General features: G+C 53.2%; 46 protein-coding genes and 1 pseudogene (1 of these 47 running past the window's edge). 16 read left to right on the top strand and 31 right to left on the bottom strand.

Annotation, left to right across the window (positions count from 1 at the left end; genetic code table 11):
- The 6 genes from J1782_RS18265 to J1782_RS18240 form a co-directional block, all read left to right on the top strand.
- Positions 1–109: the 3' portion of an ABC transporter permease gene (locus J1782_RS18265; protein WP_217153669.1), read on the top strand. It extends 752 nt beyond the left edge of the window; 109 of the gene's 861 nt are visible here — the last part of the coding sequence; its start codon lies off the left edge, out of view; the stop codon is at positions 107–109.
- The gene (locus tag J1782_RS18260) at positions 106–1,095 is read left to right on the top strand and encodes an ABC transporter ATP-binding protein (RefSeq protein WP_217153668.1); all 990 of its coding nucleotides are present in this window, start codon (positions 106–108) and stop codon (positions 1,093–1,095) included. Before J1782_RS18265 ends, J1782_RS18260 begins: the two co-directional genes overlap by 4 nt.
- 1 nt (position 1,096) lies before the next feature.
- Positions 1,097–2,140 carry an ABC transporter ATP-binding protein gene (locus J1782_RS18255; RefSeq protein ID WP_217153667.1) on the top strand — a complete coding sequence of 348 codons (1,044 nt, stop codon included), beginning with the start codon at positions 1,097–1,099 and terminating at the stop codon, positions 2,138–2,140.
- 1 nt (position 2,141) lies between these two features.
- A complete protein-coding gene (locus tag J1782_RS18250; RefSeq protein ID WP_217153666.1) occupies positions 2,142–3,656 on the top strand; it encodes an ABC transporter substrate-binding protein in 1,515 nt (504 codons plus the stop codon).
- Positions 3,657–3,877: 221 nt separating this feature from the next.
- Positions 3,878–5,374 carry an MFS transporter gene (locus J1782_RS18245; RefSeq protein WP_217153665.1) on the top strand — a complete coding sequence of 499 codons (1,497 nt, stop codon included), beginning with the start codon at positions 3,878–3,880 and terminating at the stop codon, positions 5,372–5,374.
- Between the two features lie 46 nt (positions 5,375–5,420).
- Positions 5,421–5,999: a TetR/AcrR family transcriptional regulator gene (locus J1782_RS18240; protein ID WP_165060528.1), complete on the top strand. Its 579-nt coding sequence runs from the start codon at positions 5,421–5,423 to the stop codon at positions 5,997–5,999.
- A 35-nt stretch (positions 6,000–6,034) separates the two neighbouring features.
- Here the strand turns inward: J1782_RS18240 and J1782_RS18235 are convergent, their stop codons facing one another.
- From J1782_RS18235 to tssB, 28 genes and pseudogenes are all read right to left on the bottom strand, one after another.
- Positions 6,035–6,199, bottom strand: coding sequence for a DUF2474 domain-containing protein (locus J1782_RS18235; protein WP_152326793.1), 165 nt, complete (start codon positions 6,197–6,199; stop codon positions 6,035–6,037).
- Positions 6,200–6,209: 10 nt separating this feature from the next.
- On the bottom strand, positions 6,210–7,217 hold the full coding sequence (gene cydB / locus J1782_RS18230; RefSeq protein ID WP_152326794.1) for a cytochrome d ubiquinol oxidase subunit II: 1,008 nt from the start codon (positions 7,215–7,217) through the stop codon (positions 6,210–6,212).
- 2 nt (positions 7,218–7,219) lie between these two features.
- On the bottom strand, positions 7,220–8,644 hold the full coding sequence (locus J1782_RS18225; protein WP_152326795.1) for a cytochrome ubiquinol oxidase subunit I: 1,425 nt from the start codon (positions 8,642–8,644) through the stop codon (positions 7,220–7,222).
- A gap of 556 nt (positions 8,645–9,200) precedes the next feature.
- Positions 9,201–10,574 carry a VasL domain-containing protein gene (locus J1782_RS18220; RefSeq protein WP_217153664.1) on the bottom strand — a complete coding sequence of 458 codons (1,374 nt, stop codon included), beginning with the start codon at positions 10,572–10,574 and terminating at the stop codon, positions 9,201–9,203.
- Between the two features lie 114 nt (positions 10,575–10,688).
- Entirely contained in the window at positions 10,689–11,159 is a 471-nt protein-coding gene (locus J1782_RS18215; protein ID WP_217153663.1) for a hypothetical protein, read from the bottom strand.
- 33 nt (positions 11,160–11,192) lie between these two features.
- A complete protein-coding gene (tssE, locus tag J1782_RS18210) occupies positions 11,193–11,627 on the bottom strand; it encodes a type VI secretion system baseplate subunit TssE (RefSeq protein ID WP_217153662.1) in 435 nt (144 codons plus the stop codon).
- Positions 11,627–12,166: a type VI secretion system lipoprotein TssJ gene (tssJ, locus tag J1782_RS18205; RefSeq protein WP_338105853.1), complete on the bottom strand. Its 540-nt coding sequence runs from the start codon at positions 12,164–12,166 to the stop codon at positions 11,627–11,629. Before tssJ ends, tssE begins: the two co-directional genes overlap by 1 nt.
- The gene (gene tssG, locus J1782_RS18200) at positions 12,138–13,226 is read right to left on the bottom strand and encodes a type VI secretion system baseplate subunit TssG (protein ID WP_206738939.1); all 1,089 of its coding nucleotides are present in this window, start codon (positions 13,224–13,226) and stop codon (positions 12,138–12,140) included. The genes tssJ and tssG overlap by 29 nt, the downstream gene beginning before the upstream one ends.
- Positions 13,184–14,953, bottom strand: coding sequence for a type VI secretion system baseplate subunit TssF (gene tssF / locus J1782_RS18195; RefSeq protein ID WP_217153660.1), 1,770 nt, complete (start codon positions 14,951–14,953; stop codon positions 13,184–13,186). The genes tssG and tssF overlap by 43 nt, the downstream gene beginning before the upstream one ends.
- A gap of 152 nt (positions 14,954–15,105) precedes the next feature.
- Positions 15,106–15,378: pseudogene (locus J1782_RS18190) on the bottom strand (PAAR domain-containing protein); the annotation flags it as partial.
- Between the two features lie 21 nt (positions 15,379–15,399).
- The gene (gene tssA, locus J1782_RS18185) at positions 15,400–17,001 is read right to left on the bottom strand and encodes a type VI secretion system protein TssA (RefSeq protein ID WP_217153659.1); all 1,602 of its coding nucleotides are present in this window, start codon (positions 16,999–17,001) and stop codon (positions 15,400–15,402) included.
- A complete protein-coding gene (locus J1782_RS18180; RefSeq protein WP_254303113.1) occupies positions 17,001–20,369 on the bottom strand; it encodes an ImcF-related family protein in 3,369 nt (1,122 codons plus the stop codon). Before J1782_RS18180 ends, tssA begins: the two co-directional genes overlap by 1 nt.
- A gap of 155 nt (positions 20,370–20,524) precedes the next feature.
- Positions 20,525–21,757, bottom strand: a complete 1,233-nt coding sequence (locus J1782_RS18175) for a hypothetical protein (protein WP_217153657.1) — start codon at positions 21,755–21,757, stop codon at positions 20,525–20,527.
- Positions 21,758–21,759: 2 nt separating this feature from the next.
- A complete protein-coding gene (locus tag J1782_RS18170; protein WP_217153656.1) occupies positions 21,760–22,023 on the bottom strand; it encodes a PAAR domain-containing protein in 264 nt (87 codons plus the stop codon).
- A gap of 110 nt (positions 22,024–22,133) precedes the next feature.
- Positions 22,134–22,847 (bottom strand): hypothetical protein, encoded by a 714-nt coding sequence (locus tag J1782_RS18165; RefSeq protein WP_217153655.1) that lies wholly within the window; start codon positions 22,845–22,847, stop codon positions 22,134–22,136.
- 140 nt (positions 22,848–22,987) lie between these two features.
- The gene (locus J1782_RS18160; RefSeq protein ID WP_217153654.1) at positions 22,988–23,947 is read right to left on the bottom strand and encodes a DUF6708 domain-containing protein; all 960 of its coding nucleotides are present in this window, start codon (positions 23,945–23,947) and stop codon (positions 22,988–22,990) included.
- A gap of 1 nt (position 23,948) precedes the next feature.
- On the bottom strand, positions 23,949–26,534 hold the full coding sequence (locus J1782_RS18155; RefSeq protein ID WP_217153653.1) for a T6SS effector BTH_I2691 family protein: 2,586 nt from the start codon (positions 26,532–26,534) through the stop codon (positions 23,949–23,951).
- Positions 26,535–26,567: 33 nt separating this feature from the next.
- Positions 26,568–27,629, bottom strand: a complete 1,062-nt coding sequence (locus J1782_RS18150) for a DUF6708 domain-containing protein (protein ID WP_217153652.1) — start codon at positions 27,627–27,629, stop codon at positions 26,568–26,570.
- Positions 27,630–30,209 carry a T6SS effector BTH_I2691 family protein gene (locus J1782_RS18145; protein WP_217153651.1) on the bottom strand — a complete coding sequence of 860 codons (2,580 nt, stop codon included), beginning with the start codon at positions 30,207–30,209 and terminating at the stop codon, positions 27,630–27,632.
- A 1-nt stretch (position 30,210) separates the two neighbouring features.
- Entirely contained in the window at positions 30,211–31,077 is an 867-nt protein-coding gene (locus tag J1782_RS18140) for a DUF4123 domain-containing protein (protein ID WP_217153650.1), read from the bottom strand.
- Between the two features lie 10 nt (positions 31,078–31,087).
- Entirely contained in the window at positions 31,088–33,454 is a 2,367-nt protein-coding gene (gene vgrG / locus J1782_RS18135) for a type VI secretion system Vgr family protein (protein ID WP_217153649.1), read from the bottom strand.
- The gene (gene tssH / locus J1782_RS18130) at positions 33,451–36,102 is read right to left on the bottom strand and encodes a type VI secretion system ATPase TssH (protein ID WP_217153648.1); all 2,652 of its coding nucleotides are present in this window, start codon (positions 36,100–36,102) and stop codon (positions 33,451–33,453) included. Before tssH ends, vgrG begins: the two co-directional genes overlap by 4 nt.
- 168 nt (positions 36,103–36,270) lie before the next feature.
- Positions 36,271–36,762 (bottom strand): type VI secretion system effector Hcp, encoded by a 492-nt coding sequence (gene hcp / locus J1782_RS18125; protein WP_101079103.1) that lies wholly within the window; start codon positions 36,760–36,762, stop codon positions 36,271–36,273.
- 32 nt (positions 36,763–36,794) lie between these two features.
- Complete coding sequence (locus tag J1782_RS18120; RefSeq protein ID WP_217153647.1) at positions 36,795–38,486, bottom strand: OmpA family protein; 1,692 nt, start codon at positions 38,484–38,486, stop codon at positions 36,795–36,797.
- Positions 38,483–39,172 (bottom strand): type VI secretion system protein TssL, short form, encoded by a 690-nt coding sequence (tssL, locus tag J1782_RS18115; protein WP_217153646.1) that lies wholly within the window; start codon positions 39,170–39,172, stop codon positions 38,483–38,485. Before tssL ends, J1782_RS18120 begins: the two co-directional genes overlap by 4 nt.
- Entirely contained in the window at positions 39,169–40,521 is a 1,353-nt protein-coding gene (gene tssK / locus J1782_RS18110; RefSeq protein ID WP_217153645.1) for a type VI secretion system baseplate subunit TssK, read from the bottom strand. Before tssK ends, tssL begins: the two co-directional genes overlap by 4 nt.
- Positions 40,522–40,536: 15 nt before the next feature.
- Positions 40,537–42,081: a type VI secretion system contractile sheath large subunit gene (tssC, locus tag J1782_RS18105; RefSeq protein ID WP_152328042.1), complete on the bottom strand. Its 1,545-nt coding sequence runs from the start codon at positions 42,079–42,081 to the stop codon at positions 40,537–40,539.
- A gap of 28 nt (positions 42,082–42,109) precedes the next feature.
- Positions 42,110–42,607 carry a type VI secretion system contractile sheath small subunit gene (gene tssB, locus J1782_RS18100; protein WP_152328043.1) on the bottom strand — a complete coding sequence of 166 codons (498 nt, stop codon included), beginning with the start codon at positions 42,605–42,607 and terminating at the stop codon, positions 42,110–42,112.
- 867 nt (positions 42,608–43,474) lie between these two features.
- Between tssB and J1782_RS18095 the strand changes: the two genes are divergently transcribed.
- Together J1782_RS18095 and J1782_RS18090 are read left to right on the top strand one after the other, a co-directional pair.
- On the top strand, positions 43,475–45,022 hold the full coding sequence (locus J1782_RS18095) for a methyl-accepting chemotaxis protein (RefSeq protein ID WP_165060497.1): 1,548 nt from the start codon (positions 43,475–43,477) through the stop codon (positions 45,020–45,022).
- A 150-nt stretch (positions 45,023–45,172) separates the two neighbouring features.
- The gene (locus J1782_RS18090; RefSeq protein ID WP_165060494.1) at positions 45,173–45,721 is read left to right on the top strand and encodes a GNAT family N-acetyltransferase; all 549 of its coding nucleotides are present in this window, start codon (positions 45,173–45,175) and stop codon (positions 45,719–45,721) included.
- 62 nt (positions 45,722–45,783) lie between these two features.
- On the opposite strand, the gene J1782_RS18085 is transcribed toward J1782_RS18090, so the two are convergent.
- Complete coding sequence (locus J1782_RS18085; RefSeq protein ID WP_217153644.1) at positions 45,784–47,331, bottom strand: methyl-accepting chemotaxis protein; 1,548 nt, start codon at positions 47,329–47,331, stop codon at positions 45,784–45,786.
- Between the two features lie 390 nt (positions 47,332–47,721).
- Here J1782_RS18085 and J1782_RS18080 point away from each other — a divergent pair, with 390 nt between their 5' ends.
- Together J1782_RS18080 and ovoA are read left to right on the top strand one after the other, a co-directional pair.
- A complete protein-coding gene (locus J1782_RS18080; protein ID WP_371819797.1) occupies positions 47,722–48,837 on the top strand; it encodes a tyrosine-type recombinase/integrase in 1,116 nt (371 codons plus the stop codon).
- A 145-nt stretch (positions 48,838–48,982) separates the two neighbouring features.
- Complete coding sequence (gene ovoA, locus J1782_RS18075) at positions 48,983–51,124, top strand: 5-histidylcysteine sulfoxide synthase (RefSeq protein WP_217153710.1); 2,142 nt, start codon at positions 48,983–48,985, stop codon at positions 51,122–51,124.
- Between the two features lie 207 nt (positions 51,125–51,331).
- On the opposite strand, the gene J1782_RS18070 is transcribed toward ovoA, so the two are convergent.
- Entirely contained in the window at positions 51,332–51,499 is a 168-nt protein-coding gene (locus tag J1782_RS18070) for a YhfL family protein (RefSeq protein ID WP_152328047.1), read from the bottom strand.
- Between the two features lie 313 nt (positions 51,500–51,812).
- Here J1782_RS18070 and J1782_RS18065 point away from each other — a divergent pair, with 313 nt between their 5' ends.
- The 4 genes from J1782_RS18065 to J1782_RS18050 all read left to right on the top strand — a co-directional run bounded on the left by J1782_RS18065 (position 51,813) and on the right by J1782_RS18050 (position 55,432).
- Positions 51,813–53,411: a tannase/feruloyl esterase family alpha/beta hydrolase gene (locus tag J1782_RS18065; protein WP_254303109.1), complete on the top strand. Its 1,599-nt coding sequence runs from the start codon at positions 51,813–51,815 to the stop codon at positions 53,409–53,411.
- Between the two features lie 92 nt (positions 53,412–53,503).
- Positions 53,504–54,202: a TetR family transcriptional regulator gene (locus tag J1782_RS18060; RefSeq protein ID WP_244370753.1), complete on the top strand. Its 699-nt coding sequence runs from the start codon at positions 53,504–53,506 to the stop codon at positions 54,200–54,202.
- Complete coding sequence (locus J1782_RS18055; protein ID WP_217153643.1) at positions 54,195–54,530, top strand: SMR family transporter; 336 nt, start codon at positions 54,195–54,197, stop codon at positions 54,528–54,530. The genes J1782_RS18060 and J1782_RS18055 overlap by 8 nt, the downstream gene beginning before the upstream one ends.
- Positions 54,531–54,565: 35 nt before the next feature.
- Entirely contained in the window at positions 54,566–55,432 is an 867-nt protein-coding gene (locus J1782_RS18050) for a helix-turn-helix domain-containing protein (protein WP_152328049.1), read from the top strand.
- A gap of 64 nt (positions 55,433–55,496) precedes the next feature.
- On the opposite strand, the gene J1782_RS18045 is transcribed toward J1782_RS18050, so the two are convergent.
- A complete protein-coding gene (locus J1782_RS18045; RefSeq protein ID WP_152328050.1) occupies positions 55,497–56,276 on the bottom strand; it encodes a (S)-acetoin forming diacetyl reductase in 780 nt (259 codons plus the stop codon).
- A 228-nt stretch (positions 56,277–56,504) separates the two neighbouring features.
- Here J1782_RS18045 and J1782_RS18040 point away from each other — a divergent pair, with 228 nt between their 5' ends.
- Positions 56,505–56,915: a hypothetical protein gene (locus J1782_RS18040; protein WP_217153642.1), complete on the top strand. Its 411-nt coding sequence runs from the start codon at positions 56,505–56,507 to the stop codon at positions 56,913–56,915.
- Positions 56,916–57,068: 153 nt separating this feature from the next.
- Complete coding sequence (locus J1782_RS18035) at positions 57,069–57,257, top strand: hypothetical protein (RefSeq protein WP_217153641.1); 189 nt, start codon at positions 57,069–57,071, stop codon at positions 57,255–57,257.
- The last annotated feature ends 414 nt before the right edge of the window (positions 57,258–57,671 follow it).

The raw sequence follows: 57,671 nt of genomic DNA, 5'->3' as shown, positions 1-57,671 counted from the left end.
CACCGCCTGGTGGATAACCACGTTTCCGGGCCTGGCGATTGTCGTGCTGGCGATGAGTTTCAGCCTGCTGGCCGACGGTTTAGGTGACAAACTGGGGGAGCGCCCATGACGCTGTTGCAAGTTCGCGGTTTAACCATTGAAGACCGGCAGGGCGTGGCGCTGGTGGATAAGCTTTCCCTCACGCTCAGTGCCGGTGAAATCCTCGGGCTGGTGGGCGAAAGCGGGTCGGGCAAAACGCTGAGCTGCCGCGCCATGATGCGCCTGCTGCCGGGCGAAGGCTTGAACATCCGCGCCGGAGAAATCCGCCTGAATGACACCGATTTACTGACGCTGAACGATAAACGCATGACGGCCATTCGCGGGCGGGAAATTGGCATGATTTTCCAGAACCCGGCCAGCCATCTGAACCCGGTGATGACCATCGGGCAGCAGATTGCAGAAAGCCGCCGCCTGCATTTTGGGGCGAGCCGCCGCGAGGCACAGCGTCAGGCCGTGGAGTGGCTGCGGCAGGTGGGCATTCCCGATCCGCAGCGTCGCGTGGACAACTATCCGCATGAGTTTTCCGGTGGTATGCGTCAGCGCGCAATGATCGCCGTGGCGCTGGCCTGCGAGCCCAAAATTCTGATTGCCGACGAACCGACTACGGCGCTGGACGTCACCGTGCAGATGCAGATTTTACGGCTGCTTTGCGATCTGCGCGAGCGGCTGGGTATCGCCATTATTCTCATTACTCACGATCTCGGCGTGGTAGCACAAACCTGCGACCGCATCGCGGTGATGTACGGCGGGCGCTTGTGTGAAACCGGCGAAAAACGTCAGGTACTGGCGCAGGCGCTGCATCCTTATACCCGTGGCCTGATTGACTGTCAGCCCGCCAGCGAAGGCGGGGCGGGGCGGCTGATCACGTTGCCCGGCCAGCCACCGGTTGCGGCGCGTTTCCCGACCGGCTGCCGTTTTCATCCGCGTTGTACACGCGCCACGGCGCAGTGCCATGACCTTCAGCCCGCGATGCAGACCGCTGAGTTTGCCCGCAGCCACGTTGCCGCCTGCCATCACCCTTTGCGGGTTCTCAGTCCGGTGATATCCGGGAGGTAAAATGAATCCACTTTCTGACCGGACGGCTGCGCCGGATGTGCGGCCTTACCCGCTGCTGGAAGCCGAAGATTTGTCGGTGACGTTTCCGGTATCCGGCGGGCTGGGGCGTAAAAAGCGCGTCGTGCAGGCGGTGAACGGTGTGTCGATGTACATCAATGCCGGAGAAACGCTGGGGCTGGTGGGCGAATCGGGCAGCGGAAAAAGCACACTGGGGCGCGCGATGTTGCAGCTGGAAAACGCCAGTGCAGGGCGTGTGCGCTTTAACGGGCAGCTGATCACCGGCGGCGTGAAACCGGATATTGCCCGGCTTCGTCAGCAAACGGCAATGATTTTTCAGGATCCGTTTTCCTCACTGAACCCGCGTCAGACGCTGGGCGAGAGCGTTGGCGAAGTGCTGCGTGTACATCAGAAAGTCGCGAAAGCAGCGATCCCGGCGCGGATTAACGAGCTGCTGACGCTGGTCGGCCTGAGCGCTGATCATGCGTCGCGGAGACCACAGGCGCTGAGTGGCGGGCAGTGTCAGCGCGCCGGAATCGCCCGCGCGCTGGCGATTGAGCCACGGCTGATTGTCGCCGATGAATGCGTCGCGGCGCTCGACGTGTCGATTCAGGCCCAAATCATCAACTTGCTGATGGATCTGCGCGAGAGCATGGGGCTGGCAATTTTGTTTATCGCGCACGATCTGGCGATTGTGCGGCGTCTCTGCGACCGCGTGGCGGTGATGTATCTGGGGCGGATTGTTGAAAGCGGCCCGACGCAAACGGTGTTTAATACGCCGCGCCATCCTTACACCGCCGCGCTGGTGGCGGCTATCCCCGAGATTGACCCCGACCGCCCGCTGCCGGAGAACCCGTTACAGGGCGAGCCGCCCAGCCCGGTTTCGCTGCCTGCGGGCTGCGCTTTTCATCCACGCTGTGCCCGCGCGCTTCCTGCGTGCAGGCAGGGCGCGGCACCCGAAACCCGGCATATTGCCGATCATGCTTTCGCCTGTGTGCTTGATGCGCCCGGTAGCGAAAGGATTTTTCCGATGACTGAAGGAATGTGACATGAAGCAAAAGCATTTTAACGTTGTGGCCGCCGGGGTGCTGCTGGCGTTGAGCCTGGTCAGCGAAATGGCGCAGGCGGCCGGGGTTCTGACCATCGGACGTCGTGAGGACAGCACGACGTTTGACCCGATCAAATCGGCGCAAAACGCCGATAACTGGGTGTTCTCGAACGTGTTTGATCCGCTGGTTCGCGTGGACAATACCGGCACCAAACTGCTGCCGGGGCTGGCGGAAAGCTGGACGATTTCTCCGGACGGCAAAACGTATACGCTGAAAATGCGCGAGGCAAAATTCTCAGACGGCACGCCGGTCACGGCTTCGGATGCGGTGTTCAGCCTGACGCGTATCCGCGATGACGCCGGTTCACTGTGGAAAGATTCGTACAGCATTATTGATACGTTGAAAGCGGACGATGCGCACACGCTGGTCATCACGCTGAAAACGCCGTCGGCAGCGTTTCTTTCCCAACTGGCGCTGCCCAATGCGTCGGTGATTTCACAGGCGGCGCTGACCAAACAGGGCGCGGATGATTTTGCCGAACATCCGGTGGGTTCGGGCGCATTCAGCGTGAAAGCGTGGACGCGTGGCGAGAAAGTCGAGCTGGTGAAAAACCCGTATTACTGGGATGCCGCGAAGGTAAAACTGGATGGCGTCGAGTGGCTGACGCTGCCGGACGACAATACCCGCATGCTCAAAGTGCAGGCGGGCGAAATCGATGCGGCGCTGTCGATTCCGTTCTCACGCATTTCCTCGTTGCAGAAAGACCCGAAACTGGCCGTCGAACTGGACACTTCAACGCGAGAAGATCATCTGCTGATTAACCATTCACACGGCGATCTGGGCAAAGTTGAAGTCCGGCAGGCGCTGGATTTCGCCATCGATAAAAAGTCGATTATCGACACCGTGACGTTCGGCTACGGCAAAATCGCCAATTCCTATATTCCTGACGGCGCGTTGTATCACTACGCCGGTAACTTACAACGTCCTTATGATCCCGGGAAAGCCAAACAGCTGCTGGCGGCGGCAGGCGTGAAAAACCTGACGCTGAAATATCTGGTGAATGCCGGGGATGAAGTGGACGAGCAAATCGCCGTTTTGCTGCAACAACAGCTGGCAAAAGCGGGCATTACGGCCAGTCTGCAAAAAGTGGATCCGAGCCAGAGCTGGGACATGTTAGTCGCGGGTGATTACGACATTTCGGTGATGTACTGGACGAATGACATCCTCGATCCCGATCAGAAAACCACGTTTGTGCTGGGACATGATTCCAACAACAACTACATGACGCGTTATCACAACGATAAAGTGAAAGCGCTGGTGGCCGCCGCCCGTGTGGAAATGGATCCGGCAAAACGCCAGCAGATGTATATCGATTTACAGAAAATGGCTAAAGCGGACGTGAACTGGATAGATTTGTATTACAGCCCGTACCGCAACGTGACACGTCAAAATATCAAAGACTTCCATCAGAACCCGCTGGGCCGTTTCACGCTGGAAGACACTGTTAAAGAGTAATTTCGCCTCACCGGGGAAATAATAAGAAAACTGAGATAAAAGTCTGTTTACCCCTTTTGCCCACCTTCCGGTGGGCTTTTTCTTGCCGCTGAGTTCTGCGTTTCTGCCCGCCGGTGTGTCAACCGATCCTCAACCATTACGCTGGCTTCGCTTGATTTTGAGCGCCCGCTCAAGTACCTTTCGCGCTTGAGCAAGTGCTCAAAAACTTTCTGAGGCTGTATATGTTCGTCCAAAACCGCTGGCTGATCCTCGCCATTGTCACCAGTACCCTTTTCCTGATCATCATTGATATGACGGTGCTTTACACGGCGCTGCCGCGTCTGACGCTGGCGCTCGGGGCGTCGTCATCCGAAAAATTATGGATCGTGAATGCGTATCCGCTGGTCGTCGCCGGGCTGCTTCCCGGCGCGGGTATGCTGAGTGACCGTCTCGGGCATAAAAATCTGTTTATGAGCGGCCTGCCGGTGTTTGCGCTGGCGTCGCTGTGCGCGGCTTTTGCGCCGTCCGCGGAATGGCTGATCGCATCCCGCGTGTTTCTGGCGATTGGCGCGGCCATGATGATGCCCGCGACGCTGGCGATTGTGCGCCATGTGTTTACCAATGAACGCGAACGTGCGCTGGCGATTGGTATCTGGTCGGCGGTGGCATCAGGCGCGGCGGCGCTCGGGCCGGTGATTGGCGGCGTGTTGCTGGAATATTTCTGGTGGGGCTCGGTGTTCCTGATCAACGTGCCGATTGTGGTGGCCGTATTCCCTTGTGCGCTGGCGTTGATCCCGCGCGGTAAAGGCAACCCGGAACGTCCGTGTGATTTCACCGGATCGGCGATGGTGATGCTCGGGCTGGTCGGCGTGATTTATGCGCTGAAAGAGCTGAGCAATATGAACTCTTCATGGACTGGCGTGTTGTTCCCGGCCTTTGCAGGCGTACTGTTTCTGGGGCTGTTCGCCAGAAGGCAAAAACGCGCCGTGCAGCCGATGATCGATTTTTCGCTGTTTCGCAACCGCGCTTTTGCCTGTGGCGTGGGCGTGGCGATCACCTCGATGATTGCGCTGATCGGCATCGAACTGGTACTGAGCCAGCGGTTGCAACTGGTGCTCGGGCTGACGCCATTTATGGCCGCGATGTTTATTCTGCCTATTCCGGTAGCCTCCGCGCTGGCATCGCCGCTGGCCGGAATGCTGATGCCAAAATACGGCGTCCGCAAAATCATGCTCGGGGGTTTCGCGCTTTCCGCCGCGGGAATTGTCAGCCACGCGCTGCTGTTTGAAGGCGGCACCGCGATGCAGCTTGCCAGCCTGTTTATTTTAGGTTTCGGCCTCGGCGGCGCGGTGACGGCGGCCTCGACCTCCATCATGCTGAACGCCCCGGAAGAGAAAGCCGGGATGGTCGCGGCGATCGAAGACGTGTCATGGGAAATGGGCGGCGTGCTGGGTGTGACGTTGCTGGGTGGCCTGATGACGGCAGTTTACAGCCGCAGCCTCACGCTGCCGGCCGGTATTGTGACCGGCGACGGCGCGTATGACAGCCTCGATGAAGCGCTGAATATCGCCAGCCATCTCAGCCCGGAGCATGCGACGTTAATCAGCGAGCTGGCGCGTACGGCCTTTGATCAGGCGTTTCTGGCGGTCCTGATTTCTGCCGCCATGCTGGTGATCGCCACCGTGGTGGTGCTGAAAATCGTCCTGCGTAAGCCGGTGGGCGTGCGTCAGTCTTCCTGATAAACTGCGGCCTGAGCGGTTGCTCAATGCCAGCACAGGATTGATGATGAAAGAAAATCGGGAAGCGTTGAGGGCGAAAATCCTCGACGGCGCAATCAGCCTCTTTATCGAAAAGGGGATTGAGAAAGTGACGACGCGCGAACTGACGGAATACGTCGGGATCTCGCGCAGTCATATTTATCACTACTTTCCCGACTGGCAGACGCTGTGTATCGAAGCGCTGACGGAGGTAATGCTGGCGGAACTCAAGGAGTTCACCGCAGAAATCGTGGCGCTGCCGCCGCAGGAAAAACTCCACACGCTGGTAAACAGTTATCTGCCGGATACGCAGGGTGACATCTGGCGACTTTACGGTTCGCTGTGGCAACTGGCGGCGCACAACGAGGCTTACGCCGCACTGGCGCAACTGATGGTGAGGAAATGGCTGGATTTGCTGGCTGAAATCATCAGCGCAGGTACTGAAGCGGGGATATTTCGATCCACCAACGCCGCACGCGTCACCCGCCAGCTTTCCGCGATGCTCAACGGTTACGCCGATCAGCTGATCGTCATGCCCTCAGCGGAGGTCAGGCAGGAAGCCATGGAAGATATCTGTGATTTCGTGGAACTGGTGTTGAAGAAATAAATAAAAGGCCGCCACGAATGCAGCGGCCCTCTGCATCAGTGCTCCCGCATTCCCGCTGCAAACATCAGCAGATGAAATACTGTCGCGACGACAAACAGCGCTAACACACTTCCACCCCAGATGACGGCCATCCAGCCAACGCGTTTTAAGAACGGGGCTTTGGTGATGTTGTTGTCATCCATTTTTCTGATGAGATTCATACGAAATTCCTCAGTGATAACCCTGATCCGGCGTCACTTTTCCGCGGAACACGTAGTAGCTCCAGAAGGTGTACACCAGAATGATCGGGATGATGAACAGCGCGCCCACCAGAATGAAGCCCTGGCTTTGTGGCGGTGACGCCGCTTCCCAGATGGAGATGGACGGCGGAATGATGTTCGGCCAGATGCTGATCCCCAGACCGGTATAGCCCAGGAATACCAGCGCCAGCGTCAGCAGGAAGGGCGCGTGATGCGCGTTTTTGCTGATGGCACGGAACATCCACGCAGAGACTAATACCACCAGAACCGGTACCGGCAGGAACCAGTAAAGGTTAGGGCGCGTGAACCAGCGGGTGGCAATATCACTGTGCGTCAGCGGTGTCCACAGACTGACTGCCAGCGTCACCAGCAGGAAAACCACCAGCAGAGGTTTAGCGATTTTGTGCATCGCTTCCTGCAATTCGCCTTCGGTTTTCATGATGAGCCAGGTGCAGCCGAGCAGGGCATACGCCACGACCAGCGCGAACCCGCAGAACAGGGTGAACGGCGTGAGCCAGTCCAGCGCCCCACCGGCATACGTGCGGTTAACCACAGGAATACCATTGATGACGGCGCCCAGTACCACGCCCTGACAGAAGGTTGCGATAACCGATCCCCAGATGAAGGATTTATCCCACACATGGCGCCTGGCCGGGCTGGCTTTGAAACGAAATTCAAACGCCACGCCGCGGAAAATCAGACCGAACAACATCAGGGTCAGCGGGATGGACAGCGCATCAAGAATCACCGAATACGCCAGCGGGAATGCGCCGTACAACGCCGCACCGCCCAGCACCAGCCAGGTTTCGTTGCCGTCCCAGACCGGCGCAACGGTGTTCATCATCACGTCGCGGTCGTGCTCTTTTTTCACCAGAGGGAACAGCAGACCGATGCCCAGGTCGAAGCCGTCCATCACCACATACATCATCACGCCGAAGATGATGATCAAAAACCAGATCAGCGGTAAGTCGATACCCATTATCAAGCTCCCTTAGAGTCGTCGGACAGTGATTCCGAAATAGCAGACAGCGGACGCGCAGGCGTGCGGTGCTGGCCAGGACCACCGTGGTCAACGCTTTCACCTTCATGCGCCTGCGGACCTTTGCGGATCAGACGCATCATGTAGCCGTAACCCACGCCAAACACCGAGCAGTAAATCACGATGAACAGGATCAGGCTGACGCTCATCTGGAGAACGTTATGGTTCGATACCGCGTCTTTGGTGCGCAGCAGGCCGTAAACGACCCAGGGCTGACGCCCCATTTCGGTGGTGATCCAGCCCGCCAGTAGTGCCAGCAGACCGGAAGGCCCCATCAGGAAGGCAAAGCGCAGGAACGCTTTAGAGGTATACATTTTGCCGCCACGACGCAGGATAAGGCTCAGCACACCCAGCAAAATCATCAGCATGCCCAGACCGGCCATGATGCGGAAGGTGTAGAAAATGACGGACGAGTTCGGACGATCTTCTTTCGGGAAAGACTTCAGCGCCGGGATCTGATGCGTCAGGCTGTGCGTCAGGATCAGGCTGCCGAGATACGGGATTTCAATCGCGTAACGGGTTTCTTCGCGGTTCATATCCGGGTAACCGATCAGCACCAGCGGGGAGGGTTTATTGTCTTTATTTTCCCAGTGGCCTTCGATGGCCGCGATTTTAGCCGGCTGATATTTCAGGGTGTTCAGGCCGTGGGCGTCACCCAAAAATGCCTGAATCGGGGAGACAATCAGCGCCATCCACATCGCCATCGACAGCATGGTGCGGATTGCCGGGGTATCACGCCCACGCAGTAAATGCCAGGCCGCCGCAGAACCGACGAAGAACGCAGACGCCAGGAAGGCGGCGGTGGTCATATGCATCAGACGGAACGGGAAAGACGGGTTGAAGATGATTTTCATCCAGCTGACCGGCACGACCAGATTGTTAACAATTTCGTAGCCCTGCGGTGTCTGCATCCAGCTGTTGGACGCGAGGATCCAGAAGGTGGACATCAGCGTACCGAGCGCCACCATGCAGGTGGAGAAGAAGTGCAGACCGGGGCCGACGCGGTTCCAGCCGAACAACATCACGCCGAGGAAACCGGCTTCAAGGAAGAACGCGGTTAACACTTCATAGGTCAGCAACGGGCCGGTAATGCTCCCGGCGAACGAGGAGAACATGCTCCAGTTGGTGCCGAACTGGTAAGCCATCACCAGACCGGAGACCACGCCCATGCCAAAGTTCACGGCAAAAATTTTCGACCAGAAATGATACAGGTCGCGGTAAGCCTCTTTCTTCGTTTTCAGCCACATGCCTTCCAGAACTGCCAGAAAACTGGCAAGCCCGATGGTGATAGCGGGGAAAATGATGTGAAAAGAGACGGTGAACGCGAACTGGATCCGGGCCAGTTCTAGCGCATCAAGACCAAACATAACAACCTCTTTTTGTGTGTCAGGTAACCCTTCCAGACATTAATACCGGTACGGGAACCGGCAATTTCTGACATTCGCAGGTGAAGTCTTGAATGAAAGGGTGGTACAGCTGGGTTTTCGCGAGGGGCCGATTTAACCACAGGGGTTAAAGGTATTAACAGGGACGGTTTCGTGGGGAAATTACCGGCTGAAACACTTTTGCGGCAGGGGAATAGGAGCGGGGAGGGAAACTAATTTCAGCCCGAAGCGCCCGAGGGAAGAGTAACCCTGAAAAGTACGCGGACATGATGTTGCATTGATCTGGATCAAAGAGTTTTGATGTTTTCTGAATGTAATTACCCTGCGTCCAGTAATGACTTGTTGTGTGCCATATTGGTAACTAAAAAGTTAAATCGCCAACGGCATCAGCGCATTCTGATTTTAATGCAATGTAAATTTATGTCATCGGTTTTGGTCGAAATGACGTCAAAACAGGTAATGGTTGTAGTATTTGTTTACATTTACGTATCACGAAGGAAACGCCGTCAGCGCAGGGGGGTTGGCCGGCGGCGTATAATCATCGTTGTTGCGTTTCAGGCACCGCAGCGGCGGGTTCCAGCAGCGCATACCGGTTCAGAAGCTGTGTGAACTGATTATCCAGTTGCATCAGCAGCTGAGGAGATATGGCATCTTTCTGCTGTCTGGCGTCGGCTAATTTACGCAACGATTCTTCGACCGGCGTAGCGCTGTTCAGCGCCTGCTGAATGGCAAAAACCGACGATTTGAGCTGCGAGACGGTCATATATTTGCCGCGCTGTTCATCCAGCCCGTTAAGCTTATCTGCCAGTTGCTGCAACTGCGCGTTGGCCGAATGCCAGCCGTTAAGGTTTTCCAGCGGTATAGCATTGGCGGTCAGCTGCTCGTTCCATTCCTGCGTCAGCTTTTGCGTCTCTGGATTGTCAGGCCAGAGGAACCGGGTTTGCTGAATCAGCTGCGAACCGGTGTCCTGCGCCCAGCGCGGCGAAAGTGCGGCCAGATGGCGGGTTTGCTGACGGGTGGTGGCAATGATCTCTGGCGCCTCGCGGTTCAGTGATTCTGCCTCGCGATTTTTCAGGGCTTGCAGTTCCGTAGCGCTCAGAGGTTTTGGCATCTTCGTCATTGACGCTATCAGCCGCTCGCTGGCAGATGGATGATAAAACGCGTTCACACCTGCCACCACGCCGCTGCCAACCAGTACGGTGACCACAATTCCCGCCACAAATCCTTTCCACTGTAACGGACGCTTTGCCGCCGGAGCGGGCGCAATCACCACCTGCGGAAGCTCGGGTTCTGCCTGAGCAACATAAACCCAGGGTTCTCTGGCCTGGGTCTCCCATGTTCTTTCAACTTCTTCGGCGGAAGCGGGCAGCACAACAGCAGAGTCTGTCGAGGCGTGCATGTTTTCGAGGCGCATCGCGGCACCCTGCATATAGGTGCTCAGCACGGCAAGCTGGCTGGCGTGTTTGAGTTCAAGACGTTGCAATACGTCACACAGTGCATTGATGAGTTTTTCCGCCTCATAAATTTGCGGCAGGTCGCGGTATTCCAGCGTCATTCCCCGAAGGGATTGCTGCAAGCGCTGGCTCAGCCCGGTCAGAATTTCCATCCTTGCATGAACCGGCTGCGGCCATAGCCCCGGCCACTGGCGGGAGATCAGCGCCTCGAGTATCGCCAGCCCTTCATTCAGCCCGGACAACCCGACGATTTGCGCCCGCGCCTGCGTGTACCACGATGCAGTTTGCAGCTCGATGCCGTTTTGCTGGAACAGGCTCAGACACAGCTGTTCCACTTTTTTCCAGTTCACATCCGGACGCGCCGGGTGTGTCAGCTTACTCAGTTCTTCGCGTAAAACGGCATAATCAGCCAGCGCACGCGGGTCGCCTCCGGTGCGCAGCAGGCGTTCAATAGACATGGTTGTTTTCCTTAACTGACGTAATTCTGCTCTTTCACATAGCGGATCAGCACAAGACCTTCAGGTATTCCCGAAGGCCAGTGCATTAAAGAATTCAGGCGGCAGGGTTAAAGGTCAGGACAATAAACCTTCAATCATGTTGAAAAAGATCTCTTCGCTGAACGTTTCGCCGGGCTGCGTGGACCTACCCGCCGGACGCCACGTCCAGTGATTGCGCTCTGCGGAACGCATGAATAAACGGCAAAGAGGGACCGGAGCGCCCTCAGCGCAGAGACTGACTTCCACGCAGCCCGTCACGCTCTGACCGTATAAAAAGGCAGGCGTGAATTTCACCATCCTGTTTTCATAACGCAGGTGGATGCCGGGAATGTTGAATGCCCTTCCGCCTATCAGAAATTCAACCAAGGAAACGGAGGTGCTTTCCGTCCGGATGCCGGTACCGGCCAGCCATGTTTCCACGTTCTCCTGAAGCTGACTCATCTGTTGCTGAAACTCAGCGATATCAGCCTGACCTTTATTTTCAAACACGGTACGACCCGGTTGTTTGTCCTGTAGCTTTTTCAAAAAACGTTCTTTAGCTGACATACTTCCTCTGTTATCGCCAATGGCAGACGGCCATTAAACATAATTCTGCTGTTTCATATGGCGCATCAGCACGCGGCCTTCCGGCATAAATTCCGTCCCGAACCGTACCAGACCAAGCTCTTTCAGCTCGGCGTCGATGGCGTATTCAAGATGCCCGTGTGTGGACTGTGGCAGTAAAATCACGTTCAGCTTTCGGATCCGCGGCTCGTATTTCAGCAGCGTGGCGGAGAGCGTGGTCAGCAGGGAGTGCGCAGTGCCGGGCATCCCCTGCAAGATTTTGCTCATGTCCGGCAGGCCATAATCCGGCAGATGCGAAATCGTTCCTGCGCGGCAGTTAAGGACCCGCTGCATGTTGTCGAGCACGGACAGAATGACCTGATTGGCTTCGCTGACCTGATGAAGTTCAATGCCGCCGGCAAAATTGCCGAGCAATTGCTCATAAAGAGAGGGGGCGCGAGAGTCTGGCATCAGTCTTTCACCGCAATCAGCGTGAGGTTGTTATTCCCGAGTTCGATGGTTCGCGCTTTATCCGGATCCAGTTCTTCGCGGGACAGAACAAGCCGCCACTGATCCTTTGCAAGATCCGGGTTTCGGAACAGACCGACGACGGCCACGAATTTGGCGTCTTTTTCCATTGGCATGTCCAGTGACGCTGCCGTGCCGGGTTTGATCACTACGTTGCGGCTGGCCAGCAGATCGTCTTTCAGCGCATCATCGCCGTCGCCTGCCAGTTGCTGATAGACCGTTTTCTGGAACAGTTTGTCATCACGCAACTGATAGACGCGAACCAGCACAGGTTGCGACGCTGAATTGGCCTCGCTGGCGTCGGTATTCAGTGCCTCACGGGCGGTGAAATCCAGATGCAGCACTTTTATCTGCTTATAAAAAATGGATTTTGTTGCAGAAACGGTGCTGTCGGTCACGACCTGTGTCAGTCCGCAGCCGCTCAGCAGCAGGACGACAGCAGGCAGACAGAATTTATTTTTCCATGCGGTATTGAATAACACGTCGTGTTCCTTCCTGAGGCGTGTGAGGGAGCATGCCACGGTAGTGGCCCAGCTCCACGGTAAAGTATTCGGGAATATCGTCAGAAGCCTCATCGTCCAGACCCAGGACACCGGTCAGCCCGAGCCTGAACGGATTGTCTCCCAGAACGGGCGCGGGCAGCAGGTGGGTGGGGACGGTCAGCTCGAGGCGTGCGCCGTAACGCCAGCCCAGATAAACCCGCAGTAATACCTGAAAATCTGCGTAAAGCGCGCCATCCGGCAGCCAGTCTGCGGCCTCAGCGCTGTCCGCGGTGTGCAGGGAAATCAGCAGCTGGCTGTTGGCGTCGGTACCTTCATCGCCCATCAGGGTATCGCCGTCAAGCCAGCGGGCACCTTCGTCCGCAAACGACATCGGAGTCGTGATGCGCACGCTGCGCAGGCAGTGTGGCGTCACGTCCGCACGCGTGCGGGGAGCCAGCAGCCGGACCAGCGCCTGCACGCCTTCCGCCGTTCTTCCCGGCTGGCGCATGACGCCCAGCAACGCCAGAAAACGCGATGTCGGTGTGGCAAGGTGGCGCTGCGTACCGGGGATACCCATGCCAATCAGGCCCAGCAGGCTTTGCGACGTGTTGTCTGCGCCGCCCGCCTCGAACGTTGCCGGGTAAGAGTATTTGCGCCAGATGCGGTAAAACTGCGTCATGATGCGGTGGTTAAAGATATCGAGAAATCCCTCCAGCGCCTCATGGCCATCGCGCTGCTGGGTGATGTCGTCGATGTAGGACGTCGGCAGCGGCGAGTCTACGCCGTAAAGCCCCATAAAGGTGGTACGTACGGTCGGCGGTGCGTCCGGATTTTCGGCATCCCGCTCGAGCGCTTTCAGCTCGCTGACCGGAAACCCCATCCCCGGATGAGGACGAAATCGCACCGGGTCGTCCGCCGGGTTGGCGGTGCTGCCGAGAGGCGGGTTACCGGAGCGCTCCAGCAACTGGCAAAAGCGGTAAAAGTTAAACCGCCCGATGTCCCGTTCAACCCGGTCATTCAGCCGGAAGTGCGGATGCGGGTTTTGTGGTTCTCTTCCCATTCCAGGCGTTCTCCGGTCGGTTGCAGTATCAGTGTCAGGCGGTTAAACAGATGAATGTCGGTGTACAGCGCAAAGAAACGGCTGAGCATTTCACCAAACAGGCAGATGTCGCCGCTGCCTGCAAAACCGTTGCTATCGAGGGTAATTTCGATATGCACCCCACGCAGCAGATAGCCACGCTCGAAACGCTCAATCTCGCTGTGCCTGACGTCAACAATGGCCTCCAGACGGCGGCGGTTCATCTCGCTTTCGGTCCAGTCGTAGAGGGCAAGCGTGCCACGCAGAACTTCAGCATTGTCCATCATCCACAGGAAGCTGCTGCCCAGATGGCTCAGCACCCGCCAGTGGAAACGGTCGCGGTTCGGCGGATAACACGGCATGGTCGGCGCGGACAGGTTGCGCACCCGCACGTTAGCACCGGTGGATTTAACCGCCGTATCCAGCACGGTGCTTTGCAGCGATTTGCGTGGCAACTGGCCGTTGGTACCGGTGAGGCTCAGGGACAGATTCTCGTTTTCCGGCACGGTGTGGTTATCAAACGCCTCACCGCCCAGCACCAGCCAGGTGTCGTGCAGGCCGGAAGGACCACGCTTGACGCGTGTGTGGTAGTAATACTCCGGCGCGTCGTGGCGCAGCATGCCGCCCTTGTGGCGGAAACTGGTGAACGGCACATAAACCTGATGACCTGAATGTTTGGAGGAAATTACCGAGTCGACCGAATAAATTTCGGTGTGACCATCCTGAACGCGCATCGGGCGCAGCATGTACTCGGTCTGCAAGGACGAGAGTGACAGCGGGTCTGATTCCAGTGGGAACAGGTTGATGACCGGCACGCAGTGCAGCCGCAGATGTTTTTCAGAGAACGAAAAATCGTGCTCCCAGCGTTTTTCCAGCACCACGTCAATCTCAAACCAGGCAAGCTCCGCGGGCAGATTTACGGTATCCAGCCCTTTAAGGCCGGCAAACATAAACTTTTCGCGGAAGGTGAAATACTCCAGCAATAGCTGATAACCGCTGAAGGCGCTGTCACCGCCGGGCCACAAGGTATCTTTTTCACTGAATCCCTGCGGGGAAAAGTAACCGTCCAGCGGCTGACGGTCAGCCTGTCCCGGCAGACGTATCCAGAGACGTGCAACGTTGAGGGTCAGTGCTTCATGTAACGCGCAGGCCAGCGGTGCATCGGCATCAAAATAGAGCGGCAGATGGCTCAGGTTGAGTTTGCTCCAGTCAGCCAGTTCCCCGCAGTTAAAGCGCAGGCGGATCACCGACCGGCCATCCGGCTCTGTATCGAGAACTGCGCGGATCAGCGACAGCGGCAGCAGTTCAATATCCTGCGTGGTGGTGTAGCGGCAACGCGTTGCGCGTTCACCCATCGGCCGGGAAAGAACTTCAAAGCCTTTACTGACGGCCATGTGTTCCTTCATGCCCTGCCACTGCGGGGTGAACTCCACAATAGAAAGGGAAGGGATGGTGCGCAGATAGTGCGGCCACAGCAGGCTGACCAGCCCTTCGGTCAGCTCGGGTAAATCGTCATCGAGCTTTTCACGCAGACGCCCCATCAGGAAGGCAAAGCCCTCAAACAGGCGCTCCACGTAGGGGTCGCGGGCGCCGGCTTTGTCAAGATTCAGTCCGGCAGCCCGGTCCGGGTGCGCGCGGGCAAACTCTTCGCCCGCCTCGCGCAGGTAACGCATTTCGGCGTCAAAATAACGTAAGGTTAAGTCGTCCATAATTGTCTTATTTGTATATGCCCGTTGGTCGGCGGTTATACGGGGAAATACACCCGGACAACGGCTGACCTGAAGATTGATAGAGAGGAAGGTATGGCTCTGAGTCGAAACGCGCTGACCGTGTGAATGCTTACCTGCGGGCGATGTTATTTCTCATAAGTCTTTATCATCACCGACGGAATAAGACGCGACTTGCACGGACAGCTGCTTTTACTGTGCAGCGTTCCGGCGAACTTGCGGCCGTTGAGTGTATCTTCGGGAACACTGCCGACGATAGTGAATACACCCGGATGCTGACCGCAGGTGACGGGATCCTGCTCACGCACGATGGGTTTGCCCATCAGCTTATGGGTCGGGTCACCGGCCAGAATAACGCCGCCGCAGGTGGTCTTATCCTGAATGACCAGGTAGTAGCCTTTTGCCATGAAAATATTCCTTTACGTGTTTTAGCCGCACAACACGGCGGCGCGGGCAGGGTCGAGGGCTATCAGCCCGCTGAGCAGGGTGTCCATGTCGGCCAGCAGGCGGAGTTTATCGCCGTCGCCGCGCTGGGTTTTCATGCGCAGCAACTTCAGACGGCGCGCCTTTACTTCAAATACCAGCCCCGGCTCCCACTGCGGCAGAGTCAGCGTTGTGCTGGCGGCGTCGAGATCGCCGAGCAGGTAAAGCGCCATGTCGTTTTTGCCATATTGTTCGGCGACACGAGCCATCAGCAGGCGCAGCAGCCACTGGTGGCGCGCAGTGGTAATCCCCGGACGCGACTGCAACCAGTTGAGCGCATTTTCGATACCGTCGCTGTCGGCCATTGTCAGCGCCTCGGCCTCAAGCTGCAGGATATCGTCCTCGCCGGAGGCGACGGCGGCAGACGGTTCACTACCCCAGCCGGAAGAGGATTCCAACACCTGCTGGTTTATCCAGCCCAATGTGACTTCATCGGCAAACGGTGTGCCGTCGCTCCAGGAGAGGGTTTCCAGCCCCGGCAGGCGCGAAAGCAGCAGGCTTAAATCCTGCGTGACGCACATTGCCCAGCCGTCAAATGGCGCACCGGCCTTCGTCAGCGCCTGATGCAAATACCATTGCACGTCCAGCCAGAAGTGGTTTACACCCTCGGAGAACATCGATTCCGCCTGTTCAAGCAGTTCAGTCCAGCTTTGCTGCAGATAAAGACGCTTGAGCTGGGCCCGATATTCCGGACGCGGGGGCAGGAGACGGGTGCGTCCGGTGGCATCGAGCGGTGGCAATTCATGCACCGTGTCCCAGCGGATACTTTTGATGAGATGGTGGCCTGAGAGCCAGCCCGAAGGCTGGTCGCGGAGGTACTTTGCCAGTGTTTTCGCCTGATCAAGCAGGTCGCGGCCTGACTGCACCGGGCGCAATGTCGGCGATGTGTTGGTGCTTTCTGACGCGGAGGAGGGGGAAGACGTGCTGCTGTTTTGCGGCACGACAGCGCCCATACCGCCTGACTGTGCGAGACGGTTTTCCAGCGCGGCGTAAAGGGCGCCGAGGCCCGGACGGGACGCCGCATCCCAGGCGCTTAACCCTTGTTCGATTAACGCCAGTGCCCCGGCAATCCGGGAAAAATCCGTCGTATCAACTTCCGGGTACAGTGACAGGCTGTCCAGTACGCGTGAACCGGAGAGCCATTCCAGCGCGGCCTTGCGGCTGGTGGCACGCTGTGGATGCAGGGTTTCACCAAAGCGGGTAATGAGCCCGGCAAGCAGGGACAGGCCATCGGCAAGTCCCGCCTCACCGTCGCGGTGCAGACGCGCCCAGACGTAGTACGTGGCAACGCGCACATCCTTGCAGTGCGCGGTCAGCAGTTTTTCTGCCAGTTCGCAGGTCAGTGCGGTATCCGCGCCGGAAAGCTTATTGACCTCTTCGCGCATCTGCTGGAAGTCATCGTCGTAGCCGGGATCTGTCCCGGCCGGTGTGTCTGCTGACACCGGTTGCAGCCAGTTATCCCAGAGTGCGGCCTGTTGCTGCGCCTGCTGTAAAAGTGCGTCAGGCTCAGTCGTACAGGCGGTGAGCAGGGTAGTTAATGTGGCCATTACGGCTCCTCGGCGATTGCATCGGGGTCAAAAGGTTTTTCAGCCGGTACCGGCGCATCCTGAATCAGGAAAATTTGCGCCGGCAGCGTAAAGTTGCGCATTTGCAGAAGGCCAAGCGGGCCTTTGCCGAGCTCAGTACGCAATATCCACTGCAGCGGTTGTTTGTCTGGCGTGGTAAAGGTCAGCTGATAACGACCCTCATCGAGTTTTTGTTGCTTCGACTGTTCCAGCCAGCGGATAAGCCCCCAGGTGCCCTGATAATCGCCGTACAGGCGGGCACCCGCATTGGTGGAGGTCCAGGTCAGCATTGTGCCCGGCTTATACGTCTCGCCCGGCCAGCGGAAACTCTGCCAGCTTTCCATCTGATTGAAGTAATGCAGTTTTTGTCCGTCAATCGACAGATTGGTTTCCACCACGTCCGGCACCGGCCGGGCCAGCAGTTCGAAGCGCATCCCCTGGCTCCCGTCGGTAAACAAGATGTCAGATATCTGGCTCAGCTGATTGATCGCATCCAGGAAGGCCGGATTAAAGGTCAGCCCCTGGCCGTTCACTTTGTCCGGCACCCAGCGCGTGCCTTCTTTATGCAGCACGCCGTTCAGTTCGCGGGTCAGGAAGCTGTCGATACGCCCGCTGTCCTTACGGATAAATTCCGCCAGCATCGGCAGGGAAGCGTCGCTCTTGCTAATGGCAAACGGATAACGGCCATCAAAAGCGGATTTCCAGTTGGCGACAATGGCGTTTTTCCACTGGTCGTTGAGGCTTGCAGAAGACGGTTGTAACACCGTTTCCCACGCCTGCGTCAGCGGCTGCACAAACATCGTCTGCCCGAAGCCGCTCCACTCTTCACCGAGGCTGGCGGCAATCAGGCTGCCGTATTCCTGGGTATCGGTCAGGTCAACACTTTTGCCCTGGAACACGGTCTGCGCCAGTACCTGCGTCATTTCCTGCGGGTCATTGGCGTTAGCCACCTGCTGAAGTTTCAGGCGCACGCGGGTCACGCGGGTGAGCAGCGTTTGCAGGCTGAGCGAACTGTCTGACGACATCATGTTCTGCGCACTACCTTTGCCCATCAGGGCCAGCAACGGTCCGAAGGTTTCATCGAGCGGGCCGACCGGTCCGTTGGCGTGCTGGTCGATGGCCGGTTGCGCGTCCTTGTTCATCAGCGCTTTGGCGGATTTCACCAGCGAGTCCGATAATGCTTCATCATGTTGTCCGGCCTGCCCCTGCCATGCCAGCGTGTTCATCAGCGCGATTAACGGTGACTGTCGCACGTCACTCATCAGCGTCAGCTGGTCGATCACGTCGGAGAGATTTTTCGCCTCATTCCAGCGCAGGCTGTTGAGGAAGTTCAGCCAGCTGCCAGCGAAGTCGGTGAAGTAACGCTCGGTCAGGCGTTTTTTCAGTGCCTCCGGCGAGATGTCATCGGAGATTGCCCGGCGGCTGTCGCTCAGTACCCAGTCAATTTCCTCACGGCGGGAGGTGACCGCTTTGTCGATGGCGTGCTGGATTTGCTCATCCCACGCCTTACGGGTGAACATCCCCGGTACTACTTCGTCGGTGTGGAACAGACGCTGCGCATCGGTATCGCCGGTCATGTCTACCAGCGTCATATCGGCATAGTTGCGACGTACCGACAGCAGCATGTTTTCATACAAGGTGCTTTCGGCATTGCGCTGACCGATTTCACCCAGCAATACCTGCCTGCTCTGCGAGACCAGCTGCGTATCCGGTGTGATTTTCCACGCGGGCTGGGCAGGGAGGTTGGTGGCATAAAACTGCCACAGGTCTGGTGCCAGACTTTGCCACAAGCCCGGAGACACACCGGGCCGCTGCGGTTCGGCGGTTTTCATCACCTGCGCGTAAAATGCAGCGTCAGCTTTTTCCGGACGCGCCATCATCAGATAGGCTTTGAGCTGGTCATAGCCCGGTTTTGCCAGCACGGCGCGCTGCGGGCTGTTGGCCGGCAGGTTCGCCAGTGCGTTGAGTTTTTGCTGCAAACTCTGCACGGCCGCATCACGGATCAAACGGTTACTGGCGTTGCCATACCACGGCATCAATGTTGTCAGAAGCTCCCGGTTGTGGTCTAACCCGAAACGCTGATACCACGGCGCACCGCGGGCAATTCGCGTTTGCAGACGGCCGATATTATTACGCAGCGCCTGCAGGGCAATCAGCTGTTCATCGGAGACAGGTTCTGGCTTTGAAAGCAATTGCGCCTGCTCAGCCGCGCTCACCATCTGGTGACGGTTGACAGCAAAGGACACCACGCTGCCCGCGCCCCACAGCACAATCAGGGCCAGCAGGCTGTAACACACACCTTGCTCCCACGGCAGACCCACGCGGCGACCGCGCGCAGCCAGACAGTCATCCAGTACGCCCTGCCAGCTGGCCGGTGCCGTCCAGGTTTTTTCATGCACCCCTTCCGCCGTTGCGGAAGTTTCCGGCAGGCTGAACATCAGCCCGCGCAGCGGAATACGTGAGGCGTAATCGGCAAACCAAGGTGTTAATACCTGACGCCAGCGCATGGCTTCAGTCGTTTCCAGTGAGTGCGCCAGTCGCAGCAAAAAATCGTGTCGCTGTTCGGCGAACACCTGCTGCATCCCCTGTTCGCGCAGGGCAGGCAGCAGGGATAGCAGCTGGCGTTCGAGGGTGTCCGGACCGGCGCTTGCGGCCAATATGGCACCGACCGGCTGCGTGACGCGGCCGTCCTGCCCCCAGCGGCTGTCGCAGACCTGCCACAGATACACCGGCGGCTGATAACGTAACGCCTCACCGGATTTTTCCAGCGAGCGCAGGCCGTCATCCATCCACTGTGCCCCCCGGCTTTGTGACTGCGTCAGTGCCCAGACCACGCCGTCCAGCGGACGACTGCGGCGCAGCTTACGCAGCTCAGCCAGACGGGTTGCATCCGCCGGTTGGTGCAAACTGCCGCCGTGCAACAGCACGGTACGCTGACCTTCCAGCCAGCCCTGTTCCGCCAGACGGGGAGCCAGCGCGGTAATCTCTGGTGTTTCACCGACGACCATCAGCAGACGAACTTTGTAGCGCCAGAACAGGCCGTAGCGGCGGCGAAGGCGGGTTTTGATATCCTGTAACTCTGCGTGATGAGGCTTGTCTTGTCTCGTGTTTTCCTCATTGAGGTCTTCATCGTTCCCCGCTTGTTTACGAGTCTGCCTGAAGGCCCGACGCCCGAGAAGTCGCGTATTGATAAAGAAAAGATTGATGAAAAGTAAAAGCGAGGCCGTGGCGACTCCGGCGCCGACTAATAAGCGATCGCGTAATACAGACTCTGGCTCAACGCCGAGTGATTCGGGTTGCTGCCAGAGTAACCAGCAAAAGACTCCACCGATAATTAGAAATATCACCATAATCAGCCACAAACGGACTTCAGGTCTTTTTAGCCACAAAGTAAAACGCGTCACATTAGTCTCTCCACTCTGAAATGTACGAGTGATAGTTATGTCCAAGAGTATTGGATCAGGGGGGAAAAATTACGAAAGCAAGCTGAGTGTTGTGTTTGCTGCTATGCAATAGCCCGGTTCTGTGCAGGGTGTACGACAGTAAACCACGGCAGGGAAACATCAGGCTGGGGGGCACTCATGACGAACTGGGTGCAGTGCTGTATTGCCGCATTGTCAGTGGCGAGTGCCAAAGACAACCAGGGGGAAGCTTCGCCGGTCAGTCCGGTATAAATATCGATGTCACACGTTTGTTCTGGCGTAACGAGAGCTGTAAAAGCGACATTGATTTGAGAGAACACAGACTGCGCCTGATTGTCACATCCCATTCCCGTCAACCAGACCTGTTCAACACTTTCCGGGCGGGTATCCCCCCAGTGAAGTGATTGCAAAACGGCGTCTGCTAAAGGAGCTTCCACTTTGCAACGCTCCGGCCGATGAATACGCGCAACAACGTCAGATGGTGCCTTCCCGGACATCGAGGTCTGTAACAACAAGGCAACGGCCGCATCTCCTTCACCGTCTTTTACTTTACCGGCAAGTCGGACTGCGACGATCAGTAACGTCTGCCCTGCAATAGATTTATCCAACCAGCGGTCAAATGCTTCAAGCCCGCCGCCGGGCACCAAAGAGGTTGTGCAGGGGAGAGGCTCTTGTTGGAGTGCACGCTCCCACAAAGAAGGTAAATCAATGTTGTCAGATTGCCTGTCGATATCCACCTGCAGGAAAACGTTCAGGTGCCCGGGTATCGAGTTTTTGGATAATGCGGCCGCCAAAGTGTTATCCGCCAATATCGCGCCTATCCGATACTGAAGACGTTCAGTTGCCGGATAGGTTATATCGTCAAAACGGGCCTGCCGGATCACCTCATGTGACACGTCATGCGACGTAGAGGGTAAGGTGATTTCCTGCGCCACCATCTGCATCGAGAGCGAGGCAGACGACATGGCGTGCGGCAAATGTACAACATGTGCTAATACGTTGGCATAACTCTGTCCGCGCAGGACTTCATGGTTTAATGTCCACTCTCTTTCTTCGTCCCATCCATCATTGACGCAGTCTGAGAAAGTATGCACCAGCCAGCGAAGACCAAATAAAACGAGCCAGACAAAAAAGGGCACGAGAATAAAGCAGTACCAAAAGATCGGTGTTCGGGTTGGCGCATCAGCAGGCCAGAAGTAGAGCGTTGCAGTGCCACAAATAATCAACAGCACCGCCAAAAAAAACAACCAGCGTTTAGACGAGGGTGGCAAAGAACGTTGAGCCAGTGCTGGGATAGAATTTAAATCAACAGGCATAATCAGCTCGCTGTCGCATTGCCCAAAGACGTGATGAGTGTGCATCCACAGGCACATTTATGCCCATGAAATGCGACCTGCAACCCGTTGTCCATCATAGTAGGGTGACCTTCGATAATCTTCGTTGGGCCATGGCCTGGAATAGGGCATGAAACGGGATCGCCGATACGGGCCACGCCGATCCCCAGGAAAATCATCGTGGATGAACCCGCCAGCACCTGACCGCCGTGAGTGGTTTTATCGCCAATGCGAATAATTCCTTTCATTTTAAATCCTTATATGTTTTTCGATGTGACATCGCGTAGGGGATGCGTTGAATGAACTTATATCGATCAGGGGATCTCCTGAATTGTACATGTCCCCCAATATTGATTTCCTACTTTGCAAGTTTTGAGAAAATATCGTTCAAAATATCTTGATATTGATCCTCTTCAATCATGCGCTTGCTATACGAACACACTCTGTCTACATCGGTTGATTTAATATGTAGTTGGAACAATTTGTTATTATCTTTAATCAAAGACACATCACTAACGGGTAAAATGTAAGTGTCAAAATAGGTCGATGGAGTGATAATCGATTTGTCATGTTGCATGCCTATCATGATTCGGTTATTCAACCGGAATGCCTTGTAGAAAGAAAATATTGATAACAGGAGTAGTAAACCACCGACTGGCAGCCCGATAAAAACCGCTGCAACACCTCCGATCAAAAGAAATAACCCCGACATTGCTGCTGAGCCAAAGTCAAAAGTGAGCTTGCTGTCAAGTTCTGAGACGTCTTTTTGGTGGAGTTTATTCAGGCTTTTATTACGGTAATTTTCACTGCTTACGAGACAACATGAAATAAAGAACATACTCAATGGCAGCATGACGAAAGAACCAATAGATGCCAGTGTAAATCCGGTTTTGGGCTTTTTTAACATAACTGGCAGACTGACAATCTGCGTGACAATGGCGAAACTAAATAGCGGAACCATAAGCGAGGTAATCCGGTAGAGGTGCTGATCGGAGTAACTCAGTTCGTCTAATACTTCTATGAGTGAGGTTGAAATATAGCATGCAGCAACTAACATGGCTAAATCAATCATTAAACCAACCCAAGCTAACAGACTAATTTTTTATTAAAAATTCCGTATTAATGAAATGCTTGAATTCATCCACGATGCATTCAGATTGTGCTATTTATTATTCGATTCCCTATGGGAATACCTCGTTTCATTAGTGATATTTATTTTTTTCTGAAAAGATCCCGCCATGGATGCTTTGAATTACGGGATGCATCAACCTGATAAGGGTCATCTTTATCCACCGGGCACAATGATTCAATGCTTGCAGGCCAGACAGGTATTCTGCTCGTCACCATGGCGAGATAGCGGGGAATGCTGAAGATCAACGCCAGAACAAAAAATAGCGGAAAAAGGAACAGAGGTGCTCCATTAAACCCTGACAACAAATAGAGCAGACCAAAGCGATAGCCTTCACGCTTTTTAGCGATGGGGAGACAAAAATCCACCACCTCAATGACTGACTCAGGCCCGTTCTCCATATATCGCCGCACAAACTCCCAGTGCCGTACAAGCTGTTTTCTGTCCGAATGCGTCGCGGGCAGGCAGAAGGTATCAACCACGGTTTCGTTATCATCCGCCAGTATGTGCCCGCTGATATAGTAGTCTTTATTGGCATCTTTTCTGTGGCTCAGCCCCGTGGTGAAAAATACGCTATCCCAGGGAACGCTGTAGGTTGAGCCATTCAGCCTGAAAACATGCACCAGCCTGTTTTTTCTGTCAAACCGGACGGGGTAGTGTGTCCAGGCAAACCATTCAGTTTTTAATAAAATTAACATCCAGATGGCCATTGCACTACTAGGGATTAGCACAACCAAAAAAAAACAGATATCTTTAAAAGATATATCATTGGAATCAAGAAAAGAAAAGATAACGGTTATCAGTAGAACAAAAAGCATACCCAATAAACCCAAGGAGGCAACAAAACTACCAAATCCCTTGGCAGCATAATATTTATCCGCCAACTCCAGACAATGTGAATTAATTGATATCACTTTTGCATCCGGACTCACAGACTGATCATTGAGATCAACTGCGCAATCTTGGTGCAACTGATATTCCCTTTCCGCATTATTAAGCAGGCGGTTCAGTTTAAATTTAGGAAAAAGCCCGTAATAGTCCATTTTAATCCTCAACACCCAATGCTAATTTCAATTCGTCCATTTCCATTTTCATGGTCGGCCATATAGGCAGTTCCGCAGCCTCTCTGTTCTTAAATTTATCTTGCTTTTCTTTTGAATTATCTGCATCGACAGGTATATTTCGCCATAAGCACTGGAACAGCCATTTTTGAATGTTATCACGATTCTGAAACGCCAGATAAACAGCAGTGCCAATTAAAATAGCGACAGCGATAAAAGTCCCTATTACGGGTATTGCAAAAATCACAGCAGTAGCAAGCCACAAACCTGCTAACCCTGAAAAAAGATATGCTATAGCAAGCCCTTGATGACCTTTGTAAAGTTCATTTCCGAAATTATAAATATCATACCCCGCAGTAATTACTCCAGCCACCGCACCTAATGTTTTTCCAGCATAGCCAACCCATTTAATGAAAGTTTCGGAGCTGAAAACGCGTAGTCTTGATGATGCATTAGCAAATAGCCGAAATTGTTTAATGCCGGTTTCAATGATACCTAACGTCGTGCTCCCCAGGCCAATAACCCCGGTCCAGAACCGGGAGTGCGCTTCTGTTTGATCGGAAGTCAGTGTTTTTTTATTGTGAATATCGGCAGAAATAAAAAGTGCTGCCACCTGAAGTACGCCGGAGAATACGCCCAATGTAAACGGCATAGCCTCTCCGGCTTTTCTGACGCCACCCTGGACGGCTCCTTGCCAGCGGCTAAATTGCTGTGCCTCAACATCCGCGGAAGTTCGAAGTAATTTACTCACTGCCACCGTGCGCTCTTTAGGTGGCAAAACTGTCATTTCGTGAACTTTGTCGATATCAACCATAACTAAAAATTTCTTTGTTTCCTCAGCCTCCATGGGCAATCCGTCGATTTTGAGTCGTCTCAACTCGCGTCTGACATAATGCCGTAAGCTGTCCTTATTGGATTTACCTCCCAGCCCGCTTTCCTTAGCGAGTTGAGTGACAACTTCAGAAACGAAAACTTTGTATTTCCCGGTTTTTTCCAAAGGAACCAATGCTTTATTTGTGATTGCACCCATAGCCACTAAACAACCGTATATTTTGTTTGATTCCAGTGCCTGCGTGATTTTTCTGGTTAAGATCCCGGAAAGAAGGCCAATGAGTATTCCGGCTACACCGGCAGCATTGTCACGCATTTTTTCTATACCATCTTTAAACGCATCGGCTATCCCGTTCCACGGAAGAGTGAACCAGTCAGAAAAACCTTCTGTTGCTTTAGCTAAATTCTCAGCAAGCACATCCTGATTCAACACTAATGCACGAGCCAGAACATTTGTTGCGTCTGTCGGCATACCTGACAGCAAATCGGTGAAATGGCGGAATACTCCAACTTTATCTTGCATACCCGCAATGCAGTAATTCAGGGTCTGGACATATTCAATGCCGCTTTTCAATTCTTGCGTATCAAAATTATGCTTAAAATAGCCGAGCAACGCATTGCCCTTCATCCATTCCAGATACATCTCAGTGCGCGGGCTGATGATGGTATCGTTATATTGCTTAAGAATTTTATTGAACTTATTTTGGAAACTTGCCACTTTCGAAGGGTCGTAATATTGCTCATATTCTGCCCACTTCCTGGCCGCCTCAGGTTTCATTTTCCGGTCACCAATTGAGGTGTACATATTGTCCGGGACTTCGCTGTTACCGGCATAACCGAAAGGGCCGTAAAGCGCGTTTCGCTCTTCGCTCTCATTTTTTTCGATAATGTCACGTTCAAACTGACGCGTCATTGCCTCTTTCAGACCTGTAATTGCGGAGGCCAGAGCAAGCTCTCGTTGATACTCTGCCTTTTTGTATACTTTTTTCTGCAATTCATAATCTATAACGGCGGAAAGCTCCTGTAATACTGCCGGCGGATCCTGCAACACAATCATCGCTCCTTTACCCGGACAGAGTTTGTCCGCTGTCTGCTGGAGGAAAACTCCTTCGAACAAAGTGGCAGCTTTCCACGGTGAAGGAGACCACTCACTTGCGTTGCTGTTTTTGCCTTTGCTGCTGTATTCCGCGACAGTTTCTGTCAGCGCTGATATAGCAATAACCTGTTCTGCTTTACCGCTCTTAATCCACCCATCCATATCAAAGCGTTGCATATACTGGCTACGATAGGATGAATCTTCATGTTTCTTACGCACAGCCGGTGTCCATTCGACTTCAGACCAGCTAAACCAGAACACTCCGTTCTTCATACCGGCAGGTTTTACCGGCAGGGTAATGAGCGATGCGCTGGCAAGTTCGGATGGCTGAGTAATACACGGCCTTATTTTCCCATTAGCAATGTCAGGTGGGACATCGCCATTATCAGGCAGGGGGTAATAATACCCTGCGCTGGTTGCAAAGTAATTTATCCAGCGGTTGCCGGATTCAGACCAGATATATAAAAAACCTTCACGCAGCAAACGCCCGGTCCATGCAGTTTCTCCCTGAGGTGCTACCGGTACTGCAATGCTGCCTGGCAGATGCGGGAGTGTATCGTCTTTTGCGACCACCGCCGGACGAACCGGTAAAACAGGAAGCCCCTGACGTGTGCAAAATTTACATCCTTGTTGAGTCGACATATTAATTATTCCAGTTTGATGAAGTTTGGTACGTTATTGCCTGCGAACCTTTGCCTGAACTTTTTCCCATAACCGGTACATCGCCTGACTTTGGCGCTGATAGAGCGCGTTGTACTCATCCAGTGACTGATTTGCCAGTACATAACGCCAGAGATGTTTTGGGTTATTAGCGGCGCTGACGTTAACAGGGTCATCAGCTTCAACCCGGCAGTCAGCTTCAACGTCCTGGGACCAGCGTGGAATTTTACTGGTGCGCATGGCAACAAACCGGGCAACGCTGCCGAGCAGAATTAAAGGTGACAGGATTATGCGGAACACCCACTCAATGCGCGACTCAACCCGGAGTAAGTACTGCAGGCCAAAGATATAACTCTCTTTTTTATCTGCTACAGGCGGACATAAGGCAATGATATCCGCCAGCTCATTCAGGCAGTCATCCACTTCCATATAACTGCGGACAAAAGCCCAGTTCTTTACCAGCTCACGTCGGGTATTTGAAAATCCCAGACTGAAGGTATCAATGACGGTTTGTTTATCGTCTGCAAGAATATGTCCGTCAATACTCCATTCCGGCATTGCGCCCCTTCCGGCACGGCCGCGGGTAAAGAAGACTTCACGCCACGGAACGGAAATAATGGTTCCGTCCACTTTGAATACGTGGACCATTTTTGTTTTTCGGTTAAAACGAACGGGGTAGTGAGTCCAGGTAAACCAAGATTTGCGTAACAATCGACAGAAGAATATTGCCATGGCCATCGATATGGGGAAAAAAAATAAGGCATACAAAATAAGCGTAGCTAACGAAGACGTTGTTTTTACTAACTCTAAGATAAATTGATAAGCTACAAATATCGCACTCATAAATGGTGCAAGTGAAAGGATAAAAGCAAAAACATCAGGCATTCCTCTATCATTATAATATTTGTCAACCAACTCCAGATAAGTTGAGTTGATTTTTATAACGACAGCGTCGTCTAATGCTAGCGAATCGGATGACCCCATGCCAGTGAAATCTTGTTTTAAATGATATTTAATATCTTCTTCGCTCAAAGAACGATTGAGTATAAAGGGGCTGTAAAGTCCTGAATAGTTCATTCATTGTGCTCCAGATTGCAGCGCTTTACTAAAGGCTTCTATTTCAATACTTCCGGTTGGCCAGATAGCTGGAATCGCGCTCTCATCGAGCGGTATTTTTCTCCACAGGCAGCTAATTAGCCAGAGTTGAATGTCAGTTTTTATATTCAAGGTTAAATAAATAGCAGCCCCAAGCATCAGAATTACTGCGGCTACAATCCATGCTGGTGACAAAATAACGCTAAATAAAACAGCATAAGTAAGAATCCCTCCGCCAATAGCTGAGCAAAAGTAGGCTGCAGCAATGTCATTATGGCCTTTATGTATCTCCATGCCAAAGTTATAAAAATCAAAGATAACTCCCACAACTCCTGCAGCGCCGCCGAGCCATTTAACGAATCTAATTGAGCTCATCATTGTCCGTTGAAAGCTTCCCCCCATCGCGACCCTGATTTGTGCGTTCCATCTTATATTGTTAAAATTAGTCATTAGGCGTTCAATTGAATCGGCAACAGAACCTGCCGCCATAAGAATATTGCCTGCAAGTCTGGACGTTGATTCGACAGTAAACTCCTTAGGCAAACCGGCGTGGGTAATTGCAAATATCTGGAACGCACCCGACAACACACTCCCTGAAAACGGAATGGCATTCATTGAAGCACCGGATATCGATGATGGAGATGCGCTTTTTAGCTGGGCCAGTTTACTTCTGAACGTATTCGGGAAAATGTTAGCCTTCACTTCTTCGACGGAATGTAACGTTTTTGCTATCGCCGAGGCCTCGGTGCCATTTGAGGCTGCTTTCAGCACTTCTGCCTCTTTCATATCGACCAGAACGGCAAATTTACCGGTTTGTATCCCCGTCATTTTGATATTTGTCGCTTCGATATGGCGAACTTCAATATCGACGTAATGGCGCAGTTGATCAATGCCCGCGCGGCCTGAAATGCCAAATATTTCAGCGAGTTCCCCGACCACGGCAGTGACAAAATATTTACGTTCAGCTGCCAGAGTGACCATCTTCACTTTTTTATTGGCAACAATGGCAAATGAAACCAGAGCATCTGCGGGTCTGGAGTCGATGACTTTCCCGACCAGTGAAAAAACCGCTCCACTGAGTGCGTTCTGATACTTTTCTAATACAAGCTGCGCGCCCGATATCTTTTGATCAAAGATATCTTTAAAACCGTCAAGGGGTCTGTCCCACGGTATTGCAGTTATGTCCAGAGAGGCGTGAGTTGCGGAGTTGATTTTTTCTGCAATAATATCATTATTAAAAACGGCGGCGCGGGCCAATATATTCGTCTTGTCAGTACATTCGCCCGAAAGCCTTTCCTGAAAATGCTTTGAAACTAACAATTTATCCTGAAATCCATCGATACAATCAGTGACTGACTGAACGTAACAAATCCCATTTCCCGGGTCTGTAGTGTCGAAGTTATGGAAAAAATAGCCTGTCAGTATTTTTCCTTCCAGGCACGCCATGTACATTTTCATCATCGGCACGATGACGGAATTGTCATATTCTTTAATAGCACCATTAAATTTTACAGTGAAAGCTTCTTCTTTGTTTTTATCATAATATTTCCCGTACTCGGACTGCCACTTTGACTCTATTCTTTGGTTAAAAAGCTTAATGTTTCGCTCATGAGCAGCTTTACCTAACTCCGGTGAACCTGGAATATACATCCCCATTTTGTCGTAATAACCCACATCGGTATTTATTTCTTCTATTTCATTTTTAAGGACTATTTCCCGCTCATATTGGGCACAAATGCTTTCTTTCAACCCCTGTACCGTGGCCGTAAGAGCAAGCTCTCTCGTATAAGCTGGATTTTCATAGAAATTTGTATTGAGGCGATAATTTGCCAGCCAGGATATATCTTGTGCAACTGCTACCGGATCCTGCAGCAGGATCACTGCGCCTTTGCCCGGATACAGTTTCTCTGCAGCCTGCAGAAGGTTCTCACCCTCTTGTGGTTTAACTTTTTTCCAGGGTGAAACCGACCACTGTGTTAGTGTACAGTTACCGGCATTGCTGCTGTATTCAGCGACAGTTCCCTTCAATTGCTGAATGGAAAGTGTCTGGTCAGACTTACCAGCATTCACCCAGGCATCCATATCGAAACGCTGCATGTACTGACGGCGGTAGCTCGCATCTTCATGCTTTTCGCGCACAGCTGGCGTCCACTCGACTTCAGACCAGCTAAACCAGAACAAACCGTTTTTCATACCTGCGGGTTTTACCGGCAGGGTGATAAGTGACGCGCAGGCAAGCTCTGAGGGGTGTGTAATACAAGGTGTTGTTTTTCCGCTGGCAATATCAGGAGGAACGTCGCCATTCTCAGGCAGGGGGTAATAATACCCTGAGCTGGTTGCAAAGTAATTTATCCAGCGGTTGCCGGGTTCAGACCAGATATATAAAAATCCTTCACGCAGTAAACGTCCTGTCCAGGCGGTTTCACCCTGAGCTTCGGCAGGCACGTTAATACTGGCAGGCAAAACAGGTAACGCGTCTTGCTGACTCACCAAGGCGGGGCGCACGGGTAAAACAGGAAGCCCCCGACGAGTGCAGAATTTACATCCTTGTGTAGTCGCCATATTAATTATTCCATCCGGCCGTGCGTGATTGAGGTTCGGTCATATCCAGCCAGCGAGCGTCGTCCCAGTTGCTGGTTTCATCGCGGTAAAAATCCGCGGTTTGCCGGGCCAGAATAAGGAACGCCGCCATTTTAGGCGACAGCCAGAAATCTTCGCGTTGCTGCAAGCCATGCAACGCAAACGTGATCCGGTCTTCAGGGGTAGGTAACTGACAGTGCGCGGCTTGTTCCAGTAGACTCCGGATTTGTTTGCTAATTTCCTGTCTCTGGTCTAAATCCTTAACAGGAACACGCAACATGGAAAGCACAATATTTATCTGACCGATATACTGAAGCTCTTCAAGCGGCAACTGTCGCAGTTCCCCTGGCGGACAGGCTATTTTTTCCGGAAAAGACAATGTTCGCCATTCTCCCTCAAGCCAGAATGTCCAGACAGGCACTTCCCTGGCAGGTAAACGATGGGACAACTGCCAGGGCGTTAACATCCAGTGCAGATGAAACAATACCCGGGGATCGTAATAACGCAAAATATGGCCATTGCGATGCTGGTCATAAAACTGTAGTGCCTCGACCAGCGCATTACGCACAGTAAGGGGGTTGGACGCACTGTTTAACAGCAAACAGCTTGTCGGGGGAGAGTGTGGATTTTTGCCTTGTGTCAGTTCCGCCATCAGTTGACGCCAGTCACCGGATTTAAGTCCATGTAAGGGCAACAGCCAGGGGTAAAGGTGCGCCTGAGGGGCAAGCATCGGCGACACCAACTCGATCAGAGGCCAGCTCTCCGGTAATTCAGGAACACGCATGCGATCAATGATTGCGTACTGATGATCTGCCACCGGCAACGGTTCGGCTAAATACGGGATGGTCATAACAAAGTCCTCAGCTCATTGACATCGTGGCATCACCCTGACTTGAAGCGTCAGAAGCAGCGGATTCGCACACCGTAAATTTTGGATACGGGACATCCAGTTTCGCCGGGCCGGCAAAATCAAACTTGGCACTTTTCACATTAAAATCACCACCAGTTCCAGACTCTATTTTGGTCGGTTCAATGGTCAGGTATGAGCCGCCACACTGCAGGGTGATTTTCTTTTTCGCCGTGATGAGGATTTCATCCTCTGTGCTGGTGATAGTAACGCCCTTCACTGCAGTGATTTCAATGGCATCAGACTGCGCCTGAATTTGAATTTTCCCTGCAGCAGCCACCATTTTGATGCCCATTTCATGCACAAACATCACCAGAGCTTTTCTGGCTGATAAGGCAATGCGTTTAAGAACTGACAATTCGGCGTTTTCGCCTGCCGTCATTATCAGACTACCGTTGGCACTTTGCTGAATATGCTGTGGTGTTGACAACGCAATACCTCCTGGCGCACCCGCTAAAATGACAGGTTGTTGCAGTTCATCGATATTTTGCTGCAGAAAGTTTTGCTGCGTCGAGTGGTCAAGTGGATCAATCTCGGCCGTTTTCATCAGGTTAGACAGAGCCTCAGCGAGAGAGAGGGCATCTGAGAGCTGACGTTTAATCTCGTCCATGCTCAGTTGTTTTCCGCCCGCCTGAGATTGTACCTGTGAGGTGAGCAAGATCCCTTTACCGCCACGAACGGCTACCCAGTCATCAGTTCTCAGCTCTCCACCCTCGCCGCGCTGTTGTTTTTCACTGTCCACCAGATGCCCGAGGTTCAGCTGGCTTTTGCCGCCGTATTCGGTGCTGAGCTTGATGTGCTCTTTGCCTTTCTCATCATCAAGACGCAGCTTGTTGTTAGACGGCGTGCGCAGGACGTTGCGCTTGTAGTTTTTGATGGTGACGTGGTCGCCGTGCGCCGAATCATGCAGGACGTGCGCGATGTAAGGTCGGTCGGGGTTGCCGTCCTCAAACGCAATCGCGACTTCGGTGTCTGCCAGCAAGGGCAGATGCATACCGTAAGTGTCGCCGGCGTAAGGACGGGCCTGACGGACCCACAGACTTTCGTAGCCCAGTTCCCACGCGTCGCGGTCGAACAGCATATTGACGCGGTAACGTCCGTCTTTATCGATATGTCCGTAAGTGTCGTTAGCCGTGGTGCTGGTGACGCGCGCGGGCAGGGTGCCTGCCATCACCGGCTTACTGCCCGGTTCAGGGCGGAAGCAGTAATCTTCTGAATACGGAATGCCTTCAAAAGTGACTTCGAAGCTTTTGTCGCGCCTGGCCGTGCTGACGGTGCGGGTAATGACCACGCCCTGAGCGAACTGCGCGTGAATGCTGCTGCCCGTCACTTTCAGCTCCTGACCCGGCACCAGCGTGGCGGCATTGGCGACGCCCGAATAGTGCGCCTGATTGTTCAGGTAGCGCTCGTGACGCAGGCGGGCGTAGAACGCGCCGCTCTCCGGCTCCGGGTCACGGCCTTCGGCCCCGGCGGTCAGGTAGTTGTCGGCGTAGTGATAGGCTTCGCCGTAGGTGGTGGCGTCGTCACGGGTGACGTCGGCGCTGCTGCTCAGGTCGGCGGTGGCGGTGCGGTAGTTGTAATCGCGGGTAGAAACAGACTTTTCGACCACCCGATGGTGGCTGGCTAAATCCCAGGCGGACTCGACACCCACGTCGTGCATCCCGGAAGGGGGCACGGCCGCGAGGCTCAGCCCCTGTTCGTAATGCTGCTGGTCGTCGTAAAATTCGACGACGTCGATGTTGAGTTTCGGGTCAGCGGTGAAGCGGTACCAGATACCGACTTCGGCCAGCAGGCGGGACACAAACGCCAAATCGTCTTCACCGTACTGCATCACCTGTTCGCGGCGCGGGTATTCTTTGGTCAGCGTAAAGACGAAATCCTGCCCGCGCATGTCGTGGCGTTCGCGCAGGATTTTCTCGACGATGCCGGGCACGGAGATGTCCTGATAAATGCAGTTCTGGTGGCTGCGGGCCAGTAGCGCCAGACGTGGTTCGAGGCACACCTCGTAGCGGCTTTCATCTTTCGAGGTCGAGAGGCGCTTAAAGCCGGTGACTACCCCCTGAATAACGCGCTGCGGCTCCTGCACGGAGACGCCGAAGGCCTGCGCCACCGGTGCCTGCAGGGTCAGCGAGGCGTCCTGCATCAGCAGGATTTTCGGGTCGATGGATTTGTCGCTGCTGGTGAACTGGATGGCATAGCTGAACGGTGTACTCAGGCCTTCCGTGCCGGTAAAACTCAGGACGTCCATATCCGACGCGCTGCCATGCACCGCGAGTTTATGGTGGCTGTGGTCGAAAAACAGTGATGCTGCTACGCTCATTTCCCTTCTCCGTCAAATTCCAGCGTAATCCCTTCCTCTTCATCCCAGCCCAGCGCCAGTGAAGTGGTGCGTTGTTGCCCGCTCATGCGGCTCAGCAGTTGCTGGCTCAGCACCGGCAAGATCTGCTGGTTGAGCAGGCTGTCGATGTTACGCGCGCCGGTGTCCGGCAGCAGGCAGGCGGCGACCAGCGTGTCGTAGAGGCTTTCTTCAATAGTGGTTTGCAGGCCGTAATGTTTGCTCAGGCGTCTGGCGACCTGCGCCAGTTTCATCTCAACGATGATGCGCAGCGCGGTGGCGGCCAGCGGGCGGTAAATCAGGGTCTGGAAACGGGCGAGCAGCGCGGGCTGGAAGTGATCGCGCAGGACAGGGCGCAGCATTTCCTGTAAATCAGTGTCTGTCGATTCCGGTTGTTCCTCCAGCAGTTGCATTATGTGGTCGCTGCCAAGGTTGGCGGTCATCAGAATGACGGTATTACGGAAGTCGATCTCCCGCCCTTCGCCGTCGCGCATAAAGCCGCGGTCGAAGACCTGATAGAACAGGTTCATCACGTCGCGGTGCGCTTTCTCGACTTCATCGAGCAGGACGACGCTGTACGGACGTTTGCGTACGGCTTCGGTCAGAATCCCACCCTGGCCGTAGCCGACGTAGCCCGGAGGGGAACCTTTCAGCTGGGAAACGGTATGCGCTTCCTGATATTCGCTGAGATTAATAGTAATCAGGGATTTCTCGCCGCCGAACAGGCAGTCGGCGAGTGACAGCGCGGTCTCGGTTTTACCCACGCCGCTCGGCCCGACCAGCAGGAATACGCCCAGCGGACCGTTTTCCGACGTCAGGCCGGTTTTGGCAGCGCGCAGACGCTGCGCCATTTCCATGAGCGCGTGATCCTGCCCGATGACGCGCTGCCCCAGGTGATTTTCAAGTTGCAGCAAATCTGTCTGTTCGTCTTTTAACAGGCTGGACAACGGCACGCCGGTCCAGTCGGCAATCACGGTGGCCACCGTGCGCACATCAACATCCAGACTCAGCAGCGGCGCATTGCCCTGCAAATGGCTGAGCTGATCCTGCAGGCTGGCGATTTCTTGCTGACGGCTGATGTCCTGGCGGGTCTCCAGCAGTTGCTGCGTCAGGGCTTTCTCCGCGTGATACTGTGTGTCCAGCGCGGTGAGTTGTTTGCTCAGACGACCGGTCTCCTGTTCAATCTTTTCAAGGCGATCGCCGTGCGTTTTGTTGCCCAGCGCAATATCTTCCAGCAGTGCCTGTTCTTCCATTTCCAGCGCGGTGATTTGCGCTTTCAGACGGGTTAAATCTTCCGGCAATGTATCGAGGCTCATACGGACGCGGGCGCTGGCGGTGTCCAGCAAATCGACGGCTTTGTCCGGCAGCTGACGGCCGGTGATATAGCGGCGCGACAGGCTGACGGCGGCTTTTACCGCTTCATCGGTAATGTGTACGCCGTGATGTCCGGCGTAGCGGGATTTCAGGCCACGCAGCATCAGGCTGGCCATCTCGTCGTCCGGCTCGTCGACTTTGACAATCTGGAAGCGGCGCTCGAGGGCGGCGTCGCGTTCAAAATACTGTTTGTATTCTGACCAGGTGGTGGCGGCGATGGTACGCAGTTCGCCGCGGGCAAGGGCGGGTTTGAGGAGGTTGGCGGCGTCCGCGCCACCGGCCTGATTGCCTGCGCCGATGATGGTATGCGCTTCGTCGATGAACAGGATAACCGGCGTCGGGGAGTGCTGGACGGCGTCGATGACGTTTTTCAGGCGTTGTTCGAATTCCCCTTTAACGCCCGCACCGGCCTGAAGCAGACCCAAATCCAGCGTGCGCAGGCTGACCGTTTTCAGGCTGTCCGGCACGTTCCCCTCCGCGATGCGCAGCGCAAGGCCTTCCACCAGCGCGGTTTTCCCCACGCCCGGTTCGCCCACGAGGATCGGGTTGTTTTTACGGCGGCGGGAGAGGATATCAACCATCTGGCGGATTTCGTTATCGCGGCCAAATACCGGATCAATTTGCCCGGCTTTCGCTTTTGCGGTGACGTCCAGCGTGAACTTATCCAGTGCGGCTTGCAGGGCTTCGTTCAGACCGTGGCTGGAGAGATTGTCGGCTTTCGGCGTGGCAGAAGATTCATTCAGCGAGGACACCGGCATGTTCAGGCTTTCCTGTTGCTGGAGCGCTGAACGCTCTTCGGACACCGCATCCAGCATCGGTTTGAGACGGCGGAGATGTTCTTCACTCAGGCTGAACAGCGGCCACAGGCCTTCGCAGCGCAGCAGTTTAGGTTTGGCGATCAGGGCTTCGAGAAGATTCACGCTGCGGATAGTCTGGTTGTCGTCCTGCAAAGAGGCGGCCAGCCACGCAGATTTCATCAGCGTCTGCAAATCATCGGAGAGTTGCGGACGGGTGCGCACGGAACGCGGCAGGGCATCGAGATGGGCCAGCAGGCTTTGCCAGAGCGCGTCCATGTCCCATTCATAACGGCGGGCCAGCACGGTGATGTCGCCTTCGCCTTGTTCGAGCAGTTTCAGCAGCCAGTGTTCAGGCGTGATTTCCGCATGTGCGCGGGTCTGGCACAGCGTCGCGGCAGCTTCCAGCGCTTTCGCGCAATACGGGTTCAGACGACGAAGTAAAACGGCTGACTGGTGTTCCATGCTCAATTCCTTTTTTGGGTATGCTACCGCCCTTAGCCTTTCCTTTGCAGGAACCCAGGCCCATAAGGTCGATGTCCGAATTATTTGGTGTTTACGAAACCGTCCGGGAAGCAGGGCAGTTTTGGAAACAACAAAAACAGCAGACGGCGAACCGTCTGCTGTAGGGAATTACGCGGTGGTGCGTTCGTTCCAGGAATCGGAATGAATGATGTTGCCGTCTTTGTAAGTCCAGGTGATTTTTTCGTAACGCAGCTCAATCGCTTCGAGGTGATTGTGTTTCTCTTTAGCCGGGTCTTTGATGTCGTGCATTTTTGGCGCGACTTTCACCAGTTTGACGTTCTCAAGCTTGGTGTTGAAATATTCCACTTCCTGGCCAGCGTCGTTGATGCGGTACCATTTGAACTCAGCAGATTTCAGGGTCTGACCGGTGGTCACTGCTTTGTACAAATACGGGCTGGATGAGTCGATTTCTTTGGTAAACAGGAACGGGGTGTGAATACGGGTACCCGTCAGTTTGCCGGTGTTGTTATCGGTCGGGATGTACAGGTTATGTTCCTGCGCAACCACTTCGATGCTGCCTTCGCGATCTTTTACGTCTACGGAGCCTTTAATGTCCGCGCCGCCGTCGTCTTTCAGCCACAGATAAACAGGAATTGCCATGGGTAGTTCTCCATTTCTAGGTTGAGCATCCATCAATCATTTGATGAATCAGGGGTTGCTGTTGCCTTGCAGGCGTCTGCCTGCGGCACCAGACTGATTTCGACACGACGGTTAGCTGCACGGCCTTCCGGGGTATCATTTGTTGCAATCGGGCGTGTTGCGCCGAAGCCCTGAACCGCAAAGCAGGTCGGGGAAACATCGCTGGTGGAGAGCATCCAGTCGCGCAATGATTCCGCACGCTTCTGGGATAAAACCTGATTGGCCTTCGCGTCTCCGGTAATGTCGGTGTGTCCGGCGACGACGATCAGCCAGCCCGGCTTGGCTTTGATGTCGACCAGCGCGTTCACCAGCATTTTGAGGGAACCCGGTTTGAGGTCGGATTTGCCGGTGTCAAACAGCGACAAGGCATCAAGACGCACAGTTTTCGGTGTGTCTTTCTCAACGGGCGGTGGAGGGGGGGGCGGGGGAACGTAGCTTTTAATCGCTGCCAGCAGTGGCAGACGCAGGCGTTCTCCCTGATACAGCCCCAGACCGAGATGCAGCGGCTCGCCGTTGCGGAACCAGTCATCAAGCTGAGCTGCATCCTGACGCAGAACGTCAACGGCATTTGCTTTGGGTACGTAATCGTCCATTGCGATGTCGTAGTAATGGCGGATATCGAAGGCCACACGATGCAGAAGCTGGCGGTTGTGCCAGGCGCTGCAGCACAGAGCAACCACGGCGGCCAGTGTCAGTAACGTCACACTGTGACGCAGTGCCCGGCGACGTGAAGACACGCCATTCCCGGTGGGTAAATCCACCAGAACAAAGTCAGGGAACGGCAGGGTGGCGCCGTCAGCATGCGCCGCCGGATGCCAGCCGCTGGCGTGCGTCAGCGCGGTATGCGCGGACAGCCAGTGTTGCCACAGTGATGCAGGTTTCAGAGAACTCAGCCCAGGCACCTGAAGCAGGATCACCTGCTGCGGGGAGATGCAGGCAACGTCATCGTTACGGGCCTGCAGCGCGGGCAAGACCTGCGCTGCCACCCAGTTGTTGATCTGGCTGAACAGCAGCGTCTGTTTTATCCGCGCAGGTTGCCCGGCGTTGCCTTCCATCCGCTGCCAGTTGGCCAGCGTTTCAGGTTGGGTGACCGCGGGCCAAAGTGTGACTGCCTGAGTATGCTGTTGTGACAGCCAGAGCGGGCTGTCCGTCAGGCTGGTTGCGACCGTACTGGCTAACAACAACGGGACGGCGCGGCGCGTGTCCCGGCGCAGTTGCACCATTTGCCAGCGCAGTTCATACAAGATCGTGGCCAGCGCTTTCTCATCCGCATGTGCCTGCGGATCTACCGACACCATCACAGCCAGTTGCTTTGCCCACTCTGGCCGCTGCCACAGCAGTTGCCGCGTAAACTGACGAAGCGTGCTGATATCATCAACCCGCAGCCAGCAACCCTGTGCTGTCTGCTGAACGGTACCGGTACCAAACAGTGCCGGCAGTGCGTTACCGCATACCAGCACTACCGGCAGGCGGTATTTTTCGGGCGGCAGCCCGTCGGACAACAAATTGGTGAGTTCAGTAGCAGGCTGACGTCCAGCACGCCACATTCCGATCACACAGACGATGATAACCATCCCGGTGGCCAGCCAGCGGATTACGGGTGAGAAAGGCAGGAATACCAGACACAGTATTCCCACCAGAATGCCGGACCACAGCCATAAACTGCGTTGCCACCTCGGACTCATTGCACCGCTCCCGGTAGCAGGGTAGACAACAGGCCGGACAGCCAGTGATCAAGTCCCCACCACAACAGGGCTACCACGCAGGTGGCAAGACCCAGGCGCACCGGCCAGTAGCGCAACCAGACGCTCAGGCGATTGCGTGATGCTCCGACAGCCAGCACCGGGCGCGACGGCGTGAAACTGAACGGAAGCACACGGGCCGAAAGTTCATCAACCAGTTGTTCGCGTTCAGTGACTTCAGCCCTCTTGTAACCGCCGAGGAATCCGAGCATGAGCACCCGGTGAAAACAGGTCAGTACGGCAGTGTCCGGCGCAGGCTCGCGCAGGACGGTACGCATTTGTTCATACAGCTGATTTCCCGCATCCAGTGTATTGAAAAAGTGCGCCTGCAGCGGGGTGTTACACCACACGTAATAGGTATCGTCCTGGACGCTGCGGCCCTTGACGGTTTCATCGAGGATGGCGCACTGGGCGTACTTTATGTGCTGACAACTTTGCTCGCTGACGTCGGCGTCGTGCAACGCCTGCTGGACGCGTTCGATATCGGCCACGCAGCGCTGCCAGAAAATCCGGCCTTCACCTTCTGCGCTGATCATGCCCTGACGCAGGCTGATGACCTGAAGCCAGGTGTCAGCAAGCAACGCGTCGATATCGACCGCCGGGGTTTCTCTTTTCATGGATGGACTCATGCGCGCAGTACCGCAAACAGTTCAAGCTGGATGTCGCCCAGTGTGCCCGGTACGTAGAATACGCAGGCACCTGCGTCCATCATTTGCTTAGCTGCAGGGTGGTTGAGATCGAGGGAGAAGTACTGGTTTTCCAGACGCAGAGGAATTGCTGCGGGCACATGGCTCAGCGGCTGTAGCGGAATGCCGCTTAATGCGACGTTCACGACGTTACCAACGTCATCTGGTGCACCGGCTTTACACAGTTGCGGGAACTGGATTTGCAACTGAGCAGAAGAAAGGGCAGAGCGCACCGACAGGTAAAAATCAACTTCTTCGCGCAAACGCGGATCGTGCAGATCACCGCGCCACTGATTCACACGCGGTTCGTGAACCAGTTCAATCGCGACAACGCGTGAAGGCAGGCTGGCTTCCAGCAGAATATTGAGCAAGGCAAAAAGTGGCGGGAAGACGGCCGTCAGGCGATCATGCTGATACACCGGAATAGCGGTGACATCATGTTCAAGCGAGAAGGTCAGCAAGTTACCCGCCAGACGGGCCAGTTCCTGATACAGACGCTCGGGATGGACCTGCGGATAACGTTGAAAATTGCTCAACACCGGCTCCGCGCCGTTAAGCGCGTTCAGCAGCCAGAACAGTGAAACGTCTGCGACGGCAAAATCGGCCATACGGGCGTTACTTTCGCGGCGCATGCCCATCAGACGAACCAGACGCGCGCGCAACTGCACCATCAGCAGTTCCAGTTGCTCACTGCACCAGTGGCTGGCTTGCAGGCTAAGCAGAGGAGGAATAAATCGCATATCCTGCGTCCAGTGTCCCTGGGCGTCACGCACTAATCGGGCCACCGGGCAGACCTGATAATCCCCATTTTCCTGTGTGTCCAGGCGCAACGTGAGTTCATGCGTCATCACTGCGACCTGTTTCTTGTCATCGCCGTAATGATTTTGCACATCACGCCATGCCTGACGGTAACGCACTGGACGTTCGGCGCGTTCATCAGGTTGCAGGCAGTTGCCGCCGTTAGCGTAAACCTGCGGGATGGACAGCATGACAACAGCCTCAGAGATTTCCGCAGGCAAACTCGCCGCGAGCGTTAAGGTCGGCGGCAGTAAATCGGCACAATCAGTGTCAGTTAACGTCCCGTCCTGAAAACGTACGCACAGACGTTCCGCCTTCAGGCGGCCTTGTGCGAGGGCATTCTGCTCAAATGTGGCATGGAGCACCCCCCACGGATGGAGGGTGCCCATTTGCGCTATGCATTCGTTGGTCCAGGCCTCGAGAGATGCCTGTTGTTGAAACTGCTGCGGCGAAACCAGCACGCCGCGTGTCCACAGGGGACGTTCAATTTTCATTACCACTCCGGCCTTTTACGCTTTCGCCTTCGGCATCTGAGAAACCAATGACAGGTTGACGTCCATACCTTCCACCTGGAAGTGCGGTACGGCGTACAGTTTCACGCGGAAGAAGCCCGGGTTATCTTCGATATCTTCTACGGTTACTTTAGCGTCGCGCAGCGGGTGAGAAGCCTGCAGGTCGTCGCCAGGATCGGTCATTTCAGTCACCAGTGAGCGCACCCAGGTGTTGAGCTCAAGCTCAAGCAAACGGCGGTCTTTGGTGGTGCCGATGTTTTCACGCTGAATCAGTTTCAGGTAATGCGCGATGCGTGACAGCAGGAAGATGTACGGCAGACGCGCGTTAATACGGCTGTTCGCGGTAGCATCAGCCGTGTCATACAGTGCCGGTTTCTGTGCGGAGTTCGCGGAGAAGAAGCAGGAGTAATCACGGTTTTTGTAGTAAGACAGCGGGATGAAGCCGAGATTGGCGAATTCAAATTCGCGGGTTTCCGGGATCATCACTTCAGACGGGATTTTCACCTGATTGCCGGTGCCCAGATCATACAAGTGGATTGGCAGATCAGTGACTGCACCGCCAGCCTGCGGGCCGCGGATCTGGACGCACCAGCCGTTTTTGATGAAGCTTTTCACCATGTTTGCTGCAAACGCGAAAGATGCATTGGTCCACAGGTATTTCTCGTGATCCGGGCCTTTCACTTCTTCAACGTAGTTGAAGCTGCGAACTGGCACGGTGTCCGGCCCGTATGGCAGACGACCCAGCACGCGCGGCATGGTCAGACCGATATAGCGGGAGTCATCGGAGTCACGGAAAGATTTCCATTTGATGTATTCAGCACGGTCAAAGTAGTTGCCGATATCCTTGATGGCAGCCACTTCTTCCATGGAATCTTTCAGGAAGAATTTAGGGCCGACAGCACCGACAAACGGCATATGTGCCGCAGCAGACACTTTGGAGATATTGCGCAGCAGCGCGACGTCTTGCGGGCTGGCGTCAAACTCGTAGTTGGAGATCACAGAACCGATTGGCTCGCCGCCCGGTGTGTCATATTCCTGGATATAGGTATGGCGGTAGAGGCCACTTTGAATGATCTCCGGGCAATCTTCGAAGTCCTGACGCAGGTCGCCTTTAGAAACGTCCAGCAGTTCAATTTTTACGTTCTGACGGAAATCAGTACGGTCTACCAGGAACTTCAGACCACGCCAGCCGGATTCCATACGCTGGAATTCAGGGTGGTGCATAACTTCGTCCAGCTGGCGGCTGATTTGCTCGTCGAGCATCGCGATGTGGCCGTCCAGCAAGGTTTTGTCCAGACGTTCAACTTTCTGACCGGACTGTTTCAGGCGTTCCAGGAAGACCTGAACTGCCGCTGTGACACGTTCATCCGTAGAGACGTCAGACAGCGCCTGATCGTCCTGGAAGGCATTAACATCACCCAGTGCAGAAACTGGAGTCAGATTGATTTTTTCAAACAATGACGCATAAACACTTCCTGCGTCGGTACGTTCCAGCACGGTTGTGCGGCTTTCTTGACTGTTTTCAGTAGCAGACATCAGCATAGTCTCGGGTTAATCCGTTCAGGAAGGGTTAAGAATTCTGGGGAGCCAGAGCAGCCAGTTCAGCACGCAGGTCATCGCTCAAATTGTCATCTTTCAGGATGGCTTCGAGTTCTTTGCGGAAAGTGGCGTTGTCTAATAAGTTGGATTTGAGGTCACGTAATAAATTACGCATAGCGAGCATCGCGCGCAGTTGTGGGATCTGGCGTGCAACCTGTTCAGGCTCGAAATCTTTCATCTCTCTGAAGTTGAGACTGACGCTTTCTTCGCTGCGATCGCCGGCCAGGGTGTTTTCAACGGTCAGGTTGAGCGACGGGCCAAAGTCGGCCAGAACACTGTTAAAGTTATTTTTGTTGATATTAACTTTTTCACGCTCTGACAATGGACGGGTCTCTTTGCCATTGCTGTAGTCGCCCATTACCATTAATTTTAAAGGTAATTCGACTTTCTTCTGGGCACCGCCAGTATGTAAATCAAGTTTAATATTGACGCGAGCCTTGGGTATTTCTTCCTGAAAGCTATTAGACATGCCTATCCCTTACTGTGGAGTGATAAACGCTGCCAATGAATCCATAAATAAATGAAAGGTTGGCAACCCTGCCAAAAAAAACATCCTTTTTATGCACGTCGGTGTGCAACTAAATCAGGGTCACAAGCGAGACAAAATATTTTTGGGAACATCTTGCAGTGTGTTTTTGAATTTATCTGGAAAGAAAATTTCAGATAAGTACCTGTTGACGACATTTTAGAAACATTAGGTGTTTTAAGTAAAACTAAATATGTAAATAAATGTTACAAATTTTGATATGGCAAGATACAGATCATTTTATTGATATATAGGAATTTTCTTCATGTAACCCCGCGGGCCGCATGCGCTAAGGCTTTCGGACTTTAGTAATTTTCTTTACAAGTTGAGGGGCGTAAGAAATTTCTTAAGAATGGGTAACCCACCCTCAAAAAATATATAACGTTTCGCAATGAATTTTTATTTGGCACAGGGTGAGAAAAGAGAACAAATATAAGATTTTTCCTCCTATTCTCCTAAGAATATTCGCGTGGTGAATTATTCATGCCGTATGAATTTATTGTTCATCGGTGTGATTATATTTACCCCCCCCAGTAATTTACGGATTTCTGGCCGTCAGAAAAATTGACTGTTAAAGCGCGTTTAAAAGAGGTTGATCACATATTTCTTAATCGGGGCGTGAAAGATCATTTCAAAAATAGGGAAAACGCCTTGTTCTGAATAGTCAGATTTAGTCTGTCGTGTACCCCGCTGAAGCCATTGCAGACACCGATCATCCTGCCGCAAATTTCAGATAGGGCGATGAGAATGTTAAACATCTGGTGCAAATTGCCGATAAACAGACTCCAGCCCCATTTTGAGAATGTATTGATGTCGCTTAAAAAGTCTTCTTTGCTTGTTTTAGTTGTTCTTTTTGCTCTCTTTTTTACCAGCATGATTTCAAACGTCTGGTTGCTGACGCAGAGCAATCAGTCTCTGGATGACGTGAATAAAGAAATCCGCGTGGTGCTTTCCATCATTGACCCGATCAACCACAGCCGTACCTCGCGTGTTCGCGTGATGGAATATATGAAGGAGATTGAAAACAACGGCGGCCAGCCGTCTGCTACTTCTCTGGACGGCGTCAGTGAAGTGATGGGAAAAGCGGACGCCGCATTTCAGGCTTACATAAATGCACCAAAACTACCGGGCGAAAATGCACTGGCGGAGGCTTACCGCACGGCTTATCAGGACTATCGTCAGAACGGGATCGAACCGTTGATTGACGCGGCGAAAGCGGGCGATCAGGCGCAGTTCAAAGCGCGGATCCCGGCGGTGGTACAGCTGGACCATCAGTACGAAGTGGTGCTGGATAAAGTGCTGGCGCTGCATGAGCAGTACGCCAGAAATCTTAACAGCGACGCGCAGGGCAATTTCAAGTTCGGTATCGGGCTGACGATTGCGTTTGGTTTGCTGTTCCTGATCATCATTATTAGTGTGTTGTTATTACTCAAGCGCTTTGTTCTGACTCCGCTGCTGAGCTCGCGCGATCATTGCCGCAAAATTGCAGAAGGTTATCTCGATACGCCGGTACCGTTTAAAAACAGTTCCCGCAGTGAAATTGAAGAACTGATGCAGTCGATGGAACATATGCGCCAGTCCCTGACCCAAATTATCGGGCAGGTACGTGACACCAGCCATACCGTCGCGCATGCGTCGCAGGAAATTTCCGCAGGCAATATCGATCTGGCTTCGCGTACCGAACAACAGGCCGCGGCGCTGACACAAACTGCCTCCAGCATGGAAGAGCTGGGCGCGACGGTAAAACAAAATACCGAAAACGTCAGCCGGGCCAGCGGTCTGACGCGCGAAGCGGTAAAAAATGCCCGCGCGGGTGAGAAGGTGGCGCAGGACGTGATCGGAACTATGGGGCGCATTAACAGCAGCTCTAAAAAGATCGAAGACATTACAGGCGTCATCAACAGCATCGCTTTCCAGACCAATATTCTGGCGCTGAATGCCGCGGTTGAAGCCGCACGCGCTGGCGAACAGGGTCGCGGATTTGCAGTGGTCGCCAGCGAAGTGCGCAGTCTCGCGCAGCGAAGTGCGGTGGCGGCAAAAGAAATCGAAAGTCTGATTTCTGAATCGGTTGCCAATATAAAGGAAGGGTCGGATCAGGTGTCCCGTACCGGCGAATCTATTTCGGCAATCATTTCGTCGGTTACGCAGGTTGATGTTCTGATGGAACATATTTCGACGGCGTCCGATGAGCAAAGCCGGGGGATCAGTCAGATTGAGCAGGCCGTGACAGAAATTGACGGCGTGACTCAGCAGAATGCGGCGCTGGTGCAGGAATCGGCGGCGGCGGCGGCTTCACTGGAAGAGCAGGTGCTTCATCTGACCCGTTCGGTTTCTGCATTCAGGCTGACGAACGCCTGAGCCCGGCAGCGGACTGATCGGGAATTATGATAAATCAGGCCGAACAGGGAAAATCTTGTCCGGCTTTTTTATTGATACGGAAACTGTTTCACAATGAATAACACTTTGATATAACGGATTAATTATCCTATATATTCACGAGCAAACGCTATGATTTTACTGGCCTCACCTTTACTCAGTCTGCGTCACTTTGAACATGACGACCTCGACGCTTTCACCCGTTATCGCCAGGATCCCGCTGTTGCCCGTTATCAAAGTTGGGAATATTTCACCCGTCCGCAGGCGGAATTGTTGTTTGAACAGATGAATGAAATTCCTTTTGGTACGCCGGATAACTGGTTTCAGATTGCGATCGAACACGCTGAATCCGGCATGGTGGGTGATTTCGGGCTGCATTTTGTCGACGACTACCAGGTGGAACTGGGCATAACGCTTGATCCGAAATGGCAGGGAAAAGGGATTGCAAAGAGCGCATTAAATCTGTTGCTGACATATCTTTTTGACCATCTTAAAAAGCACCGCGTGTACGCCGTTACCGATATCCGCAATCACGGCAGTTACCGGTTATTCGAGTCAGCAGGATTTCGGCGGGAAGGATGTTTCCTGGAAAACTGCTTTCTGAAAGGGGAATGGTGCAGTGAATATTTGTATGCTTTGCTGGCGTCAGAGTGGGAGGTCAGAAACATAGTCGGGAAATAACCCAGCACCAAATTCGGCGAAATCTCCGTATCTGGTGCTGAACGTGATCGAATTTCAACAAATTATCTGAAGACGCCGACGGCTTCCACCAGCCGGTCGGCCTGTCGTTTCAGACCGGTGGAAGCGTGTGCGCCTTCCTGAACCTGAAGGGAATTCTGATGAGTGATCCGGTCGAGTTCCTCGATGGCTTTGGCGATATCCAGTAATCCCAGATTTTGTTCGCTGGTAGCGTTACGGATTTGCCCGATCAGCGACGAGACATTTCTCACCTGAGAAACAATTTCCGCCATCGTTTTACCGGCCTGATCGACTTGCTTTGATCCCGATACAACAGTCTCCACACTGGTGTCGATCAGTCTTTTGATTTCGCTGGCGGCGCTTGCACTTCGTTGCGCCAGACTGCGAACTTCACCGGCCACCACCGCAAATCCTTTTCCCTGTTCTCCGGCGCGGGCAGCTTCGACTGCCGCATTCAGCGCCAGAATATTGGTCTGGAATGCAATGCCGTCAATCACATTGGTGATGGTCGCAATCTGTTGCGAGCTGTCAGTGATTTCCTGCATTGTGCCGACAACTCCCTGCATTGCGTTACTGCCTTTTTCAGCTGCGGCGCTGGCAGTCAGCGAAAGTTTATCGGCTTCGGCGGCCGTTTGCGTATTGCTTTCAACGGTCGCACTCATTTCATTCATCGCGGCGGCAGTCTCGCCAACATTCGCGGCGGTCTGTTCAGTCCGCTGACTCAGCGCTTCGTTTCCGTTTGCCAGAGATTCACTGGCGGTGCGAACTTTGTGTGCCTGATCGTTAACGTCGTCCACCATCCACCGGCAGATCAAGCCGAGCTGGCCAACCGAGCGCAGCGTCATCCCAATTTCATCGACGCGTTCCATCGGCGTGATCGTATGACTCGCCCCGCTGGCAACCCGCAATGTCTGATGACAAAGTTGTTCGACCGGGCGCGTGATTTGCCATTCAAGCCAGAAGCCTAAAAGCAAAACAAAAAAAGTGCTGAGCGCATACGCCAAATACAACTGTGCCGATGGCAACGCAGTGAGTGTGGAAACTGCCAGAGAGTTAAGCAGGAATAAAGCAAAGAGCCCGCTGCGGATCCGTCCGCGAACAGAAAGTGTTTTTAAAATTGAGAACGGACGGGTGATGCCGGTGCGGATCAATAGGCCCCTGAACAACCGGCGGTTGTTCAGTTCACCACGATTCATTTTCTCATACAGCGCCTGAGTGTCAGAAATTTCGGTCGCGGTAGGTTTGGTCCGGACAGAAAGATAGCCTTTGGTTTTTCCGCCACGAATAATCGGCACCACGTTTGCCCGAACCCAGTAATGGTCGCCGTTTCTGCGGCGGTTTTTTACCAGCGCCGTCCAGGGAAAACCTTGCTGCAATGTGGCCCACATATCTTTGAAAGCCGACGGCGGCATGTCGGGATGCCGGACAATATTGTGGGGCTGACCGATAATATCTTCACTGGCAAAACCGCTGACTTCAATAAAAGCATCATTGGCATAGGTAATATGGCTGTCGGCGTCAGTCGTTGACATCAATGTAGCGTCGTCCGGGTACTGATATTCCCGCTGTGATACAGGTTGATTATTGCGCATAGTGACATTTCCATGGCCAGACTGCGATTTGGAGGAGATAAAAGAGGTTTAACTCTTTAGATGTCGGCATAACCAAAATTTTCTTTAGGGCTGAAAGCACGTTATTGAAATTAATGTATTCAGGTGGCAAAACGGGAAATATTTTCGCCAATTTATAAGCTACAACGATGTGTTCAGTCGAAAATATGCGCTATATCATTATGTGTGCTGTTTTTATAACCAATGCTTCAGGCGCCAATCTCCGTCATAACTCCTTCATTTTTCTTTATTCATTCTTTCTGTGACTCCAGACTTAATAGGTCTGGAGTCACAAACATTTTGCCTCTGTTTCGCGGGCTTGCTATAACTGCGCACTGTGATTTTTCTGATGGAATTCAGCGGGCGGGCAATGTGGTTTCAGGAACAGAAGTCGAAGCGGATTTTGCCGCCGAAAATGTAGGCCGCCACGTTCTGGCCTATCTTCAGCAGGTCAAAATGACACCGCTGGCGAAACTGGACGATTTTGACGAAGAGGGTAATGCGACGGTCCGGCAGGTGATCAATATCTGGATCCGACTTTCGCTGATGCTGACCCGACGTCGTCCGGAAATCGCCGTCTCTTCTTTGATGAAACATGTGCTGCCGGTGATCGGGGATGTCCCGCTGAACAAAATTTCGCGCCTGCGCCTGAACCGGTTGTTCAATATTTTGCTGGCCGAAGGGAAAATTTCGGAAGCCAAACGGGTTTTTGCGCTGTGTAAGCAATTCTTTGGTTGGGCAGAAACACAGGGTTATCTGGCACATTCGCCGCTGAGTTCCATGAAACGCCGTGATGTCGGTGGCCGTAACACACCGCCGCGCGAACGGGCGCTGACCGATGCTGAGATATGGGTGTTCTGGCATGGTCTTGATTTATGGGATATTTCAGAACAATGTCGGTGGGCATTACGTCTGTGTTTGCTGACCGCAAGACGGCCGGATGAAGTGATCCGCGCGCGGAAAGACGAGTTTAATTTGCGAATTGGCGTCTGGCGGCAGGGCACACGAAACAAATCAGCTCGCGATCACAGTCTGCCTCTGCCGCCGCTGGCGATTATTTGCATCAATGCCTTATTAGATGCCAGCCCGAAAGACAGTGTCTGGCTGGTTCCTTCCCCGAAAGATGCACAGAAACCGTTATCCAGAGGCGCAATTACTCAGGTGATCCGTCGGATGTTGCGCGCCGAGCGTGGCCTGGGCATCGATGCTTTTTCGACCCGCGATTTACGCAGGACTGCACGTTCCAAATTATCGTCCCTCAATGTCCCCAACGATGTTGCCCGCAAAATTATGAATCACTCGCTGGAAGGCATCGACAGGGTTTACGACACTCACGACTATTTACCGCAGATGAAACAAGCGCTCGAAGCATTTTCTGACAATATAAAGGGCATTATTGACGCCCCGGATTACTTCGATTTACGCCACAAATATGAAGGCGAGTCTCTGGAACTTCCGGAAATTTCGCTGCTTTATATGGAAAGATAACGTCACTTAAATGAATTTCAGGCTCATTCATCTTCATCTGTAAACGTGCCGGGCAACGCCCCAAACCTTCGCTGGCACGGTTTGCAAAGCTGAACTGCTACACTTGGATATTGTTCGTCGTTGCCAGAAGATTAAGGAAATTATGATGCATTCACCACAATCGAACTTGGCCGGTTTACCCGAACCGACCCGGACAATCCTGCTGAGTACCGGAACCGCGGAACAAAAGCGTCAGGAAATTCGCGCTTACTTTATTCAGACATGGGAGCTCTATGAAAGCCTGTTTGATTGCCTGACCGACGAACGTGCATATTTCACTAAAGCGATTTCACTGCGGCATCCGCTCATTTTCTATTTCGGCCATACCGCTACTTTTTACATCAATAAACTCATGGCGGCGGGGCTGATCCCGCAGCGTATCGATTCCCATATCGAGGCGATGCTGGCGATCGGCGTTGACGAAATGAGCTGGGACGATCTCGATGATCAGAATTATAACTGGCCCACTGTCAGCAATTTACGGGCATACCGCGACAAAGTTCGCGAAGAAGTTCTCGGCATTATTGAGTCGATGCCGCTGACGCTTCCCGTTGGCTGGGACAGCCCGGCATGGGTGATTCTGATGGGCATCGAGCATGAACGTATTCATCTGGAAACCTCCAGCGTGCTGATCCGTCAGTTGCCGGTGAGCTGGGTCACCCCGCAGCCGCACTGGCCCGCCTGCGACATTGCCCGGCATGACCGTCAGACCGTACCAGAAAACGAAACGCTGGCGATAAAAGGTGACGTTGTCACGCTAGGTAAGCAGGACGACACTTACGGCTGGGATAATGAATACGGTTCTGTAACACATAAAATTCAGGCATTTAGCGCCAGTAGAATGCTGGTCAGTAACGCAGAGTATTTCTCATTTGTAGAAAGCGGCGGTTATCAGGACACAAAATGGTGGGATGAAGAAGGCGCCGGATGGCGGGACTTTGCTCAGGCCGAAATGCCGACTTTTTGGGTCGGTTCGGCAACCGAACCGGAGCAACTGAAACTTCGGTTAATGACCGAAGAAGTGGCAATGCCGTGGGACTGGCCGGTTGAAGTGAATCAGCTGGAAGCGGCAGCATTTTGTCGCTGGAAGGCGGCACAAACGGGCGAATCTGTGCAGTTGCCGACGGAAGCTGAATGGATGATTTTGCGAAATCAGGTACAAGGGGACCAGCCTGATTGGGAAACTGCACCGGGGAATATCAACCTCGCCTGGTGGGCGTCGTCATGCCCGGTCGACCATTTTGCGCAGGGGCATTTCTTCGACATCGTGGGGAATGTGTGGCAATGGGCGTCCACGCCGATCAGCGGCTTTGAAGGTTTCCGCGTGCATCCGCTTTATGATGACTTTTCCACGCCAACATTTGACGGCAAACATTCGATGATTAAAGGCGGAAGCTGGATTTCTACCGGTAATGAAGCCCTGAAATCCTCGCGTTATGCGTTTCGTCGTCACTTTTTCCAGCACGCCGGTTTCCGGTATGTGATATCCGGTCATCAGGAAATACAGACGGTGAATCCTTACGAAACGGACGGCCTGATCGCGCAGTATCTGGATTTTCAGTACGGGCCGCGTCATTTCGATGTGCCTAATTATGCTGAGCAACTGGTTGATATTGCAGTGAAAAATTCCGGTTTACGCGGAAGGGCGCTGGACATAGGTTGTGCGACCGGACGCGCGAGTTTCGAGCTGGCACGACATTTTGATTCTGTTGTCGGAATGGATTATTCGGCCCGATTTATTGATGTTGCTTTAGCGCTGGCTCGTGGCGAAGCCTGTCGTTATGTTATTCCGGAAGAGGGTGAGCTGGTCGATTATTGTCAGGCCTCATTGTCTGAAGTGAATATCGATGCAGAGCAAACCGGGCGCGTGAATTTTGTGCAGGGGGATGCCTGTAACCTGAAACCGCAGGGCGAACTGTATGATCTGGTTCTGGCCGCGAATTTACTGGACCGTTTGCGTGAACCCGCGTGTTTTCTGAAAGATATCATGCCGATGATCCGCAGTGGTGGGGTGCTGATGTTGTCCTCGCCGTATACCTGGTTGGAAGAATTCACGCCGAAGCAAAACTGGCTTGGCGGTTTCCGCGAGAACGGAGAAGCGGTGACAACGCATCAGGCTTTGCGTCGTCTGCTGGCCAGCGACTTTGAAGAAATCCAGGCACCGCAGGATATTCCGTTTGTTATCCGCGAAACAGCCCGAAAATTCCAACACACGTTGGCAGAACTTACGTTGTGGCGTAAGCGATAAAACGCTGCTGATTTCAGTCAACAAATATCAAACGGTCACGAAAATTGGCCGTTTTTATCTGGACATTTATCCTGCATGAACGCATCTGACGCAGGAATTGAAGTTTCCACTGTTTTTATTTGATGAACTTTAAGAATGTTGTAACTAAATTTAGGTTTTAAAAACCGCCCTGAAAAGGGCGGTCAGCGTAAAAGTGACGAAGTGTGATTATTTATCCGTCGGGCCACAGCCGCCAATCATTTTAGAAATTGAAATGGCCGGGTGAAGTAAGTAAGTGTAGTCGCAGTTTTTCTCTTTATTATAAACGCTACCGGTACAACCAGAAAGAGTGGCAACTAAGGCAGAAAGAAGTGCGAACTTGATGACATTTTTCATGTAAATCCCTTTAAAAATAATAGTGTAATTAGTGCCGTTCAGGAACCTGACGACGACAGCAATATACGCCGGAAAAGTCTGCGCATACAAATAAAACATCTCGTTTATTCATTTTATTTAATGAGATTATTCAATTAAATCAGTTTGTTATTACTCTTCTGTATATTTGCATATTGGCGCATAGATAATTAATATTGTTTAGGTGGAATAATAATTTCAAATCCAGCTACATTTCACGGAATAACAGGGCTTCAATCGCCACTGATTTAGTGACACACTGCCGTTACTGCGACTTAAGGACACACGTCTTCTGATGAAATTGATTCTGCCTGGTTTGTTTTTAATGCTTATCGCCGGTACTGTTTCCGCCGCATCCGTTTCAGGATTGACCGAAGCACAATGTGTTGCCATGAAAAATACGCATATTCCGGCTTTGCGCATTGGGCTTCCGACGCGGGGGGCCGTCATAACGACCGTCGCGATTGCCGGTCAGCCCGTGGAAACTCATTGCAAGCTCGAAGGGCAAATCAAACCGGTTGATCCGAAAGCGCCAGATATTCAGTTCCAGCTTTATCTGCCACTCGTCTGGAATGGCAAGGCGCTTCAACTTGGCGGCGGGGGATTCGATGGTGCCATAAAAGGGGCAGATACCGCACGGCTCGCGCCCGCGTCCTTACCCGGCGCTCTGAAACAAGGATATGCCACCTTTGGCAGCGATTCCGGCCATCAGGGTGGGGTGTCCGACGCATCATTTACGCTGAATGAGGAAGCCTGGAATAATTTTGCCGGGGCACAGATTAAAAAAACGCACGACGTGGCGGTGGCACTTATTGAACAGGCTTATGGCCGAAAACCGTCGCGTCTCTATTTTCAGGGCAACTCTCAGGGCGGCCATGAGGCGCTGGCCGCCATTCAGCGGTATCCGCTCGATTACGACGGCGCTATTGCGATCCATCCGGTTTACAACGTTGTCGAACTGCATATGGCGGGAATTCGTATCGGACAGGCTGTTTACAACACGCCGGGAGCCTGGATTTCACCGGCAAAAGCCGCGCTGATATCCAATTCCGTTTTAAGTGCCTGTGACAAACTGGACGGGCTGACCGACGGCGTTGTCGCCAATGTGGACGCGTGCAGGGCAGCCTTTAAACCGGAAAGGTTACGTTGTCACGATGGCAAGGATAACGGTGACCTTTGCCTTTCGGATGCGCAATTATCTTTGGTGGTAATGCTGAGTAAACCGGTGTCCTTGGGCGTGAATTTACCCACCGGCGATCACTTTGCGCCCTGGCCGATTTTGCTGGGCGCTGATGCCCCTGCGCTGGTCAGCGTGTTTGGCTCGGGCGCTGATAAGCCAAAACCGGCCTCATCGAACATCATCATTTCCTTTCCATATATGATGGGCGATCAGGCAGTGCGGTATGAAGTCATGCGTTCGCCGGATTATGATTCCCTGCAATTTAATCCCGCGCAACATTCAACACGGCTGAAAGAACTGGCGTCTCAGGTCGATAATGACAATGCAGATATCAGCGCTTTTGTTCAGCACGGTGGAAAATTGCTGCTGATGCACGGCACGGCAGACATGGCGGTGCCACCGGGAAATACGCTGGCTTATTACGAGAAGCTTAAAGCACGGTTTGGGGAAAAAGAATTGCATCAGTTTGCGCGATTCTATCTTGCCCCCGGATTTACCCATAGCAGCGGCCCGTTCCGCGTGAGCTGGGATTCCCTCGGCACGCTCGATAAGTGGGTGGATCACGGCATCGATCCTGGCCAGCAGATCATGATTGATACCAATAAAGCCACTGCCGGTCGTGAAATGCCGCTGTGCGAATATCCGCAGTTTCCCAAATATAAAGGGCAGGGAGACACAAAATCTGCTTCGAGTTTCGTGTGTACAACTGACTAAGTACACCGGCCACTGTATGCATATTCACCATATAGCGGGTACTCCTTTCTGATCAAATGCAAGCTAATTTACCTATATATAATCACAGGTGAATGAACGTTCTCAAAAAACTTGAACATCCGTCCAAGTCTTGGCATTATCCTCTGCTGTCTCTTCACCTTCGGATTTTTCAAGTGGCCTATCTCTGTAAAGAAGCGCGCAAGACAACCATTCTTGAAGCCGCCGCACGGGTTGCGCGCTATGAAGGATTGGCTGCCACCACGGTGCGCCGTGTTGCTCAGGAAGCGGGGGCCGCAACCGGTCAGGTTCATCATCATTTTTCCAGCGCAGGAGAACTTCGCGCGCAAGCCTATACGCAGGTGATGAAGATCCTGAAAGAACAGTTGCTGGAAAGAAGTCAGCAGATGACCGCCCGGGAACGGCTCAACCTGCTGTTGATTGATCCCCAGGATGATCAGTCGCTGATGGCCATTCCGCTCTGGCATGAGGCCATGTTGCTGACTGAACAAGAGCCGCTGATGAAAGCAGCTTTTGCGCTGTCTGTGGCCGACTGGCACGAACTGGTATCTGATGCGATTGAATTCGGTCGCCAGAAAGGGGAATTTTCCAAAGGCGAATCCCCGGAGCATATATCCTGGAGGCTGATTGGTCTGAGCAGCAGCATGGATGCCATGTCGCGTCTCGAAACGCTCGGGTTAACCAGTCAGTGTGCGGAATACAATTTACACCGCGCCATCCAGAATGAGTTGTATGTCAGTGAAGCTGGATGTAAGGAAACCTCTGATGTTTAAAACTTATTTGCTGCTCGGTCTGGCGATTATTGCCGAGGTTATTGCGACCAGCAGCCTGAAAAGTTCTGAAGGATTTACCCGTTTGTGGCCAAGCGTTGTCACATTGCTGGGCTACACGATTGCCATCTTTTTATTGTCTCTGACCCTGAAAACCCTGCCGACCGGTATTGCATACGCGATCTGGTCCGGCGTTGGTATTGTCCTGGTCTCCGCCATTGGCTGGTTTGGTTACGGGCAAAAGCTGGACACCCCGGCAATGATTGGCCTCGGGCTTATCATCGCGGGCGTGATTGTCGTGAACGCGTTTTCAAAATCGGTCGCGCACTAACTATGGCGACTTTATCGCAGCACAGGGAGTTCATTTTGCAGAGCGAACAAAAACCTGATTTCCATGATGACTTGATCAAAGAGTTACTCTATTGGATCGAAGTCAACTTAAGTGATCGTCTGACCATGGAAAAAGCCTCGAAGAAAACCGGTTATTCTCCCTGGTATCTTCAGCGTCTGTTTAAAAGTAAAACAGGTTTCGCGCTGGGCAAATACATTCGTGACCGTCGTCTGACGATGGCCGCGATTGCTTTGCGGCTGACCAATATGCCGATCCTCGATATTTCGCTGTATTACTCTTACGATTCTCAGCAGACGTTCACCCGTTCGTTCAAAAAGAACTTTGCTGAAACGCCGGGAATGTACCGCCGGAATGCATCGTGGACCATGAGTGGCATCACGGCACCGCTGACCGTGGATGAGTTTCCACCGCCTGAATATGAAATTGTAGAATTGCCGGAAATGGCATTCGAGGGCCAGACTTCAACGCATTCTTATCCGATTGAAGCGCTGTTTAACGCCAAAAATCACGTACATCGTGCCGAACTGTTACGCTATCTGGAAACGCCGGAATCACTCCTCGCGCCGGTCTGGGGCTTATCCGATTGTCGTCCTGATACGAATGATGAAGTCGCCAATGCATTACAGATGGATTATACGGTCGCTCATGAAGTGAAGATCAGCGATAACCATGACATTATGGTGCCCGCCAGCCGTTATCTGAAGATCCGTTATCCTTATGATCTCAGCCGCCTGAATGATTTCATTCTGTATTTGTATTCAGTATTTTTGCCGACGCTTGGTCTGGAATTCATCATGCAGCCGGATCTGGAAAAATACTCCCGCGAATCTGCACTAAACGGTGTGACTTGCGAATATTACATTCCGCTGGCCCGACACTGATTTCTTCACTTGCAAAAACACAAAAGCCTCCCGAATGAGAGGCTTGCAAGGAAAATACATCCCGTTAATTAAAGACCATACCACCGTCAATCAGTAACGCCTGACCGGTCATATAATCGGAGTCCGGGCCTGCAAGGTAGGAGACGCAGGCGGCGACATCTTCTGGCTCTGAAAGACGTTTCAGGGTGATGTTTTTCGCAAACTCCTTCGTACCGTAGCCAACAGGCTGACCTGCGGCCGCAGAAACCTGGCGGTCAATTTCTTCCCACATCGGCGTTTTCACGATGCCCGGGCAATAGGCGTTTACGGTAATTCCCAGAGAAGCCAGATCGCGCGCTGCGGTTTGTGTCAACCCGCGCACGGCAAATTTGCTGGAACTGTAGATAGCCAGTTCTGGGTTACCGACATGGCCCGCCTGAGAAGAAGCATTAATGATTTTGCCGCCATGCCCCAGGGATTTGAACGCTTTCACCGCCGCCTGGATCCCCCAGATAACGCCTTTCACATTGATGTTATAGACTTTATCGACAATTTCCGGCGTGATGTCTTCGATCAACGTTGTCGGCGCGATCCCGGCATTATTCACGATGACGTCAAAACCGCCGAGCTGTTTTGTTGCAGCCTCAACGGCGGCAAAAACCTGTTCGCGGTTTGAAACATCTGCCAGCTGAGCAATTGCTTTACCGCCCGCATGATTAATTTCTTCGGCAACTTTCTTCGCTGTTTCCCCGTTGTAATCCACAACCGCAACAGCAAATCCATCTTTCGCCAGACGAAGCGCAATTGCACGGCCAATCCCCTGACCGCCACCTGTTACTAAAGCCACTTTTCCATTTTTAGACATACCACTATCCTCTATGTATTCGGTTTCTTTTCAGGTGCTGCGCGCAAGGCACGGCCAGACCAGCCCGGTACCTTTGCGTGAGCTCCGTACTGGTTTACGCCTCTGAGTCAGCATGTGCAAATGTTAGCCACCGTAATTAACTGTACTCACACTAATAGTCAGTGAGCGTCAGAATTTCGAACGGTGTCGGGTAGAATGCATGAACCGAACGCAATAAAGGATGTTGGAATGACAGAGTCAAACAGTGCAACTTTCCGGGAACGCCTGACCGTATTGGCGCAATCGCTACAGTTAGCACCCCAGGTAGCTGAGAATCAGGTTTTGGATCGCATGGCGCTGAGTTTTCGCAAATTGCTGAACTTTCTGGCTGAAGATAACAATCTGACACAGAGCGTTTTTTTGTTACCCCCGGAAGGGCCGGAAACTCAGACGATGCTCACCGCTGTCATTTCAAAAAATCTGGCGTTCAGCCAGCAGGACAAACTCTTTCGTAACGATATTCCGGCTGAACTTCTGGCACAGTGTTTCACCGGCATGCTGGTACAGCTCGCACATCAGGCGGCCAGCCCGGCGCAGCGCCACCAAAACAGCCTCGCTTGTGCAAAACTGTTCTGTGAAGGTGTCTGGCTGAGGGAATAGGGAAGGGATTCTGCTTTATTCTATTAATGAGAAAGCAAAGCATAAATCGTTGGTTCAAATCGCACTGCAGAAACGGTTAACTGAAGTCATTCCAGCGGCAGACAATGTCTGTCTGATTTTTTAAACAGACGTAATGTTCAACCGGAGGCCTGTATGTCAACGACTGCACAAACTACTGAGCAACGCTCGTTATGGCAGCGCATCACTCATCGCAAGGTGAAGAATCAGACTGAAGAAAAGACGCAGGACACATCGCGTCTGCTGGAGAGTTTTCTGGCTACAGGCTGCCTTTACGGCATTGATGTGGGGAACACAGACCCGGCGTGGTTTCGCCGCTCGTGACCGTTATATTCGCTTATTGCGCTTCAGTTATTGGAATGAACTGTGCAACGGGCGAATCTTCTCCTGATAGTGCAAAGCTGTACCCTGAATAGTTGGTGTTGCCGTTGCGTTGTGTGGACAGCGTAGCTGTAGCATCAGGTATGAAGGTTGTTGTGGAAAGTCTCTCTGACCTCGTCGTAGAAATTTTAGTTCTCTCTCATTTGTTGAGCCCATAACTTTCGCCGGTTATGGGTTTTTTTATGCAAAAAAAAGCCCCGCAGTCAGGCGGGGCAATAATAAGGCCGTTGACAGGGATCACGGCAAGTTAATACGAATAATTAAAACCAAGGAAGGGGAAATTGAATTGCAGTGATGATTCTGCAACTTGGTAATTAATTTACCACAAAGTCATTCTTTATTTTAAATATATTATTT

It is taken from the genome of Rahnella sp. BCC 1045, from assembly GCF_019049615.1.
In the GTDB taxonomy this organism is placed as follows: Bacteria; Pseudomonadota; Gammaproteobacteria; order Enterobacterales; family Enterobacteriaceae; genus Rahnella; species Rahnella contaminans.
Note: the sequence above shows the minus strand (reverse complement) of the source record. Positions and strands in the feature narration are given on the sequence as shown.

Bases quoted from the DNA above. Each gene is read 5' to 3' on its own strand.
- J1782_RS18040 (WP_217153642.1), top strand. From the start codon at position 56,505: ATGACAGAGTCAAACAGTGCAACTTTCCGGGAACGCCTGACCGTATTG.
- J1782_RS18215 (WP_217153663.1), bottom strand. From the start codon at position 11,159: ATGTCAGCTAAAGAACGTTTTTTGAAAAAGCTACAGGACAAACAACCG.
- J1782_RS18140 (WP_217153650.1), bottom strand. From the start codon at position 31,077: ATGACCATCCCGTATTTAGCCGAACCGTTGCCGGTGGCAGATCATCAG.
- J1782_RS18070 (WP_152328047.1), bottom strand. From the start codon at position 51,499: ATGAAAAATGTCATCAAGTTCGCACTTCTTTCTGCCTTAGTTGCCACT.
- J1782_RS18085 (WP_217153644.1), bottom strand. From the start codon at position 47,331: ATGCGCAATAATCAACCTGTATCACAGCGGGAATATCAGTACCCGGAC.
- J1782_RS18035 (WP_217153641.1), top strand. From the start codon at position 57,069: ATGTCAACGACTGCACAAACTACTGAGCAACGCTCGTTATGGCAGCGC.
- J1782_RS18240 (WP_165060528.1), top strand. From the start codon at position 5,421: ATGAAAGAAAATCGGGAAGCGTTGAGGGCGAAAATCCTCGACGGCGCA.
- J1782_RS18045 (WP_152328050.1), bottom strand. From the start codon at position 56,276: ATGTCTAAAAATGGAAAAGTGGCTTTAGTAACAGGTGGCGGTCAGGGG.
- tssE (WP_217153662.1), bottom strand. From the start codon at position 11,627: ATGCCAGACTCTCGCGCCCCCTCTCTTTATGAGCAATTGCTCGGCAAT.
- J1782_RS18090 (WP_165060494.1), top strand. From the start codon at position 45,173: ATGATTTTACTGGCCTCACCTTTACTCAGTCTGCGTCACTTTGAACAT.
- J1782_RS18175 (WP_217153657.1), bottom strand. From the start codon at position 21,757: ATGCCTGTTGATTTAAATTCTATCCCAGCACTGGCTCAACGTTCTTTG.
- tssL (WP_217153646.1), bottom strand. From the start codon at position 39,172: ATGAGTCCATCCATGAAAAGAGAAACCCCGGCGGTCGATATCGACGCG.
- hcp (WP_101079103.1), bottom strand. From the start codon at position 36,762: ATGGCAATTCCTGTTTATCTGTGGCTGAAAGACGACGGCGGCGCGGAC.
- J1782_RS18065 (WP_254303109.1), top strand. From the start codon at position 51,813: ATGAAATTGATTCTGCCTGGTTTGTTTTTAATGCTTATCGCCGGTACT.
- J1782_RS18095 (WP_165060497.1), top strand. From the start codon at position 43,475: ATGTCGCTTAAAAAGTCTTCTTTGCTTGTTTTAGTTGTTCTTTTTGCT.
- tssA (WP_217153659.1), bottom strand. From the start codon at position 17,001: ATGGCCACATTAACTACCCTGCTCACCGCCTGTACGACTGAGCCTGAC.
- J1782_RS18165 (WP_217153655.1), bottom strand. From the start codon at position 22,847: ATGATTGATTTAGCCATGTTAGTTGCTGCATGCTATATTTCAACCTCA.
- J1782_RS18245 (WP_217153665.1), top strand. From the start codon at position 3,878: ATGTTCGTCCAAAACCGCTGGCTGATCCTCGCCATTGTCACCAGTACC.
- J1782_RS18150 (WP_217153652.1), bottom strand. From the start codon at position 27,629: ATGAACTATTCAGGACTTTACAGCCCCTTTATACTCAATCGTTCTTTG.
- J1782_RS18145 (WP_217153651.1), bottom strand. From the start codon at position 30,209: ATGGCGACTACACAAGGATGTAAATTCTGCACTCGTCGGGGGCTTCCT.
- J1782_RS18160 (WP_217153654.1), bottom strand. From the start codon at position 23,947: ATGGACTATTACGGGCTTTTTCCTAAATTTAAACTGAACCGCCTGCTT.
- tssG (WP_206738939.1), bottom strand. From the start codon at position 13,226: ATGGGAAGAGAACCACAAAACCCGCATCCGCACTTCCGGCTGAATGAC.
- vgrG (WP_217153649.1), bottom strand. From the start codon at position 33,454: ATGAGCGTAGCAGCATCACTGTTTTTCGACCACAGCCACCATAAACTC.
- J1782_RS18055 (WP_217153643.1), top strand. From the start codon at position 54,195: ATGTTTAAAACTTATTTGCTGCTCGGTCTGGCGATTATTGCCGAGGTT.
- J1782_RS18255 (WP_217153667.1), top strand. From the start codon at position 1,097: ATGAATCCACTTTCTGACCGGACGGCTGCGCCGGATGTGCGGCCTTAC.
- tssB (WP_152328043.1), bottom strand. From the start codon at position 42,607: ATGTCTAATAGCTTTCAGGAAGAAATACCCAAGGCTCGCGTCAATATT.
- J1782_RS18225 (WP_152326795.1), bottom strand. From the start codon at position 8,644: ATGTTTGGTCTTGATGCGCTAGAACTGGCCCGGATCCAGTTCGCGTTC.
- tssC (WP_152328042.1), bottom strand. From the start codon at position 42,081: ATGCTGATGTCTGCTACTGAAAACAGTCAAGAAAGCCGCACAACCGTG.
- tssF (WP_217153660.1), bottom strand. From the start codon at position 14,953: ATGGACGACTTAACCTTACGTTATTTTGACGCCGAAATGCGTTACCTG.
- cydB (WP_152326794.1), bottom strand. From the start codon at position 7,217: ATGGGTATCGACTTACCGCTGATCTGGTTTTTGATCATCATCTTCGGC.
- J1782_RS18260 (WP_217153668.1), top strand. From the start codon at position 106: ATGACGCTGTTGCAAGTTCGCGGTTTAACCATTGAAGACCGGCAGGGC.
- J1782_RS18220 (WP_217153664.1), bottom strand. From the start codon at position 10,574: ATGTCTATTGAACGCCTGCTGCGCACCGGAGGCGACCCGCGTGCGCTG.
- J1782_RS18170 (WP_217153656.1), bottom strand. From the start codon at position 22,023: ATGAAAGGAATTATTCGCATTGGCGATAAAACCACTCACGGCGGTCAG.
- J1782_RS18235 (WP_152326793.1), bottom strand. From the start codon at position 6,199: ATGAATCTCATCAGAAAAATGGATGACAACAACATCACCAAAGCCCCG.
- tssK (WP_217153645.1), bottom strand. From the start codon at position 40,521: ATGAAAATTGAACGTCCCCTGTGGACACGCGGCGTGCTGGTTTCGCCG.
- J1782_RS18250 (WP_217153666.1), top strand. From the start codon at position 2,142: ATGAAGCAAAAGCATTTTAACGTTGTGGCCGCCGGGGTGCTGCTGGCG.
- J1782_RS18180 (WP_254303113.1), bottom strand. From the start codon at position 20,369: ATGGTGATATTTCTAATTATCGGTGGAGTCTTTTGCTGGTTACTCTGG.
- tssH (WP_217153648.1), bottom strand. From the start codon at position 36,102: ATGGAACACCAGTCAGCCGTTTTACTTCGTCGTCTGAACCCGTATTGC.
- J1782_RS18060 (WP_244370753.1), top strand. From the start codon at position 53,504: ATGAACGTTCTCAAAAAACTTGAACATCCGTCCAAGTCTTGGCATTAT.
- J1782_RS18155 (WP_217153653.1), bottom strand. From the start codon at position 26,534: ATGTCGACTCAACAAGGATGTAAATTTTGCACACGTCAGGGGCTTCCT.
- J1782_RS18120 (WP_217153647.1), bottom strand. From the start codon at position 38,486: ATGAGTCCGAGGTGGCAACGCAGTTTATGGCTGTGGTCCGGCATTCTG.
- ovoA (WP_217153710.1), top strand. From the start codon at position 48,983: ATGCATTCACCACAATCGAACTTGGCCGGTTTACCCGAACCGACCCGG.